Origin of the sequence: Micromonospora sp. NPDC048935 (assembly GCF_043197875.1) — a bacterium.
Taxonomy (GTDB): Bacteria; Actinomycetota; Actinomycetes; order Mycobacteriales; family Micromonosporaceae; genus Micromonospora.
Genome location: NZ_JBICTZ010000014.1, coordinates 149289 through 194394, shown reverse-complemented (window position 1 = coordinate 194394; position 45106 = coordinate 149289). Strand labels below are relative to the sequence as shown.

Sequence of the window (45106 nt, the reverse complement as noted above, 5' to 3'; positions counted from 1 at the left end):
GTTGGTGCCGTTCCAGTCGGCGTACTGCACGATGTTGCCACCGTCGGCGGTCGAGGCGCCCTGCACCTCCATCACCTTGTTGCTGTTGCGGTTGACCAGCCGGACGTACCCGCCGTCCGAGTCGGCCAACCGGAACTGCTGGTTGGTGCCGTTGTTGTCGGACCACTGGACGATCGCCCCGCCGTCGGCGGTCGAACGGCCGGAGACGTCCAGCACCTTGCCCGACAAGCGCGACTTCACCCGGTAGTAGCCACCGCCGGAGTCGACGAACTGCCACTGCTGCTGGTTGCCGTTGTTACGGGTCCACTGGGTGATCCGGGCACCGTCGTTCGTGGCCAGGTTGTACACGTCCAGGGCCTTGTTGCTGTTGCGGTTGACCAACACGTACCACGCGCTCGTGTCGACCGTCGCTGCGGCAGCGGGAGACGACACCACCGCTACGGCGGCACCGCCGACCAGTATCGCCGCCGCGCCAGCGGCGACAATGCGGGGCAACCACCAACGCCGCCGCGTCGGCGGCGCGATCGATGGAGACCTATCGAGGGCAGACATGATCCTCCTTCAGTGACCAAAGCCAAACGGCCTGCCCGAGATGGGCGCACCGCGACACGTGCCCGGGTGCATGCGTCGAGGAAGTTAGCGCTAACAAGACGCCTGCACACCCTGACGCACGCCTGGTTCGAGGTCGACGAAGCAGGCTTCCCCGGCAAGCCGAAGGTGTCGTCGTCCTTAGCCATCGACTGTGAGCGATAACATGCCGTTCGTCAAGACGTAACGTGCTGGGAACATCAGGCGGTGGCGCGCTGCGGCCCGTGGCGCGATCACGTCTCAGTGGTCAACCGGCGAGCGCCACCCAAGCGGTCGGAGCAGGACTGCCGCCGGACCCTTGAGGACGACTGATCGTTTACGTTAACATCGACGGCCACCCATGAGCCTCGGCCGCTGGCCACGGCGGTCGGCGGCACCGGGACGAGGCCGTCAGCGCTTCGCGGCCCAGAAGACGTAGACCGCTCCGTACGGCACGGCCGCCGTCGTGCCGTCGACGCAGGCGCCGGCCGGGGCGACGCCACCCGAGGTCAACAGACGGCTGATGTACGCCACGTTGCCGAGCATGCCGGTGCCGCTGTGGGTGTCCACGGTCAGCAGCAGCTCGGGGATCGTCCCCGGTCGCGGGCTCTCCGCTGTCTTCTTCGCCGTGACCAGTGAGCCGTCCCGCTCGGACTGCCAACTCGGGCCCCGGAAGTGGTGGACCCGACCGCCCGTGCCGATGAGCTGAGCCTCCGGCACCGACGCACCGGTGAACACACCGCCAGCACACGTGTAGGTCTGCGTTCCGCGCGTGACGACGTACGCGCCGACGGGGCGCGCCCCCGCTGGCGGCCTGATCGTCGAGGCGATGCGCGGGATGGCGACCCGGCGCGCGTCGGCGCCCACGGCAGCCGGCGCGGCCACCGCAGCCGGCGCGGCCAGTTCGGCGGCGGACGCCTGCTGGGTCACCGCGCCGATCGCCGCCACGACACCGGCCATACTGACGACCGCGAGGGCCCGGACCCGAGAGTGAGACGTGCTGAGCATGCGATTCCTCCGTTCCAGGGGCGCATTCGCACCCACTTTCTTTCTGCACGGACAGAATGCGCAGACCGATCAATGTTTCGCCGAGCTTTGAACGGACACGTCCATACGGGTTCCGCCCGCCATCGCCGGACCGGGCGTCGTCGCACGTCGACGGGCTTCACCTGCTTCGGTCGGACCGGGTGACCGGGCATCGCTTCGCACGGTGTCCGTCCGCGCTGCGCTGGAACGGCATCGCGATCCGCGGAAGCCAGTCGGCGCTACGAGAAGACCGTGCAGACGTGTGGTGCATCGTCCGGTCGGATCCTTTGATCGATGGACCTCGTCCGGTAACGTCGCCCGCACCGGACGTGCCGGACCTGACGCGCAACCGGTGAGGAAGTTGCTGCGGTTGGGGGCGTATGCGTGGAAGTCACGATTGAGACCGTGGAAACCGGCTGGCCGCAGATACTGGGCCTGTTCCGTGACGGTGGGCCGGCGCGGGTCACCACCCGGCACGGCATCTCGTTCGACCTGCCCGGGCTGACAGTCTGGCTCCAGAACCCGAACGATCTCACCGCCCCGGCCGACTACCGGTACCCGGAACTCATCAAGGACTACCGGGACCGACTCTTTGGTACGCAACGCGACAAGTCGCTGCTCTTCCAGCGGATGCGCCGGTGGCGCGAGAACGGCGGCGACGCGTTCGACCAGATCCAACACATCACCGACCTACTGCGCCGGGATCCCAGCAGCCGTTCCGCGGTCTTCTCCACCTGGTTGCCCCCGTCCGATCTGGAGACAGCCTTCCCCGTCTCGCCGGTCGGCGGTGCGGTGCGGGTGGTCGCCGACACGCTCCACCTCTTCGTGACCGCGCGCAGCGTCGACGTCTGGGTCGGCTTCGTGCCAGAACTACTCGCCTTCGCACAACTGGCTGCCGAGTTCGCGCTTGACCTCGGTGTGCGACACAGCACGGTGTCGTACCAGTGCTGGAGCGCCCACCTCTACGAGGTCGACTTCCTGACGTACCTCACGAGGCAGTGATGGAACGATCGCTCACGATGCTCGACAGCGGCCTCGTCGGGTACGACACGCTGGACCGGATCCTGCAGGCGGTCGTCTTCTTCGCCGACTCGATCGCCATCCGCTCGTCGTACCAGGTGGCCCCGACGGACAGGGCCGACGCCGCGCTTATCGAACGCCGGGTCCTGGAGTTGCGGGACCAGGGGTTCGTGAAGCTCTGGGCACACGAGTACGAGGTGGGCGACTCCGGGGAGGTGAACACGCCAAACGCGGCCGACGGAGCGCGGCGTCCGAGCGACCTGGTCCTTCCCACCGCGACCCTCGGCGCCGGCCTGGGCGAGATGGACGAGGTGATGCGCTCGGTACGAGAGTTGGCTTACGGCGGCGAGTCGCAGGCGCCGGTGACGCTGCGGCAGGGCACGGCCGAGATCGTGGGTCTGCGGAACCACCTCGCATCGCTGGTGATCTCCAGCGAGCTCAACCAGGACGGCATGTTGACCAACCCAGCCGTGCGTACCGCCCTGACCAGGAGTTTCCGCAGCGGCGGGGAGAGCTTCCAGAACGCGGTGGTGCAGGACGTCATCGCCCAGATGCAGCTCGGCTCGCTGACACGACTGACGGCCGACCAGGTCGAGGAGTGCCGCCGGTTCAGCCGCGACTTCCGTTTACTGCTCGACGAGTCGCTGTTGGCGGTCGCCCGGGGTGTGGATCCGGTCCTCACCCCCGTGGCCACGGCTCAGGAAATCATGAACCGGTACCGGGCCATCTCCGCGGAGTACGCGCTACCCCAACTGGGGCCCGAGATCGGCGGCGAGATCATCTGGGACGTGCTCGGCGCCACCATCCCCGCCAGCATCCTGCTGAAGTACGGCACAAAGGCCTTCCGTTGGCGGCGGGTCGCCCAGGAGATTCGACCGTACCTGCTGCTGATGCACCTGGAACGTTCGCTCTACAAGGGAGGAAAACCGCGAGCATGATTATTGCCCATGCTGGCCGACGGGGCGTCCTGTTCGTTCGGGACACAGACAGTAGCGTGGGAAGTTAATCGTCGCCCCGGTGGAGAGTCGAGGCTGAAAGAGGAGCTGGAAGCCGCAGAGAGGAGAGATCGATGACGTTGGTGGCCGGCGGGATCGGGCAGGACATGTGCCGCACCATCATCCGCGCCGGGGTTGATCTGTCGATCGGGCAGCGAATCGGCTGGCGGGTCACGGATCGCCACGAACATGGCTCCCTTGCCGCGCTCTCCCGCGAACTGCACTCGTGCCAGACGGACGGGCGCCGCTTCGACTTGCCGGAGTCGGTCCAGGGCCTGTTCGGTCTCCGGTGCGATATCGCCGACACCCCGTTTCCCCTGGCGATTCTCTATCTGTGGATTCTGGGAAGCCTCGATGACCAGAGCGACCCGGGCCCGGAGCGAAACGCCGCAGACGCCCTCATATGGCAGCTAAGCCGGCTTGCGCCCGATCTGCCGTACCGGGAGTTCCAGGAGCTTCGGCGGGCCCTTGACCGAGCGGCAAGTGTCGATGTAGAAATGTAGCTCCAGGCATATCCGGCGCTAGATAGTCGAACTCGCCGGAAATTCGTGGCAGAGGATCACGAAAGCGCGGTGAACCGTGAATCCTGCAAACGACCAGGTCGGTACGGAGATTATTTTCGAAGACGAGAAAGTGCGCGTGTGGATGCTCGACCTGCCCCCGCACACGTCTTCTTCCTGGCACACCCATCAGGTCCCCTACCGATACGTGGTTACCCAGCCCGGCCCGGTCGCGACCGAATATCAGGACGGGCGACTGGAATACCAGGACGACACGGTCGGCGATTCTTGTCGCCGTTCCGACAGTCAGCCACACAGGCTCGTCAACCTTGGCGACTCGGCGTACCAGAACGTCATCGTAGAATTCCTAAACCTTCATGGGTGATCCCCAGCAGGCCCTCAACGACTGGGTCTCCTCGCTGCATCCGGATCTGCCCGAAGTCGCTGCCGCAATCGTCAATTCCCAGGCGGAGGCGCCCGCCCGAATTTCCAATGCCTACCGGGAGCTACTCTCCGGATACCGGATTGATCGGGCCGATCTCATCAAGATCACCACCGTGCTCGATCCCACGGTCGAGTACCACGGCGTGGTGACGGCCCACGACATTCCATTCGTGTCGCTCTGCGCGCACCACCTGCTCCCGTTCTTCGGTCACGTGGCGATGGCCTACCAACCGGGCGCCATGATCCTTGGCATCGGCAAGCTGCCACGCCTGGTGGAGATGCGGGCGCGGCGGTTCCAGATTCAGGAGTTTCTCGCTCGCGACCTCTGCGACGACCTGATGGACGCGGTGCGTGCCAGGGGAGCCTTTGTCCGCACCACCGCCCAGCACCTCTGCGTCTGCGGGCGCGGTCCCAACAAGCAGGAGGTCTGGAACACCACGACGTACGCGCGCGGCAGCCTCGGCACGTGGCGCGACCTGCCAGCCGCAAGCGTCGGGGGGTGAGCGGCTTCGAGTGGGAGAGTCTCTTTCCCGCGAAGATTGACTGCGCGGTCACCGTTCCGGATTCGATGTTGACGCCAGTCGTCCGGCGGGTGGTCCAGACAACCGGCCTCGACTACCTCCAGACCGTGCACGAGTCCCAAGCGGTCGCCGTCGCGGTCGGGCTGGCCCTCGCCGGGCGCCAGCCCCTGGTATGCATGGAAAATTCGGGCCTACGGGCGGCCGCGGAGACTATCGGACGGCTCGTGGTGCTGCACCAGCTCCCGCTGCTGGCGCTCGTCTCCGACCGCGGCGGGTACGGCGATCCGAACTGGTGGGCCCAGCACCACTCCGAGCACATGCGCGGGCTGATCTCGCTCTTCGCCCTGGTGAGTACGGTGGCCGCGACTCCGGCCGAGCTGACCCGGGCACTACGCGGTGGCCTCGACGTGGTCGCGACCCGGATGCGTTCCGCCGTCGTGGTGGCCACCCCCGAGCTGCTGGAAGGGCTGCGACGTGAACTCGGATGAAGCCGTGGGCGCGATGCACGACGTCGTGGGCGGGGACGTGGCGGTGGTTGCCGGGGTCGGCCGCGCCGCATGGGCCGCCAGCCAGTACTGGCCGAAGCGGACGCTGCACCTGGACGCGCTCGGTGACGTGCTCCCCGTCGCGTCCGGACTGGCCCTGGGGCTCGGACCAACCTGTCGGGTCATCTCGATCGAGGGGGACGGCTCCCTGCTGTTCGGGCTGGCGGGGCTTGCCACCATGGCTGATCTACGCGAACGGCTCGGCCGCTTCACCGCAGTGGTCCTCGACAACGAGCGTTACGAGTCGGGCGGAAACCAGCCCTCCCGCTACTTCCCGCTGGACTGGCAGGCCCTGGTCGGCGCATTCGGACTGCCGTTCGGGCAGGCGCACCGACCCGCCGACGTCGCGGCGGCGCTCGCCGCCTCCGCACCTGTCGGCGTGGTGCGACTCGTCGTCCACGACGAGACCGCGTTACCCGCACCGACCAGCACCGACAACGGCCGTGAGGCGACGCACGAGTTCCGCCGGATGCTGACCCTTCGGTACGGGGTGCGTCCGACCGTGCCGGCTCGAAAATTCTGAGGTGACGCGCTGATGCGACTCGTACCGGTAGGGGCGGCGGGCCTGCACAAACTCGACTGGGCGGGACGACCCGAGACGTACGTCTTCTCGTGCCCGTCGGGTCGCCGTCTGCTGCGCGATGCCACGGTGGTCGGTGCGGCCTTCCAGGACCTTCTTCGACGCTGTTGCGTCGAGGCGCTGGGTGCGCTGCTCCGACATGACGCCAGCCTGGCAGAGGCCCTCGCCGCGACGCCCGCGGACGTGCTCTACATCCTGCGCGGCGGGCTCAACTTCGGGCTGCACGGCGTGCTGGAGGAGTTGTCCGGACGCCCGTGCCGGGTCAGCTTCCTGAGCAGCCAGCGCAGCGTAGAGCGGGGACGGCCGGTTGTCACGGGCGACGACTACCGTCGCTTCGACCTGGTGGGGTCCGGCGTGCTCTGCATTGGCGACATCGCGGCCACCGGCCGCACCCTCGACAACGCGATCTCACTCCTCGCGGCCGCCGAACCGCCGCTGCTGCCGCCCCGGGTCGTCGTGGTCGTCATCGGCACCGTCGACGCGGTACGGCGACTCGACGAGTTGGCCGCCCAACTGGCGCTGACGAATCCGGCGACCCGGCTGACCGTCGTCGCGCTCGAAGGGCTTTTCGGCCTCTACCGCAGCTCGTACGGACTGGCCTTCCACCTCGACCAGACGGACTTCGTCCGCCGCGACGGTGTGCTGGCGCCGGAGTTCCGGGCCGATTCCGTCCACGACCCGATCGCCCTACTGGAACGATGTGTCGTCTACGACGGCGGCCTGCGGGGGTTTTCCCCGGCCGAGCACCTCCGTGGCCTGCTCGATTACTGGGCCGCGCTGTGTACCGAATTCGCCGCCGAGCCGGCACTGATCCAGCAGCACATCAAGGTCAAGAATGACTTTTCCGCCATTGTGGCAGCCGATCATGCTGACGACCGTGGCGGATCCGTGCCCGCCGCGCGTCCCCTTGACTCGACAACTGTGCTTGCACAATGCTGTGCCCACCGCGACCGCATCAAGTCAATGGTCGATCAAATGGGCGAGAGGCAAGAATGAAGGTCATCGACAAGCTCGCGTGGGTGCACGTGACAGAGGGCAAGATCCTCAGCACCAGGTCGTACGGCAAGGATGCCTGGTACATTCCGGGCGGCAAGCGGGAAGAGGGCGAGACGGACCACGAGGCCCTCAAGCGCGAAATCCGAGAAGAGCTCTGCGTCGAGCTGATCAGCGAATCAATCGAGCCGATGAAGGTCTTCGAGGCCCAGGCGCACGGAAAGTCTGAGGGCGTCATCGTCCGGATGACCTGCTATCGCGCCGATTACAAGGGTGACCTCACGCCGGGTTCGGAAATCGAGGAGATGTCCTGGCTCGACTACTCCGACAAGGAGAAGTCATCCACGGTGGACGGGCTGATCTTCGACTGGCTGCACGACCGCGGCGAACTCTAGATCACCGAGGCCGGGCCGAACCGGCCGACGGCCGCCCATTCCGCGCCGGAGTTCCAATGCCGGCAATGGCGACATGCGACGCCGCCTCTCGGCGACCCGGTCGGGTTTTTCCCCCGTCGTCAGACCGCGCCCCGGTCGACCAGACTGAAGGTGGTGTCGAGCGGGGCGTCACCGAGAAACTCGACGAAGATCTCCTTCCTGGTCGGGCTCCACTGCACCGGGCCGTACTCGTCGTTGAGGAAGGCGTAGGAGGGGCGCCCCTTGTCGTCCTTGCCCTCACGGGAGATCGCGAACAGGGTCGCCTTGGTCGGCCGGCAGTCGGCTCCCACAAGCGACTTTTCCCCTTCCGCGTCTCTCTTGACGCCGAGGCACGGTCGGTGGGCGATCTCCGGGTTCACCGATTTGATCATGAAGTCGACGCCTACCGGTTCGAGCACGAAGAGCGCCTCCTTACCGGTCCCGTCGCCGACCCCAAGCTCACCGTCCGACGGCAGCGACAGGTCACGGTCGATCTCCACCACGTGCAGCAGGATTCGTCGCTGCCCGGCGAGGATGGCCTCGGTGGGGTCCGCTGCGGCCGACGGTGACCCGGTCGTCGGAGCCGCTGCCGGCGTGGACGCGGCGGCCGACGCTCCGCCCGCTGCCGGGCTCCCCGCCGCCGTCGAGCCGGTCGGGTCGGGTTTGGCCTGGTTGTTCAGCAGGTGCGGACCGAACAGGAAGGCGGGCACCAGCACCGCGATCACCGCGGCGACCGACCCCAGAGCAATGAGCCAGCCACGCCGCCCCGAGCCCGCGCGACCGGCCGACGATGTCGAACGCCGCCCCCGGTCAGCACCACCGCCAGCGCGCGCCATCCGCACCGTCGACATCCCCGCCAGATCTTGGGCCGACCGGGCGGCACCCCCCTGATCCGCCACGGTCAACAGTCCGTCGAGCAGTTCCCGGGCGGTGGGCCGGGCAGCGGGATCCTTCTCCAGGGCCCGCGAGACCAACTCCCGCAACGTACCGCCGAGGCCGGTCAGGTCCGGCGGTTGCGTGAGTATGCGCATCGCGGTGGCGGTAGGGGAGTCGCCCCCGAACGGGTTGCGGCCGGTCGCGGCGTGAGCGACGAGGGCACCCCAGGCGAAGATGTCCGCCGGAGGGCCCACCGGGTGGCCGGACGTCGCATCGAACCGCTCCGGGGCCATGTACGAGACGGTCCCGACCACCTGGTTGGTCCGGGTGTGCTGGCTCGTCGCCTCGAACGCCCGGGCGATGCCGAAGTCGATGACCTTGATCCCACCCGGAGCGACCAGCACGTTTGCCGGCTTCAGATCCCGGTGGATCACCCCGGCGCCATGGATGGCGGTGAGCGCGGTAGCCACCCCGACCGCGATGCTGTGCAACTGCGCGGCCCCCAGCGGCCCCTGCTCCCGGATCACCTGGGCCAGGCTGGGGCCCTCGACATACTCCACCACCAGGTACGGCGGGTTGTGGTCCGGGTCGGCGTCCAGGACCTCGGCGGTGCAGAACGGTGGAACCTGGCGGGCACGGTTCACCTCACTGCGGAACCGGCCACGGAACTCCTCGTCATGCGAGAACTCCGGACGGACGACCTTGACCGCCACCCGCCGCCCCTGCGGGGACCGGGCCAGGAAGACAGTGCCCATGCCACCATCGCCGAGCCGGTCGAGCACGTCGTACCCACCGAGGTGGGTCGGGTCGCCCGGACGCAGGCCGTCGCTCACGTCGATTGCCCGCTGACAGCGACCGCCCCGCGAGCCGTTCCGCCTATCACCCGTACCCCTTAGGTCACTCGGACGCCGCCCCGCAGCCTATCGCCCACCCACCAAACTCCGTCGATGCCGTCCACCCACGCCAGGCCCGGCGAAACTATCCTCGGGCCGTGGTTCCGCGCCGCGGAGGACGCCGGACCGAGCCACCTGGCATCGATGCGGCGTACCTCGATGCGCAGCTCAAGAGAAGAGAGAACCCCACGCGAGTTCGTCTACTGCTCCGGTTGGGACCGGACGCCCTTCGCTGACCTCCGTGCTCGACTCAGCACTGAGCCCGGTTGGCAGGTCCACGACCTGCCGACCGGCCACGACGCGATGCGCGAGGCCCCGGACGCGGTCGCCGCGCTGCTGCTCGGCGCATGAACCACACCAGTCGTCCCGCTGCCCGTGGTCACCCACCGTGGTCCCCGGTCCCGAGGACCGGCGCCCCCTGGACTGCCCGCTGCTCGTGCTCTACGGCCGTGACGACCCGCTCACCTCGGCGACCGCGCTGCGGCAGTGGCACAGGTACACTTCCGGGCCGTATCGGTTCCGGTCGTTCTCCGGTGGCCATCTTTTCCCCCTGGAGCATCCCAGGGATTTTGCCGCAGTGGTCGAGGAAGAGTGTGCCGCGCTACCTGGGAGGAGCTTGCGATGAGCCGCACCGTGTTGCGGGGAAGCGCACTGGTAGCGGTGTCCGCGGCGGGCTTCGGGCTGATGCCAGTCTTCGCCAGGTACGCCTACTCCGCCGGCCTCACCGTCTCGACGCTTCTCTTCCTGCGGTTCGCGGTTGCCGCCACGCTGCTCTTCGGCTACCTCGCGATCAGACGTCGGCTGCCCCGGCGCGTCACCGCCCGGCATCTCGGCGCCCTGCTGCTGCTCGGCGCGGTGCTGTACGCGTTGCAGTCGCTGTTCTACTTCTCCGCGGTGGAGCACATCTCGCCGGCCCTCGCCGTGCTGCTGCTCTACCTGTACCCGGCGTTCGTGCTGCTGCTGTCGAGCGCCCTCGGCCGGTACCGGCCGCCGTTGGCGGGGGTGGTCGCGATTCTGCTGTCCCTGGCCGGCATGGCGCTGGTGCTGGGCCGGCCGAGCGCCGCCGTCAACCTGGTCGGCGTGCTGTACGCCGTCGGTGCCGCCGGGGTCTACGCGGTCTACATCGTGGTGGGTGACCGAACCTCGGCTGACCTGCCGCCGCTGACCACCAGCGCCTTCGTCGCGTCCTTCGCGGGTACCTCCTTCCTGGTGGCCGGAACCGGCACTGGCGAGCTGCACTTCGATTTCCCCGCTTCTGCCTGGCTACCGATCGTCGGCGTCGCCGTGGTGTCCACCGTGGTGGCCATCGGCGCGTTCTTCGCGGGCATGGCCGTCATCGGCCCCACCCGGGCATCGATCATGAGCATGGTGGAGCCGGTCGTCAGCATCGGCGCGGCCTGGGTGCTCCTCGGTGAGGCGATAACTCCGTTGCAGGTGGCGGGTGGTGCCGTGGTGCTGGCGGGAGCGGTCTGGGGGGTGACCGGAGCCGTCGGCGCTGGCACCCCCGCCGAGCCGAAGGAACCGGTAGCAGCGGCCCGCGTGCCGTCCTCGTAACGGGGCGTGTCGAGGCGGGTCTGTTGCGTTGGGTGCAAGCATGATCGACTACGGCTTGGCCGGTGTGATCTGCTTACCCGGTGAGGTCGTAGTCTCGGGTCCGATCCTGGTCTCCGCCGTCGTCGGCATTCGTGGGGGTCCGGTTCCCACCCGAGGTGATCGTGCTGGCGGTCCGTTGGTACCTGCGGTTCAACCTCTCTTATCGGGATGTGGAAGAGCTGCTGGTCGAACGCAGTGTCGAGGTGGATCACGTCACCGTCTACCGATGGGTGCAGCGGTTCACCCCGCTGCTGGCCGACGCCGCCCGGTTCGCTCGTCACTCACCTGGTGCCCTCCGCCATCACCGGAGGCGGCGATCACCGTTCGCTACACGTCCCTCACGGCAACGTGACACTAGCCGAAAACGAACGCGACGGATTGCCCGGACACCGGCCCCGCCCCAAACAGCTCGACATGCCGCGAACCAGCCTGGATTGCGTGGCAGATTGCCGAGAGAAGCCGTCCCAGGATCCGGGCGTCAGGGTCGGCGCGCCAAACCATGATCAAAACCCAGCCGGACACGACAACCGCCCACCGGACAGGCCCGGACGCGAGGGGTGCTCGTCGCAGGAGCACCCACCGAGCACCCGGCCGACCACAAGGGACGGAAAACCAAAGGGCCCGACCGCCGTTTCGACAGGTCAGACCTCGTGCAGTGATCCCCAGGCCAGCAACTCGTAGGCATTGCCTCCCACGGTGACGGGGAGGAACTGCTCCCAGTCGCTCATGGCCCCGATGATGGCAGGGTCACGTCGTGCGGCCGGGTCACGTCGTGCGGCCCGGTCGCGTGGCTGGAGGGGTGGCTGTCACCTCAGGTGGGCGGCGAGCGGGATGTTCTGCGCTCGGAGGGCGGTGGCGATCAGGCCGGCGATCTGTCTGGCCCCGGCGGCCTCGAAGTGGGTGTGGTCGTTGCAGAAGAACGCACCGACCGCGCCCGTCGAGTAGTTACCGTTGTTCGGGCACAGCCGGAGCGTGTTGTAGAGCGCCACGCTCTTCGCGTGCAGGTCGATGACCGGTACGCCGTTGGCGGCGGCCGCAGCCGTCGTCTCGGTGACGAAACCGCGATTGCCGACGGCGGTGCTGCCGCTGCAGGTGATCGCCGCGACCGGGGTGACGAAGATCGGCTTCACGCCTCTGGCCTTGGCAGCCGTAGCCATGACGCCGAGCAGTTCCTTGAAGCGGTTGGTGCCGACGTGCCGCGGGCAGGCCGAGTCACCGTCGTTGATGCCGAACTGGATGATCAGATAGTCACCGGCCTTGAAGCCGCTGTCGGTGTTCAGCATCGCCGCCCACCGCGCGCTGTAGGCAGTCGAGCTGAGGGTGCACTCGCCGGCCGAGTTCTTGGTGGAGGTCACATTGCCCTCGTACAGCCACGTCTGGATGCTGCGACCGCCGACGGCGCTGTTCTGCACCGTGACGTCCGACGTGAGGTAGGACGCGAACTGGCTGCCCCAGCCGATCGGACAGGAACTGGCGTTCATCATCGTGGAATCGCCGGCCATCCACACCTTGATCGGCGCGGGTGTCGGCGACGTGGAAGGGGTCGCCGATGGCGTGCTCGGTCCGGTGCAGGGCGTTGCCGTCGGCGTTGGTGTTGACGTCGGCGTTTGCGTCGGCGTTGACGTCGGCGCGGTGGGGGTCGCTGTAGGGAGGCCGGCACAGGTGACGCCGTTGAACGAGAACGACGACGGCACCGGGTTGCTACCGCTCCACGTGCCGGTGAAGCCGAAGTTGACCGAGGCGCCAGTGCCGAGGGCACCGTTGTAGCTCACGTTGGTGGCGGTCGCCGCCGTGCCGGTGACCGTGACTGCGGCGTTCCACGCCTGTGTCACGCCCTGCCCGGGGGCGAGGCTCCAACCCACGGCCCAGCTGGTAACCGCGTCACCGAGGTTCGTGACGACGACATCGGCTCCGAACCCGCCGGTCCACTGGCTGGTGACCCGGTAGGCGACATCGCAGGCCGGGGTGGCGGCCTGGGCGGTGGCGATGCCGAGCCCGCCGGCCACGACGGTCAGGACCGTCGCCACCAGGACCACGGGACGCGATCGGCGAACCTTCATCGGGTCACTCCTTGCCTTGGTCGGAGACGCTCGCCGTCAGGTGGCGGCGGTGCACGGGGAGCCGTTCAGGGCGAAACCTGTCGCTCCGACGAGCGGGCTGTCGGTGACGAATCCGAAGCTTGTCGAGCCGGCGGCCGGGATCACCGCGTTCCAGGAGACGTTGACCGCCGTGGCCGCCGCACCGGACTGGGTGACTGTGGCATTCCACGACTGCGTGATCCGCTGACTGCCCGGCAGGGACCAGGTCAGTGTCCAACCGTCGACCGGGACGGTGGAGGTGTTGCTGAGCGTCACGTCGAACTGGGCACCCGTACCCCAGTCACTGGTCTTGCGGTAGGCGACCGCGCAGTCTCCGCCCGCGGGACTGGTCGGCGCGGGCGTCGTTGGCGCGGCACTGGTCGGCGCGGGCGTGGGGGACGGGGTCGTGGTCAGTGCGGCGCTGAGGACCGGGGCCAGCCGGTCGGTGATGGCCTGGTGGCCCGCGTCGTTCGGGTGCACCGAGTCGCTCAGACCGCCGGACGGCAGCCAGCCGGTGGTGTCCACGTAGAACACGTTGGCGTCTCCCGCGGCGTTGCGTGCCCGCACCGCCGCCTCCGTCTCCGCCGCATAACGACCGATGAACGTCCGCATGGCGAAGAGTTTGGCGTTCGGAAACCTGGCCCGGATCCTCGTGAGGAAGGTGGTGTACGTCGCCTGGAAGGACGCGGCGCTCACGCCGCGGCTCTTGTCGTTGGTCCCCAGGTTGATCACCACGCCGTCGGCCGTGTAGCGGGAGAAGTCCCACTGGTCGGTGCCGGCCTGGCCACCGGACGACATCCAGTAGCGCGTCGACTGTGCCCAACATCCATCGGTCGTCTCGGCCAGACACATGCCGCCGATCGCGATCTGGGTGTGGTCGTAGCCGAGCCTCTCACCGACCTTGAAGGCGTAGTCGGTCACAGCAAGCTGACTGCTCGTGGCACCTGCGGTGATCGAGTCACCGACGAACTCGACGAGCTTGGGGCGGGCCGGCGGCTTGAACGTTCGCGCGCCCGAATCCAGTGTCAGCCCCTGGAAGACCGCGTCTCCGGTGTAGGAGCCGGCCACCTGCCGGTAACTGACGATCAACGTGTGGTCGCCGGCCGCCAGCGCGGTCGGCGTGAGGTTGATCGTGCCGGAGCCGGTGAAGGACGTGAACGGCCTACCGTCGATGCTGGCCCACAGCTGGATGGTGTTGCGCTGCCTGAGCTTCACCGTCCTGCCGGTGAACCCGACCCGCAGGTACGCGCCGGCCCAGTAGGGCACGTACGCCGAGGCGTTCGTCTTGTTCCACCGGCCGACGAAGCTGATGTTCGAGTCGGTCGGCGTGCCGTCACCGACCGCGGCCTGGGCGCTGAGGACCGGCAGTCCTGCGGCGAGCACCCCGGCCGCGACGGCGATGAGCGCCGCGGTACGCGTCTTTGCCAACGCGTTCGTGAGTGCCCCGAGTCGGGTGCGCGGGCGCACGGGACGGTGACCAGGCTCGAAGGACCGGATCGTCGTCATCGGATGGGGTTCCAGCCGTCGTTACCCGCCAGGTAGGCGGTGGGCGTGTACTGGGTGGCGGTGGAGGCGCTCATCTGGGGGCGGTTGGCGTTGACGCCGGCACCGGGACCGGTGCTGCTGTACTCGGCGAACCGGGCGGTCCGCCACGAGAAGCCGGACATGTCCGTCCATGGGTCGGTGCGGATGTGCGCGCCCATCGCGACGCCCCGGTAGAGGACCTGACCGCGGGCGTTGACGTCGCCGCTGGGGTGCCAGGGCCGACCCAGATAGACGGTCCTGGCAGGGGCGTTGCTGGTCAGCGTGGTGCCCCAGAACAGATAGCCGAACTTGTTGTTGATGTCGGTGGCCGCGGCGGTGATGTAGCCGTTGTTCGACGACGAGCCCCGGGTGAGCGAGTGCACGGTGCCGTTCTGGAAGACCATGGTGCCCCGCCCGAAGATGAAGTCGACGTCACCCTCGACGTAGGAGTTTCGGACGTAGAGTCGCCGGACCGAGCTGACACTTGGCGCGTTGACCAGCAGGGTGTCCTGGTTGCCGAGGATGCGGACGTTGTCGAACTGCACCCGGTCGCCGGAGGTGTTGACGGCGACGGCCTGCTCGGCGTCGAGGTTGTTGGCGGCCTCGTTGAAGTCGTTCGACATGGTCAGGTTCTTGATCGTGGTGTCGTTGGCGTTGACGAAGACCGAGGCACTGCCAGACGTGCCGTACGTACCGCCGCCGGGCTTGGTCTGGCCGGACGCGTGCCCTTCGACGATCACCACCTGGGCGGCGGAGCCGCCGTCGCCGGCCAACGTGAGGTGGGGCTTGTTGGCGGGAATGGTGACCACACCCCGGTAGGTGCCGGGTTTGATGGTGATGGTGACCGGAGCGCCGTTGTTCGCCGCGACACTGTCGATCGCCGCCTGCACGGTCGTGTAGTTGCCGCTGCCGTCGGCGGCCACGGTGATGGTCGCGGACGCGGACGCGGACGCGGCAGAGGCCATCGAGACGGCGGCGGCGAGGGCGCACACCGTTACCGCTGCCACCGGGCGCACGCGAAGAACCTTGCCGGATGTGGTCATGAGCGTTCTCCGATCCCACAGGTCCTCCGCCGAGGATCATGCAGGCCGGCAGACGACGATGTAAGTTAACGCTAACATCGACAATCTGAAATATAAAGATGGTTGTGGAGTGGGCCTGGCCCTCCGGGGCCGACGCGGACGAGGACCCGGAAGAGCAGGTAGCCGGCGGTGCCGGCGACGACGACCAGTTCCCTGCCGGCGGGCCCGAGGCAGCAGCGCACCCACCTCTGAAACGCGGCCTGGGGCCTGTTTCACAAGGGCGGTCGAGCCGAGGCGGAGTCCGGGCGGCGATCCGGCAAGGCGCGGGTTCGTCCGGATACCGGTGTTGTATCTGGACGAGGCCACAACGCCGCCGGTCGTCGTCCGGGCCCGCCGCAGGCCGGCCAGTCCTTGTGAAACAGGCCCTAGCAGGCCGTGTTCTGCTTCGGCAGGTGCCCGTGCACCAGGTAGGCGGTGACCGTGCCGGTCAGGCAGGCGTTGGCCTGACCGCTGAGCAGCGGCACGTGGGTCTGCTTGTCGACGGTGACCAGCCGGGAGCCGGTGATGGCCCGGGCGGTCGCGATCGAGTTGGCCGGCGGCACCGAGGCGTCGCGCAGTGCGGCGACGACAAGCGCCGCCGGTGCCCGGTTGCTGGCGAGCGGCGGGGTGTTGTCCTGGCTGACCGACCAGAAGGCGCAGGGGTTGAGGTTGGCGATCGACGGGCCGAAGACGGGATAGCGGGTGCCGAGGCGGGCCAGGTCGTGGCGGTAGGTCGCCAGGTCGCGCGGCCACGCGTTGTCGCCGCAGCGGAAGGCCATGTTGACCGCTGTGTGGTTGTCCGCCGGCACACCCGGGGTCCCGGGCAGGGCCGCCGGGCGTGGGTCGAGTGGAATCGGCGGCGGGGTGTGGGCGAGGATGGCGGCCAGGTTGGTCGCGACCACCGGCCACAGCTGCTCGAAGTACGTCGCGATGACCGTCAGGGAGCCGAGCTCGCCGGCGGTCCAGGCGTGCTCTCCGGCCACGATCGGCTCGACCGCCGCCTCGGCGAAAGCCCGGCTCAGGGTCTCCGCGACCTCGGCCGGCGTGGTGCCGAGCCCGAACGCCGCGCTGTTGTCGGCGACGTACCCGGTGAAGGCGGCGTGGTTCTCCTCGAAGGCCGGGAGCCGCCCCAGCTCGTAGGGGCGCCAGGCGAGGTCGTAGTTGACCGGGCTGTCCAGCACGAACCGGTCCACCCGGCGCGGGAAGAGGGTGCCGTACGCGACGCCGAGCATCGCCGCGTACGAGCCCCCGAGGAAGGACAGCTTCCGCTCGCCCAGGCGTGCCCGGATGGCGTCCATGTCGCGGGCGGCCTGTGCGGTCGTGGCGAACGGCAGTGCCCAGCCGGCGTGCCGGGCGCAGGCCCGGGCGTACCCGCGGGCCTCGGCGGCGGTGTCGTTCAGGGATTGATAGGTCGAGGTGCGCACCCAGTAGCCGCCCGGCTCCTCCTCCGGCTGGCCACAGGTGATCGGAGTACTGCGTTCGACGAAGCGCATGTCGAACCCGACGATGTCGTACCGGGCGCGCACCGCGGGATCGACGACGGCGGCGAGATTCAGCGGCTCGGGAACACCGGCACCACCCGGCCCGCCACCCGTGGTGATCAGCACACCGCGGCGAAGCGCCGGGTCGGTCGCGGGGAGCCGGGAGATCATGATGTCGATCGTCGGGCCGGCTGGCCGCGCATGGTCGAGCGGCACCTGGATGGTGGCGCAGCGCAGGCGCGTGTCATCGACACCTGGGCAGGCCCGCCACGCGAGGGTCGTCCCGCTGGCCGCCGACGCTGGGGCGGCGGTCAGGGCAAGGCAAGCGACAACGACAGCGGCTATCGCGCGCATTTACGTCCCCCCGACCATTGACTCGTGTGCATCTATGTCACACACGCTAGGGTGCACGTCCCCACATCGCAACGTGGCTCTTCGGCACCGCTCCCCGCCCCGGGGAAACCGCCACAGGACCCGGGGCGCGTCCCAGGCTGATCGTCGGGTGGCTGCGGTCCGCGAACCTTGGCGGTGTCGACGAACGGCGGCGAATCGGTGGGCACGCCGAGCCGCGTCAGAGTCAGATGGCGCAGGAGCGGCATGCGTCCACCAGGAGACAAGCAAAAGGCCCCCGAACCGTAGTTCGGAGGCCATTTGTGCGCCCGAAGGGACTCGAACCCCTAACCTTCTGATCCGTAGTCAGATGCTCTATCCATTGAGCTACGGGCGCTCGTGCTCAGCCAGTCTACACACCCGGCTTTCGCGCGGAGACTCCGGGATTCGAACCCGGGAGGGGCTTTAAAACCCCAACCGCATTAGCAGTGCGGCGCCATAGACCAGACTAGGCGAAGTCTCCCCGGTGATCCGCAGACCACCGCGCCCGAGGATACAGGTCGCCCCCCACCGGGAGCAAAACGACTTCCGGGGTACGCCCACCGCGGCCGCCCGCCCCCGTGTTTCGACGCTGTGCGGCGGCGTGATCGGGACTACGCTCCATCGATATGCAGGAGCAGCCGCCGAGCGAGTCGACCCGTCGAGAGCCTGCTGAACGGGCGCGTCGGCGCTCCCCGCGGCCCACCTTCACGCCGCCGGCCGCCGCCGAGCAGCCTGGAGAGGCAGCGGCACCACCGGCAGCCGCTCCGGCGAGCCCGCGCCCTCGACGGGCCAAGGCCGCCCCGGCGGTGCTCTTCCAGCCACCGGAGCCGGACCGCCCGCTGCCTCGGCAGCCGGTCCGCTCGTCGCCCTCGCCGAGCGCCCCACCCACCGTCGACCAGGCCGACCCACCCGACGAGGCCCTCCCCGCCGCCGACCAGGCCGGCCCGCCCGAGACGACCCCAGCGGCCACCGAAAAGGGCAGCCCACCCGAAACGATCCCCGCCGCCGTACAGGGCAGCCCTTCCGAAACGACCCCAGCGGCCGCCGGACAGGGCAGCCCACCGGCGGGCAGCCGGCGACCAGCCACCGCACCGCCGGCACGCACGCCGACGGTCCGCGCCGCCCCTCGTAAGGCCACCGCTCGGAAGACCGCGACATCGACCCCCACAGCCCCGGCTGGCCCCGAGGTCGCCGACACGACGGACGGCCCGACCGGGCAAGCGCCAACCCCGGCCAGCACGACGACCACCCCGACCAAGCGGGCCGCGCCGACCAGAAGCGCCGCGCCGGCCAAGAAAGCCGCCCCGACCGACAGGGCAGCACCGACCACAAGCACCACGCCGACCAAGACGGCCGCCCCGACCAAGACGGCCGCCCCGACCAAGAGGACCGCGCCGGCCAAGACGGGCAAGACGGCGACCGAGCCGACCGCGCAGGCCGTCACCCCGGCCAGGCGCACTGCCTCGGCGGCCAAGCGCGCCGCTACCCCGCGCCAGAGCGCCCCACCCTCGGAAACCACTCCAGCACCGCAGACCGCAGCGCCCCCACCCCACAGCGCCACGCCCAACGAAACCACCTCAACAGCACAACCCACGGCAGCCCCAGCGCTGGTCGACCGGGGGCCGGGGCGTACACCGGAATCGGAGCTGCGCGCGGTCGCCGCGCGCGTGCTCGACCACCCGGGCTTCGCACCGGAGCTGTTGGCTCTGGCGGCGGTGCGGTCGCTCGGGCCCGGCGCGGCCGACTGGGCCGCGCGGGTGCGCGTCCGCTATCCGGACGCTCCGGCGGACGGCCTGGCCCGGCTGGTGACCCGGCGGTACGTGCGGGCGGCGGGCGCGGGTGGTGCCGCCACCGCGCTGGCCGGGTTCTTCGCGCCGCTCGCCGAGTTGGCCTCGGTGTCGTGGACGCAGGCGAACCTGGTGTTGCACCTGGCTGCGGTGTACGGCAAGGATCCCGCGCATCCCGACCGGGCCGTCGAGCTGCTGGTGCTCACCCAGGTTCATCCGGACGCGGCCAGCGCGCGGGAGGCCCTGGCTGCGGCGCAGACGGCGGGCGACCCGGTCGAGGGTGCCTGGCCGCGGGCCGCGGAGGCGGCCTGCCGGTTGGCCGCGCCGCTCACCGCGCAGGCCGGTGGTTGGGTGGCGTTGCGGCTGGTGGCCCGGCTGCTGCCGGGCGCGGCGGTGCTCGCGGCGGCGCTTGGTGACGCGGCGGCGGCCGACCGGCTCGCGGCCCGGGCGGTGGCGGTCTACCGGCCGCGCTGACCGGTCAGAGCCAGTCGAACCACTCCCGGGGCAGCGACGCGTAGCCGACGAAGGCGACCACGTCGAGCAGGGTGTGCGCGATGATCAGCGGCAGCACCCGCCGGGTACGCAGGTAGAAGAGGCTGAAGATCACGCCCATCACCGCGTTGCCGACGAACGCGCCGAAGCCCTGGTAGAGGTGGTACGAGCCGCGCAGCAGCGCGCTGGCCGCGATGATCGCGGCGAGCCGCCACTGGAGCTGGCGCAGCCGGGTGACCAGGTAGCCGACCACGATCACCTCCTCCAGCACGGCGTTCTGCACGGCGGCGAGGATCAGCACCGGGATCGCCCACCAGACAGGTGGCAGTGCGGCCGGCACCAGCGTGGCGTTGAGGCCGAGCTGGGCCGCGACGAAGAACAGCGCCAGTCCGGGTAGGCCGATCAGCGCGGCCAGGCCGGCGCCACGGGCCAGATCCTGGCCGGGCCGCCGCAGGTCCACGCCGAGGGTCCGCGCCGGGTCGCCGGGGTCCCGGCTGAGCAGGTGTACGGCGAGCAGCACCGGAAGCAGCGCGAACACGATGCCGAGTAGCTGGTACGTGAGGTCCAGCCAGGGTCGGGGCGACGCCGAGGTGTTCAGCGAGGCGGTCTGCTTGGAGAGCGGACCCTCGGCGGTCAACTTCGCGATGATCGAGACCAGCGCGTAGACCGCCGACTGGCCGAGGGACAGGCCAAGGACCAGCAGCGTTTCGGTGCCCAGCAGGCGGCGGGACACCGGGCGGGTCAGCTCAACTGTCACCGCACCACTCTGCCCGACGAGCGGAACCGGTGACACGGCTGACCGGCCAGCATGAGCCGATCGCACATTCTGTGCGACCGGTCGACACTCTCCGTGGAGATTCTATGGGCGCCCGATCCGCTGCCGACTGGAGGAGGAGCGCCCCGTGGACAACCTCGCACGGTTGCTGAAGGAGAGCTGGACCTTGGTCGAGGACGATCGGGATCGACTGAGCGCCCACTTCTACGCCCGGGTGTTCCTGCTCGACCCCGCCCTGCGGCACCTCTTCCCGGTGCAGATGAGCGGCCAGGGCGACCGGCTCCTGGAAGCGATCATCACGGCGATCCACTCGGTCGACGACCCGGAGAGCTTCGACGAGTTCCTCCGGTCGTTGGGCCGTGACCACCGGAAGTACCACGTCGACGAGCGGCACTACGCGACGATGGGCGTCGCCCTGCTGGACGCGCTGCGCGGCATCGCCGGCGACGGCTGGAACCTGGAGTACGACCAGGCGTGGCGGGAGGCGTACGGGGCGGTCGCCGCGCTGATGGTGGCCGGGGCGACAGACGACGACGGCCCGCCGTTCTGGCACGCCGAGGTGCTGACCCACAAGCGGTACGGCCCGGACACCGCCGTGCTGACCTGCCGGGCGTTGCAGCATCCTTTGCGCTGGAAGGCCGGGCAGTACCTCAGCCTGGAGGTGCCACGACACCACCCCCGGGAGTGGCGGAACTACTCGGTGGCGAACGCCCCGAACGACGACAACGTGCTGGAGTTCCACGTGCGGTCGCCGGGGGCTGGCTGGGTGTCCGGCGCGCTGGTGCGTCGGGTGCGGCCGGGTGACCTGCTCCGCCTGGCGGCGCCGATGGGGTCGATGACCCTGGACCGTTCCTCGGAACGGGACATCCTCTGTGTGGCCGGCGGGGTCGGTCTGGCACCGATCAAGGCGCTGGTGGAGGAGTTGGCCACCTGCAACCGCGCCCGCTGGGTGCACGTCTTCTACGGTGCCCGGCAGGCATCCGACCTGTACGGCCTGGCCGCGTTGCAGGAGTTGGTCGCCGCACACCCGTGGTTGTCGGTCACCGCGGCGTGCAGTGAGGACCCGGACTTCGACGGTGAGCTGGGCGACATCCCGGATGTGGTGGCCCGGTACGGCCCGTGGACCACGCACGACTGCTACGTCTCCGGCTCGGCCCGGATGGTCCGGTCGACCCTGCGGGTGCTCGCCGCGGACGAGGTGCCGCCGCCGCACATCCGCTACGACACCTTCGGTGACCTCTAGACGTTCCTCCCCCCACACCGGGGCGCGTGCCCCCGCCCCCTGGGGCACGCGCCCCGGTCCCTTCTTGGTCAGTAGCGCCAGGGGTGCCCGGTCTCGCGGTATTCCTCGACCGGCACCAGCGGCACGCCGGGTGCCATCCGGTCGACGTAGAGCCGACCCTCCAGGTGGTCAATCTCGTGTGCGACAAGCCGAGCCATGCCGAACTCGAACGACGTGATGATCCGGCTGCCGTCCCACTGGGCGTGCTCCACGTCCAGGCGCAGCGGCCGGGGCACCAGACCTCGGTGATCAAAGAAGGACAGGCAACCCTCGTACTGCTCGTCGGTGTCCGTGGCGGCGTCGACCACCCGGGGGTTGAGCAGCACGACCGGCTCGGCCGACCGGTCCGGGGGCCGCACCACTGCCGCGGCCCGACCGATGCCGAACTGCGGGGCGGCGACGCCCACTCCCTTGTTGAACGGGTGCAGCTCGTCGAGCCGGGCCAGGGCCGTGGTGAGCCGGTCGACGACGTCCCGCGCGACCTGCTCCTCCGCTGGCAGGTCGAACGGGCGGGTGTGTTGGCGGAGCAGGTCGGCGCCGCGCTGGACGATGCCGAGGCCGCGCATCCGGTCGCTGGGCCGCACCCGGACACCTCCGGGGCCGGGGTCTGGTTCGGTGTCCGGACGGGCACGGAAGCGCCACTGCATCCGGTAGCGGGCGTTCAGGGGTGGGTCGTCGGTCTGCCATTCGTAGATCGCCCGGTCACCCTCGTCGTGCCGCTGCGGTGCCGTCCGCAACGGGCCCTCCTCCGTGGAGAGCGAGGTCTCCTCGCCCCACACCTGCGGGTCGAGCGCCGTGGGCAGGTCCAGGCGTACGGCGAGGTGTCGGGTGGGTAGCCGGACGGCCCGCTGGAACCAGGGCCCCCACTTCTCGTGGCCGACGCTGTACGCGTACTCGATGGTGGCCCGGTCGCCCGGATAGAGCGGGAAGCGCCGTTCCCCGTTCTCGAAGAGCAGCCAGATCTCCTTGAACGCGTCCCGGTCGTGCTTGGCTCGCCAGTGCATCGGCTCCGGGTCGCCGCTGCCGTCGTCCCGACGGGCCTGTAGTTGCAGCTCGGCGAATGTGAGCTGGTGCTCCCGGTGGTGTCGGTTGGAGCGGCCGGGATCGTTCGGGTAGCGGTCGACGGCGACCCGGACCAGGTAACGGGTGACCGGCTCGGTCCCGGCGTTGTACAGCTCACGGTGGATGACGCACCGGTAGCCGGCGTCGGTGTGGGTGAGGGTGGCGAGCTCCCGTTCCACGACGAGGCCGGTGCCGGGCGGCAGCCACTGCCCGGGCAGGTGTGACTCGCGGTGCGGCTGACCGCTGCGGGCGTGCCGTAGGTCGTCGTACTCCCGGAAACGCTGCCAGATCGCGCCGTTGGCTTCCAGGACGGCCTCGGCACGGCGGGCGAAGTCCTCGGTCGGACGGTGCCGGCGCCCTTCGACGTGGCTCACGTAGGACGGGTCGAACCCCATGAGAACGGCCAGTTGTTTCTTGGACAGCCCGCGCCCGGTCCGTTGGCGGGCGAGCTCGGCCGCGAAGGAGTCGGCAGCCCGTTCGAGGGGTGAGGTCGTCATCAGCTTCCTCGCGGCCGGGGCATTAAGTTTCACGTTCTGTGCGTGAGCACACACGCATCTGGCATGTTTTCGACACACCGCTTGACAATTCACCGATGACCATCAATCGTGCGGTGGCGTTTCCCAGGGCCGACTCCGGGTAGTACGCGATGCGCCACACCGACGGATGTGCGGCCATCTGTGACCAAGGCGAGGCTTCCCTTACGGTCGACGAGCTGGTTAGGCTAGCCTTAGCTCAGGACGGCACTGGTTCGTCCGCCGGGGCGCACACCTCGGTCACGCAGACGGGGGATGACTCAGGTGACAGCGGTGATGCCGAGGCGGGACGCCGTCGCCACCCCGCTCGCCCCCGTCACCGCGGCACTGCGGGCCATGTTCGGCACCGACGACGTTCCCGGGCTGGCCCGGGGCCTGGTCGTCGACGACGAGTTCGGCTGGGCGCCCGCCACCACCCTGCTCGACGGCAGTCGGCTGCCGGAGTTGCTGCGCGGCGCCGCCGTCCGCTGGGGTGGCACCCCGCACGCCTGCGCCGCGCTGGCCTGGAAGTCGTACAGCTACTGGACCGCGCTGCCGGTCGTGCTCGGCTGGGCCTCCGCCCGGCAGGTGCCGCTACTCGATCCGGCCGACGTGCTGATCCACTTCGAGGACCCCCGGCAGTTGCTCACCATGGGCCTGCGTCGTGGCACCACGGTCGCGGTGCTGCCGAACGACCCGTTGGCGCTCGCCGGCCTGCCGCAGGTGCGGGTCGTCGCCGACGAGGCCGAGCTGTTGGGCGCACTGCGTGCCTCCCTGCTCGACGCCCACCTCGCACCGCTCATCACGGCGATCCAGTCGGAGGTCCGGGTGGGCACCCGGACGCTGCTCGGCTCGGTCGCCTCCGGCATCGCACACGGCCTCCTGCGGGCCGCCGACGGCCTGCCGGGCTCGACGGTGCAGAGCATCGACACCCTGCTCGGCGCGCTCGACCTGGCCGATCTGGTCGAAATGGTGCCGGGGTCGACCGGTGAGCCGACCGTGCAGCGGCGCACCTGCTGCCTCGCCTTCACCCTGCCCCGCCCGAAGGTCTGCCAGGGCTGCTGCGTCCGCTAGAGCGCCGGGCCGCACGGCTCAGTCGGTCAACGACCGGACGTCCCACACCCACACACCGCCGGTGAAGCTCGGCTGGATCCCGGTCAGCTCGGTCATCCCCCGACGCAGCGCGGTCTCGTGCTCGTGCGGCCCGAGGATGACCACACCCGCCCGCCAGAAGCGCAGGTCGTCGACCGCGCGGACCCGTCCCTGCGGAGTGATCGGCGGCACCGCACCGGTGCGTCGGATGGTGGTGAAGAAGGTGCTGGTGGGGCGGGGTGGCGCACCGAACAGTGCGACACGCGGGGCCTCGGCGTTCGGGCGGGTGTCCGGGCCGAGGAAGTAGCCCCGGGCCAGCGGCATGTCCAGCCGGGTCTGCGCGGACCAGCGCAGTGGGTCCGCGTAGGTGGTGTCCGGCAGCGGCAGGGTCACCACACTGCGCCCACCTGTCACGTACGGACGCCAGGCACCACTTGTCACAAAGGTGGGGACCGGGTCGAGACGGGTCACCGGCAGCGGAGTGGGGACGATCGGCAACAGGGCCATCGTGAGCACGGTGGCGGTGACGAAGCGGATCTGCCCCCGGGCGGCCGGGTGCGAGTCGGCCAGTGCGCGGGCGCGTTCCGCGCCGTAGGCGAGGAGCAGTCCGATGATCGGGGTGATCGCCAACGCCCACCGCGTCGGCACCACCGAGTGCAGGATCGGCAGGTTCTCCAGTGCCGCCCAGGGGCCCGGAACGCCCGTACCCCGGTTGTCGAAGCGGACCTCCCGACCCAGCGAGAGCACCGCGAAGAGCAGCCCCAGCCCGGCGAGCGCGAGCACCACGACCGAGCGCCGCATCCACCAGACCAGGCCGACCACCAGCACCACCAGCGCCCAGCCGAAGAAGCTGTTCTCCTCGGTCGGGTTCTTGGCCAGGCCCGCGGCGGTACGCGGGCTACCGGCGAGCGCCTCCCGGGAGTACGCGACGAACGACGCCAGGTCGCTGGAGTAGCCGCGGATCAGCCGGGACAACCCGGAGTACGCGTCCGGTCCGAAGAACTGCACGTAGAGGGGGTACGCCAGGAGCAGCGCGGCGAGACCGGCGGCGACGGCGAGACCGGCGAGGAAGGATCGGGCGCGGGAGCGCAGATCCGCCCGACCGATGGCGAGCACGCCGACGATCACGCCGAGCCCGACCGCGGTCATCAGCAGGATCTCCAGGTTGAGGAATGCCTGCCAGACGATCACGAGCGCGAGCAGGATCCCGTTGCGCAGCCAGCGGCCCGGGTCGCCGAGGCGCAGGGTGCGCCAGATGAGCAACGGGACCACGAACTGCGACACGATGTTCGGGTGCCCGTTGGCGTGCGACACCATGGCCGGCGCGAACGCGCAGAAGCCGGCGCCCAGCCATGCCGGCCCGCGGCTGCCGATGAGCACCCGGGAGAGCAGGAAATACCAGGCGGTGGCGGTGGCAATCATGCCGAGGGTGAGAAAGACCAGGAATGCCACGCGTGGCCCCAGGAGGAGGGTGACGGGCGTCAGTGGCAGCGAAATGGATAATACGGACGTATTGGCCATCAGATTCACGCCGTCCGGGACGTTCATCTGATTGGAATGAAACGGATACGCAAAGTGCGTCACGACTCGCGCACCGTGCGCCATCATCCATTCGAACTGCGACTGATCGGACCTGTTGTCCCGTACGCCGCTGCCCGGATCCAACCAGAGCCGAGCGGTCACCCACAGGCCGAGAAGCACGAAACTCAGCACGGCGAACAGGTCGGTCCGCCTGCCCCGGCGGGAAGGCCGAGCGCTGCCAGGGCTCCCCCGCGCCGACGACGCGGCGGCCGGCCCGTCGCTGCCGCTGGGCGCGGCCGGCTCAGGAGTAGTCATGACAATTCACAGGGTAGTCAGGGCGTGGCGCTGCCGTGACATGTTTCGGGGTACTGCCGTACTATGTGCCGGGTTCGCCGACCGCCGATCACGAGCCCACCCCCGACCACAATTCGGCCACCCCCGATGCCCCGATTCTTCTGCCGTCCCAGCGGATGATTCACTCTGTCGGTCCAGGCACGGGTCGAGTTCATATGGTGAGGAATCGACGCATGGCAGAAATCACTGGGGATCAGCGCGTTCAGTCCGAGGTGTTGGAAGGCCTCGCGACCGCCGTCAACCACCGGCGCTGGTTCATCGAGTTGGCCGTGCCGCACCTCGGCGACGACCCGATCGAGATCGGCAGCGGCCTCGGTGACTACGCGCTGGAGTGGTCCGAGCTGCTGCCCCGGTTCACCGCCACGGAGGCCGACCCGGACCGGCTGGTGCAGCTCAAGGAGCGCCTCGCCGACCGGCCCAACATCGACGTCCGGCAGATGCTGCTGCCACACAGCGACCGGGGCCACTACAGTGCCGCGGTCTCGTACAACGTCCTGGAGCACATCGAGGACCACGTGGGTGCGCTGAGCAGCATGCGCGACCTGGTCCGACCCGGCGGTGCCGTGATCATCATCGTGCCGGCGTTCCAGTTCGCGATGAGCCCGGCCGACGTCGCCACCGGGCACGTCCGCCGCTACACGAAGAAGACCCTCCACGCGGCGATGACCGAGGCCGGGCTGACCGTCGAAAAGATCCACTACGCCAACGCGCTGGGCCTGATCGGCTACTTCATGGCCACCAAGGTCTTCCGGCTGATGCCGAAGGAGGGCCCGATGGTCAAGGTGTACGACACTCTCGTGCTGCCCGCCACCAAGGCCGCCGAGCAACTGGTGCGCCCCCCGTTCGGCCAGTCCGTCTTCGCCGTAGCCCGAGTACCGTCCTGACCCCCGCTCTCACCCCCGCGATCTTGCACTTTCTGTCGCCCTAATGTCCCTTGTGCCCGGGAATGTCGGGGCAGAAAGTGCAAGATCGCGGAGTACGGGTTAGTCCTTGATCTGGTACGTCGGGCGGATCACCGCTCGGGCCAGGGTGTGGAACGTCAGGTTGAAGCCCACGTAGGCGGGGCTCGCGTCCGGGGTCAGGTCCAGGCGGTCCACATCTACCGCGTGCACCGCGAAGACGTACCGGTGCGGGCGGTCGCCGGCCGGTGGGGCCGCCCCGCCGTACCCCTGGTCGCCGTAGTCGTTGCGGACCGCGAACGCCCCGCCAAGGTCGGTGCCGGCCGCCCCACCGGCGCCGCTGGGCAACTGCGTGACCTCGACCGGCACGTTCACGAGAACCCAGTGCCAGAAACCGCTGCCGGTCGGGGCGTCGGGGTCGTAGCAGGTGACCGCGAAACTCTTCGTCTCGGCGGGGAAATCCGACCAGGTGAGCTGCGGCGAGACGTTGTCACCCCCGGTGCTGCCATGCGCGTGCCGGGCGTCCATCGGCTCGCCGTTCTGCACGTCGTCACTCGTCAGCGTGAACGAGGGCAGCGTCGGCAGCAGCTCGTACGGGTCCGGGGCGATCGGTCGTTCCAGGGTCATCGGGACGCGTCCTTCCGGTGTGCGGAGCTTTCCGCCTCTTCTTACCCCGTCGAGGGGCCGCCGACGACCGGTTGGGCGCTCTCCGGGACTTCCGCGCGGATACGATCATCGCCGCGTCACCCACTGGGGAGACTATTGGGCACCTGGCGTGACTTCCTGGTCGCCGCCGTGCCCGGCATCCAGAAAACCGGGGCATCCGCACCGCCCGGACACCCCGATTTCCGGGAAGCCGAGTGGATCAGGCGGGGCGTTCGGGTGGGCGGAGGGTGTGGGATTCGAACCCACGAAGACATCGCTGCCTTACCGGTTTTCAAGACCAGCGCCATCGGCCACTAGGCGAACCCTCCTGGGCCGCCACCCGCGGGCGTACGGCCACGCACAGTCTGCCACGACTCCCGCCGGGCTGCCCGGCGTCCCTCCCCGAACCCGGTGACCAGGCCATCCCGGCCGTCCACTGTGGCCTGGCGGGTGCGCCTGCGGCACCCGGCGAGATCGGGAAGACTGGGCCCATGCGAGCCATCACCATTCCGCAGCCCGGTGGACCCGACGCGCTGGTCTGGGCCGAGGTGCCCGACCCGGAGCCGGGCCCCGACGAGGTGGTCGTGGATGTGCGGGCCAGTGGGGTCAACCGCGCTGACCTGCTGCAACGGCAGGGGCACTATCCGCCGCCGCCGGGCGCGTCCGCGTACCCCGGGTTGGAATGCTCCGGGGTTGTCACCGAGGTGGGGTCGGAGGTCGCCGGGTGGGCGGTCGGGCAGCAGGTGTGCGCGCTGCTGGCCGGCGGCGGGTACGCCGAGCGGGTCGCGGTCCCCGCCGGGCAGTTGCTGCCGGTGCCGGCCTGCGACCCGGTGGACGCCGGGGCGCTGCCGGAGGTGGCCTGCACGGTCTGGTCGAACCTGATCCAGGTGGGTCGGCTCGGCGCGGGTGACACGCTGCTGGTGCACGGCGGGGGCAGCGGGATCGGCACCTTCGCGGTCCAGCTCGGGGCGGCTCTCGGCGCGACGGTCCTGACCACCGCGCGGGAGGCAAAGCACGCCCGGCTGCGGGAGTTGGGCGCGGCACACACGATCGACTACCGGGAGCAGGACTTCGTCGAGGAGGTCCGACGGGTCACCGACGGTCGGGGTGCGGACGTCGTCCTGGACATCATGGGCGCGTCCTACCTGGGCCGGAACGTCTCCGCGCTGGCCACCGGCGGCCGGCTGGTGGTGATCGGGATGCAGGGCGGGCGCAAGGCCGAGTTGGATCTCGGCGCGCTGCTGACCAAGCGGGCGAGCGTCGCCGCGACGTCGCTGCGCTCCCGACCGCTCGCCGAGAAGGCGGAGATCGTCCAGGGCGTACGCGACGAGGTGTGGCCGTTGATCGAGGCCGGCACGGTCCGGCCGATCGTGGACCGGCGGGTGCCGATGAGCGAGGCGGCGACGGCCCACCGGCTCGTCGAGTCGAACGACCACTTCGGCAAGGTGCTGCTCACGCGCGGGTGATCAGACGAGCGAGTCTGCCGGATCGGCGTCCTCCGTCGGTCGGGGCAGCATCAGACGGGCGCCCGGCCCCTCGCCGGCCAGCGCGTCGCCCGGGTTGTTGAGTGTGCAGCGTTGCAGCGAGAGGCAGCCACAGCCGATGCAGCCGTCCAGGTCGTCGCGGAGGTTGGTGAGCAGGCGGATCTTCTCGTCCAACCGGCCGCGCCAGCTCGCGGAGAGCCGCGCCCAGTCCTGTGGGCTGGGCGTACGGGCCTCGGGGAGCGACTCCAACGCCGCCCGGATCTCGTCGAGCGAGACGCCGACCTGTTGGGAGATCCGGATGAAGGCGACCCGGCGCAACTCGGCGCGGGCGTACCTGCGCTGGTTGCCACCGGTACGGTCGGCGCGGATCAGGCCGAGTCGCTCGTAGTAACGCAGCGCCGACGGTGCCACGCCGGAGCGGGCGGACAACTCGCCGATCGTCAGTAGATCCTGCATCACCAGGTCCTTGAGTTGAAGTGCACTTCAAGTCACACAGTAGTGGCATGACCACCACACTGACCACCGACACCGACACCGGTGCCCGGCTTCCCGGGCTGATCCGAAGACTGACCGGCGACGAGAAGCACGCGCCAAGCGCGCACTCCACCATCGACGTGCTCCAGGTGCTCTACGACCGGGTGCTGCGGGTCACCCCCGACACCGCCGACGACCCGGAGCGGGACAGGTTCCTGCTCTCCAAGGGGCACGGGCCGGCGGCCTACTACGCGGTGCTCGCCGCGCACGGCTTCATCCCGGACGCCTGGCTCGACGACCTGGCCGGGCCGGACAGCCGGCTCGGCCACCACCCGGACCGGGTGCTGGTGCCCGGGGTCGAGATCGGCTCCGGCTCACTCGGCCACGGGCTCGGGCTGGCCGTTGGCACCGCCCTCGGCCTGCGAGCACAGGGGCTGCTCACCCCCCGCGTGTACGTGCTGCTCGGCGACGCCGAACTGGACGAGGGTTCCAACCACGAGGCGATCGCGTACGCGGGGGCGACCGGCCTGGACAGCCTCACCGCGATCGTGGTCGACAACTCGTCCGCCACCCACGGCTGGGCCGGTGGCATCGCCAGCCGGTTCACCGTCAACGGCTGGACCGCCGACACCGTCGACGGACGGAACCACAGCGCCCTGTACGCGGCGCTGACCGGGCACCGGCCACGACTGCCGCACCTGGTGGTCGCCCGCGTCGAGAACAAGGGATGACCGATATGCGTAACGCCTTCATCGACACCACCACCGCCCTTCTCGACGAGGACCCGCGTACCGCGCTCGTGGTGGCCGACATCTCGGCCAGCCAGTTCGCGCCGGCCGGCCATCGGCACCCGGACCGGGTGCTCAACGTCGGCATCCGGGAGCAACTGATGATCGGTGTGGCCGGCGGGCTCGCCCTGACCGGGCTCCGCCCGATCGTGCACTCGTACGCGACGTTCCTGGTGGATCGGGCGTACGAGCAGATCAAGCTGGATCTGGACCACCAGGGCATGGGCGCGGTCCTGGTCAGCATCGGCGCGTCGTACGACGGGTCGGCGGAGGGCCGAACCCACCAGTCGCCCGCGGACGTGGTGCTCTTCGACTCGCTCGGCGACGGCTGGACGGTGCGGGTGCCCGGCCACCCGGACGAGGTCGCCCCGCTGCTCCGGCACGCCGCGACCGGTGACGACCCGGTCTACCTGCGGCTCAGTGAGCAGCGCAACGCCGAGGCGTACCCGGACGCGGACCGGCTACTGGTGCTCCGGCGGGGCGGGACGAACGCGCCGCTGGTGGTGGCCGTCGGGCCGACGCTCGATGCCACGTTGGCGGCGACCGAGGCGATGGACGTGACAGTCGCGTACACCCACACGCCCCGGCCGTTCGACACCGCGGGGCTACGGGCGCTCGCCGGGACCGAGGTGGTGCTCGTCGAGCCATACCTGGCGGGCACGTCGAGCGCGATGGTCAGTCGGGCGATGGCGGACGTGCCGCATCGGCTGCTCACGCTCGGGGTGGGTCAGACCGACCTGCGACGCTACGGAAGCCCGGCCGACCACACCCGGTGGCACGGCCTGGACGCCGCCGGTCTGCGGCGGTCGATCGGCGCGTTCCTGGGGTCAGCGCGGGGCTGAGGTGGCGGGACGGCGGCGTGCGCGCTCGCGGCCGAGGATCCAGATCGCCTCGACGCCGTCCTTCCAGGTGATCTTCTTGCCCTCTTCGCGGCCACGTGCCCGGTAGCTGATCGGCACCTCGTACGGCCGGATCCGGCGGCGCAGCAGCTTGCCGGTCACCTCGGCCTCCATGCCGAAGCCGCGCGAGCGCACCTCCAGCGACCGGTAGAGCGCCACCGGCATCAACTTGAAGCAGGTCTCCAGGTCACCGATGTACGAGTTGAACAGCACGTTGGCCGCCATCGTGACGCCCTTGTTGCCCATCACGTACCAGAAGCTGTAGGCGCTGTGGCTGCCGAACGTGCGATTGCCGTAGACGACTGTGGCGCGCCCGTCGAGCACCGGGTCGAGCAGCTTGGGAATGTCCTGCGGGTCGTACTCCAGGTCGGCGTCGAGGATGACCATGTAGTCACCCTCGGCGCTGTCGACGGCCGTCTTGATGGCGGCACCCTTACCGGCGTTGCGCTGGTGGGTGATGACCCGCAGGCGTGCGTCGTCGGCGCGACCGAGAACCTCGCCGGTGCCGTCCCGGCTCCCGTCGTCGACCACGACCAGCTCGATCTCGCACGGATAGTCCACCGCCAATGCCTGCTTGAGGGCATCCGCGATGCGTTCTTCCTCGTTGAAGACCGGCATCAGGATCGAGAGCTTCACGGGAATCTCCACGGTGGCGACGACACGTCGGGCATAGCCTAGCCCGGCTGGTCAGTGCGACGTTGGCCGCCACCGCCGGGCAGTCGACGTGGCAGTCCCAGACCGATGGTGTTTACTTCCCGCCATGTCGGCTGCCGGCTCCCTGCTCGCGGTGGTGCCTGCCGCCGCGGTGCTCCTGCTCACCGTCGTGACGAGGCCGCGCGGGGCCGCCGGGGTGGCACCGCTGCGGCTCGCCGTGGTACGCGCCGCCCTGCTCAGCGGGGCGTACGCGGTGCTCGTCGTCGAGGTGCTCGGCGCGTCGCACGCGCTGACCCAGCCGGCGTTCGTCGCCGCCTGGCTGCTCTTCCTGCTCGCGTGCGCGGTGGCGGCGGTTGTGCGCCGGTGGCGGGACGCCACTGCCGCGCAGCAGCCCGCCGCGACACCCCGGCCGGTACCGGTCGGGGCGGTGGTGGCCGGCGGCGCCGGCCCGGAACTGCCCGCGCCGAGCACCGACGCTGGCCCAGCCGGGCGCGGCCACCGGCCGGTCGGTCCGGCCCACGGTGGCCTGCTCACCAGGGCGCTCGACATCTGGCGTACGGCGGGGCGGGGCGAGCGCCTGCTCGCCGGCACGGTCGGCGGGCTGGTCCTGGTGGAGTTGCTCGTCGCGCTGCTGGCCGAGCCGAACAACTTCGACTCGCAGACGTACCACCTGCCGAAGGTGGAGCGCTGGGTGGCCCAGGGCGACCTGGACTTCTGGCCCACCGCCATCCACCGGCAGGTGACCATCCCGCCCGGAGCCGAGTACCTGCTGCTGCACCTGCGCCTGCTGACCGGCGGGGACCGGCTGCACAACCTGGTGCAGTGGGCCGCCGGAGTGCTCTGCCTGCTGGTGGCCGCACGGATCACCGCGCAACTCGGCGGCGGCCGGCGGGCTCAGTTGTTGACCGCGTTCGTGCTGGCCACCACGCCGATGGTGGTGCTCCAGGCGACGAGCACGCAGACCGACCTGGTCTGCGCGGCCTGGGTGGCCTGCGCGGCGACCCTGGTGGTGGACGGGCTGCGTCGGCGGACCGGCTGGGGCACCCTGCTCGGGCTGGGGGCGGCCACCGGGCTGACCGCGGTGACGAAGACCAGTGGCCTGATCGCGGTGGGTCCGCTGCTCGTGCTCTGGGGGTTGGCGCAGCTCCGACTGGCCCTGGCCGGCCGGGCACCGGCTGCCGGCGGGTCGACCGCCCGCCCGGTCGCCGGCGCGGCGCGCGTCATCTGTGGTTCCGTGCTGGTCCTGCTGGTCGCGGCCGTGGTGGTCGGCCCGTTCCTGGCCCGGGTGACCGCCGAGTTCGGGCATCCGCTGGGCCCGCCCCGGTTGCGCGAGTCGATCCCGATGGAACGGCACGATCCGCCGTCGATCCTGGTCAACGCGCTGCGGATCGGGCACACCGCGTTCGACACGCCGCTGGCGCCGCTGCGAGATCTCGGCGGAAAGGCGATCATCGGCGGCGCGGACGCGATCGGGGTCGACCCCCAGGACCGGGCGATCACGTTCGGCCGGGAACTCTTCCCGGAACCCGCCTGGTACCCGGACGAGGACCGGGTGGCCTTCCCGATCGTCGGGGCGCTGGCGTTGATCGGCACGGTGGTCGCGCTGGCCCGGCCGCGCCGAATCGACAGCGGGCAGATCGGGCCGCTGCGGGCGTACGCGGTGGTGGTGCTGGCCACGGTCCTGCTGCACACCTCGATGATCAAATGGCAGCCGTGGGGCAACAGACTACTGCTCTACGCCCTGGTGCTGGCCGTGCCGCTCGCCGGACTGTGGCTGGACGCGCTACTGCGCCACCGCGCCGGCCGCACCATCGGCACGTCCGGCCGCCGCCGGTCGGTGGCCACCCTGACGGTGGTCGTCGTATTGGTCACCTCGGCGTTGGCCGGGGTGCTCGCGCTGTCGTACGGCTTCCCGCGCCGACTCGTCGGCTCCGGCTCGGTCTTCACCACCTCGGACTGGGACACCCGGTTCCTGCGCCGCCCGCAGTGGGCCGACGAGTTCCGCTGGGCCGCCGGGGCGGTCCGGGACAGCGGCGCGCGGCGGATCGGGCTGGTGGAGCAGAACGACAACTGGGAGTACCCGTGGTGGCTGCTGCTGCGCCAGCCGGACGGCCGCCCGCCGGAGCTGGTGTCGTTGCAGTCGGTCCTGCCGGAACGACCGCCGGCCGACCCCACCTCGGTGGACGCGATCGTCTGCACCGGTGCCAAGCCGGCCTGCGCCAAGCTCGTTCCGGCCGGCTGGCGGTTGGAGTTCCGCGGCTACGTGGGCTACGCCCTGCCCCCCGGCCGCTGATCCGGCCGGACACTCGGACCGGACCCGCACCGCCACGCGGTCGGCGCCCGGATCGTCCGATCCGGGCGGTTCGGCAGCCCGCGCGCAAGGATCCGAGACGCATTCACATCGATTGATCCGCACGTTACCGTCTGGTAACTCAGTCGACGTCCCGCGACTGAGCCGAAAGGAGTGCGTCGATGCCTGCAACCCCCGCCAGGCCCGAACGCGCGACCCGACGACGGGCCAGCACCGTGGTCGTCGCCGTCGCCGCTCTCGTGCTACCGATGCTCGCCGGACCTGCCGCCCCCGCCACCGCCGCCGACCGACCGGCCGTCCAACCACTCCCCGCCAACCTCGAAGCCGTCCGCGCCGCCGAGGCCACCGCCCTCTACGGCAGCCCGGCGATCCGCCCCATCGAGCAACGCCGCACCGCGTTGATCACCATGGGCGACAGCGAGATCTCCGGCGAAGGCGTCGGCAACTACGTCCCCGGCACCCACCAGGACGGCAACTGGTGCGACCGCTCGTACGACCAGGCGGTCTTCCGCACCGGCATCCCGTCGGACACGCAGTACAACATCGCCTGTTCCGGTGCCACCCCGTGGAACCTGATGGCCGGCGGCCCGACCCAGCACAACGAGCTGAACCAGGGCGACTACCTGGGCATCAAGGCGCGCAACACGCACGTGAAGCTGATCTGGGTGGTGGTCGGCGCGAACGGTGACGGCACCATCCAGTTCGGCCCGGTCGCCACCGACTGCGCCATCCGTCGGGTGTTCTTCCAGGGAACCTGCTATCCCACCTACACCGACCAGTGGACGATCCGCACCGACGGCAGTCGGCAGGCCGTGACCGACGCGCTCACCGACATCCGGCAGACCATGACCGACGCCGGCTACCTGCGCTCGGACTACGAGCTGGTGCTCATGTCGTACCCGAGCCCGGGTAGCCCGGACGTGGAGGACAATCCGAACTTCCCCGGCTGGTACTCCGGCGGCTGTCTGCTCTACCTGGCCGACGCGGCGTTCGCCCGCAACAAGGCGGTGCCGCTGTTCGAGTCGGCGCTGCGCGCCGCCGCCACCGCGACCGGCACCCGCTACCTGGACGCCAGCCGACTCTTCCACGGCCACGAGGTGTGCACCGACAACACGTCGGTCCGCGGCCTGTTCATCGAGGTCGGAATCTGGAACGAGAACGCCGCCCGCCAGTCGTTCCACCCCAACGCCCGGGGGCACGGCATGTTCGCCCAGTGCATCACCCAGTTCTGGAACTCCGGTCAGGAGCGGGCCAGCTGCGTCGACCCGGCAAGCACCGGCGGCGGCGTGCTCTACCCGGGGCTGCTCGAATTCAGGCAACTGCGCAACCTGGCCACCGGCACCTGCGTCGACGGCAGGGGCTACGACTCCCGCAACGGCACCGTGCAGCAGCCGCATGCCTGTCACGGTGGTCGTAACCAGGGCTTCTGGTACGACTCGACCCGGCGGTCGCTGCACTCGGAGCTGTCCCACGACCGCTGCCTGGACGTCGCCAACAGCTCGATGACCGCCGGCACCGCTGTCAACATCTACGACTGCAACGGCACCGGCGCACAGCAGTTCGTCTTCGTGGGCAACCAGCTCCGGCCGGCGGCGGGCAACCTCTGCGTGGCGTTCGACAACCCGTTGCTGGGCAGCTCTCGCCTGCGCCTGGCCAACTGTTCCAGCAGCACCCGACAGCAGTGGTCGTTCGAGGCGCGTACCGCCGCCAACCCGGTCGGCTACGGTCACGACGACTTCATCGGCTCCCGCGTCTACTGACGAAGGAGGGGCCCCTGCGTCGACGCAGGGGCCCCTCGGTCACTTGGCGTGCGGGACGAGGATGAGGCGGGCCACGCCCTTGTCGCCGTCCTGGGTGCCGGCGACGCCGAGCGTCGCGCCGACCTTGACCTCGCTCGGCTGCACCGTGGCGCGCCGCTCGACGACTCGCAGGTCGTCGCCGAAGGTCCAGGTCATGGTGAAGCCGTCGGTGGACTTGACGGTCATCGAGTCACCGTCGATAGCGGTCACCTCGCCGCGCTGCACGGCGACTGTCTGCGTACCGCCGTCCTTGTTCTTCACCACGGCCTCGCCGTGCAGGGTGTTCTTGCGCAACTGCACGCGGGCCTGGTGGCGCTTGCGCAGCTCCTCGCCCCGCTTCTCCCGGGCCTTGTCCTTTGCGGTGGGCGAGGCACCCGGCGTCGGGGTGGCCGGCGCGGCAATGGTCCGCACGTCCAGGTCGTCCGCGTCGAAGCCCATCGCGGTCAGCGCCTGACCCTCCACGCCCATCGCGGCGGCGACCTCGACGGCAGCCTCCCGGGCGGGTTGGCTGGCCACCTCGGCCGCACCGCAACCGCTGACACCGAGCGCGACCGCCGCGAGCAGCGCCGTGGTGCCGGTGGCGAATCCCCAACGTGGCATGGCTTTTCCTCTCGTCCGTGGAGGTCTCAGCCTCTCCCGTGACGACGAGCGGAGCGTCAGGCAGATGTTCGGGCCAGGTAAGGATCGCCGGGCAGTCGGACCGTGAAGGCGGCCCCGCCCTCCGGCGCGTGCCCGGCGGCGATCTGCCCGCCCAGCCGCCGGACCAGCCCGGCCGCCAGCGCCAACCCCAACCCGCTGCCCACCTTGCGGACCCCCCGGTAACGCTGGTGCAGCGCGCCGCGTTCGAACGCCACCGCCAGGTCGTCGTCGGTGAAGCCCGGCCCGCCGTCGCGGACCTCCAACACGCCGCCGTGCGCCGGGTCCACGCCCGCCGGCCGGACCGCGAGCACCACCGGCGACCCCGGGGGTACGACCCGAAGCGCGTTCTCCAGCAGCCCGTCCAGCACCTGCCGGATGCGCCCCGGATCGGTGTACGCGGGCACCGGCTGACCGGGCGTCTCCACCCGGAACGGCACGCCCACCGCCGCACAGCGACCGGCCCAGGTCGGCTCGGCGTCCAGGGCCAGCTGGGTCAGGTCCACCGACACCGGTTCGAGAGGGAAGTCGGCGGCCTCCAGCCGGGCCAGCGCCAGCAGATCACCGATCAGCCGGTCCAGGTGTTGGGCCTCGGCCAGCATCGTCCGGCCGGTGTCGACTGTGTCGTCCGCGCCGAGCACCCCGTCGGCGAGTGCCTCGGCGTACCCCCGGATCGCGGTCAACGGGGTGCGCAGTTCGTGCGAGACGGACAGCAGGAACTCCCGTTGCCGCCCCTCACTGGTGGCCAGTGCGCCGGCCAGTCCATTCAACGCCTCGGCCAGGTCGGCGACCTCGTCCGGCGGCTCGACCGGCACCCGGACGGCGCGATCGCCGGCGCGTAGCCGGGCGGCGGCGGTGGCCGCGACGCGGATCGGCCGGGCCAGCCGGCGGGCCAGCAGCAGCCCGGCCACCACACCGGCGGCCAACCCGGCCAGCAGCGGCAGCCACAGGCTGCGCAGCACCTGGGCCCACAGCCCGTTCGCCAGAGGACGGGAGAGCACCACCCCGTTGCCGCCGGCCAACGCCCGGCCCTCGACCAGGGCGCGCTCGCCGTTGACGGCGCGCCGGGCCGACACGTTGCGCCCCTGCCCGATGCGCTGCACCACCCGGGCCGGCAGACCCGGCCGGTCGGCCGCACCACGCCGAATCAGGTACGCGTTGATGCCCTGGTCACGCAGTTGCTGGACGAGCCGTTCCTCGTCCGCGGTGCGGCCCCGGTCGAGGCGGGTCCGCAGCACCTCGGCGGCGAGCCGGGCCTGCGCGGCGAGCGCCTCCTGCTCGCTCCGCTCCGCGCCGCGGATCGCCAACGGCACGGCGACGATCGCGGTGACCAGCACCGACACCAACGCCACCGCACAGGTCACCAGCACCGCCCGGGCGGTCAGGGTGCGGCCGAACCGGCCCCGACGAGGTGCCGCCGGCGGGCCGGCGCCGACCACCGGTAGAAACATGGTCGGTGACTCGGCGCGCGCGGGATGATCAGGCATCGACCGCGTACCCCACGCCGCGGTGGGTGCGGATCACGCTGGTCGGGCCGAGCTTCGCCCGCACCTGGGCGACGTGCACGTCGACGGTGCGGGTGCCGGCGTGTGCCGCGTAACCCCAGACCCCGGCCAGCAGCTCCTCCCGGGTGAAGACCCGACCGGGCCGAGCCATCAGGTGGGCCAGCAGGTCGAACTCGGTGGAGGTGAGCTGCACCGGCGCGCCCGCGACGGTGACCGTGCGGCGGCCCGGGTCGAGCGTCACCGGGCCGACGACACGCGGCCGGTCCGCGCCCTCTGGGCCACCGGCGGCCCGGCGCAGCACCGCGCGCACCCGGGCGACCAACTCGCGAGGGCTGAACGGCTTGGTGACGTAGTCGTCGGCGCCCAACTCCAGGCCGACGATCCGATCCACCTCGTCGTCCCGGGCGGTGAGGAAGATGACCGGGGTCCAGTCGCCGACCTCGCGGAGCCGACGGCAGATCTCGGTGCCGGGCAGGCCCGGCAACGCGATGTCCAGGACGCAGGCCACCGGGCGCAACCGGCGGGCGGCACTCAGGCCGGCGGCACCGTCCCGTTCCAGGTGGACGCCGAATCCGTCCCGGACGAGGTACAGCCGGACCAGGTCGGCGATGGCCGGTTCGTCCTCGACCACGAGGACGAGCCCGCGGTGCGGCGGTTCGACGGTCACCGGCCCATGATTGCCGACGGCGAACGCTCGACGCGATCGGTGTGTGTACGAGTTCGGTAAAGGTACGGCAAGGCGTGGCCGGGTGTCAGTTCACCAGGACGGAGCGAACATCCCGGGCCGCGCGCCGGCCGGTGCGTCGCCGATGCTGGCGACGACCCGCGCGCCGGGCGGTCGCAGGCGGCTCCGGAACGCCTGGTTGAGCAGCGCGTCGAGCTGCCAGACCTGCTTCGGGTGACTGGTGCGGATCAGGAACCGCTCACGGATCCCGTCGATCGCGGTGGCCGCCATCTCGACCGACTGGAGTCGCGGGTCCGGGCTCCAGGTGACGTTGCTCAGCTCGCGCAGCTCGGTGTTGAGATGCAGACGCAGACGGTGCAGTAGTCGGGTCTGCTGGGTCACCACCAGGCGGCGGTGGGTGAGCAGCAACAGGTAGTCGCCGGTGACCGGACGGTCGGGGCGGCTGCAACGGGTGACCAGGATGGTGGCGTCACCGGAGCCGACACAGCGCCGGAAGACCGGCATGTGCCGGCTCACCGTCTGCACGGCCAGGCCAGCCTCGGCGGCGGCCGGAAGGAACGTTCGGGAGAAGACGTCCATGACCTGCCCAACGACGTCGCCAGCAGGGTGACGCGGGTCACGCGGGTCTTTTGGAAGTTCCACGCCGGCTGTCGCACTGGCTGTCCGATTTCCGACGTCGACGGATCATGGTCAGGAATCGGGCTGAAGTGGACTGGCGGCGAACAGCTCCTCCAGCCAGCCCGGGACCGCGTCGGCGTACTCGACACGGGACTCCTCGGCTGTGTCCAGGGCCCGACGCCAGGACAGCGACCGGCTCACCGGCCCCAGGCCGATCGCGAGGTCGACCGCCTCCACGAGGGTCCGCCGGTCGTACCGGTCGGTCCACGCCTCCAGGTACGCGTCGCGCAACCGCGCGAGCTGGGCGTCGTCGGCGGCGAGCCTCTTGTCGTGCCGGATGGAGCGCAGGGTGACCAGCAGCGTGCCGAACGGGTGCGCCACCGAGGCGTCGCCCCAGTCGAAGTACCGGTACCCGGCCGCGCCGGCGAAGACGTTGCCGTCGTGCAGGTCGTCGTGTTGCACCGTCGCCGGAATGCCGATGTCGGCGAGCCGGCGGCACCGCTGCGCGTACGCCGGCAGCTCGGCCCGCAACCGCTCGTGCACCTCCGGGCTGAGCCCGCCCTCGGCACCGATCAGCAGCGCCTCGTGATCGTCGAGCAGCTCGGCGAAGAGACCGGCCAGCACCTCCGGACGCTGATCCGGCACGCCCAGGCCGACCAACTCGTCGGCGCGCGACGCGCTCGCCAGTTGCAGCGCCGCGTACCCGGGCAGCGCCCGCTCCCAGTGCGCCAGATCAGGATCGCGCGCCAGCACGTCCCGCAACGAATCGCCGCCGTCGGGCAGCAGCGACCAGCCCTGCGCCGGGTCCACCGCGATCGGCGTCAACACCCGGTCGGGCGTCAACTCGGCGAGCGCCGCGATCAGAGCCGCCTCGTGCACCGTGCCCGGATTGTTGGCCTTGAACCAGACCGGGCCGTCGTCGGTGGGCACCCGCCACACCAGCGACCAGGGACGAACCCGAGGCTCCACCAGCCCGGTCACCCGCCGGCCGGCCTGGCTCAGCCGCGCGTCGACCCAGGACCGCGCCCGCACCTGCCACTGCTCGCTGGACCAGTCGGGCGCGCGCTCACCGGCGATCGTCGTCACGCTGGGCACCCTAGGCGGCCGTTCCGCGTCGAGGCGAGGCGTTTTCCCGCCCCGCGTCAGACCAGCTCGACGATTGTCGCGTTGGCCATGCCGCCGCCCTCGCACATGGTCTGCAGGCCGTAGCGGATCCCGTTGTCCCGCATGTGCTGGAGCATGGTGGTCATGATCCGGGCACCGGAACCGCCGAGCGGATGACCGAGGGCGATCGCCCCGCCACGCGGGTTGAGCCGCTCCGGGTCCGCCTCGGTCTCCGCCAGCCAGGCCAGCGGCACCGGGGCGAACGCCTCGTTCACCTCGTACACCCCGATCTCCTCGATGCCCAGCCCCGCGCGGCGCAGCGCCTTCGCGGTGGCCGGGATGGGCGCGGTGAGCATGGTGACCGGGTCGTCGGCGGCGACCACTGCGGTGTGGATCCGGGCCAGCGGGCGCAGGCCGTGCCGGCTGGCCCAGTCGGAGGTGGTCACCGCGAGGGCGGCGGCACCGTCGGAGATCTGGGACGCGGAACCGGCGGTCACCACGCCGTCGGCGCGGAACGGGGTGGCCAGCTCGCCCAGCTTCGCCAGGGAGGTCTCCCGACGGATGCCCTCGTCGGCGGCGAACTTGCCCCCGTCGGCGAGCGGCACCGGGGTCAGCTCCGGGTCGAACGCGCCAGCGTCCTGCGCAGCGGCCGCCTTCTCGTGGCTGGCCAACGCGAACTCGTCGAGCTGGGCACGTGAGAGCCGCCACCGCCGGGCGATCAGCTCGGCCCCGACCCCCTGGTTGAACGGCAGCGGCGCATCGTCGGCGAACCCCTCGACGCCCCGGTAGCGGGCGCGCAACTGATCGCTGACCGGCATGCCGCCGGCCACACTGGAGCCCATCGGCACCCGGGTCATCGACTCGACACCGCCGGCGACCACCAGGTCCGCCTGGCCGGAGAGCACCGTCGCGGCGGCGAAGTGCAGGGCCTGCTGGCTGGAACCGCACTGCCGGTCCAGGCTGGTGCCGGGCACCGTCTCGGGCCAGCCGGCGGCGAGCACGGCGTTGCGGGCGACGTTCCACGACTGCTCACCGACCTGGGACACGCAGCCCCAGAAAACGTCGTCGACCTGAGCCGGGTCGAGCCCGGTGCGCTCGGCGAGGGCGCGCAGCACGTGCGCCGAGAGGTCGACCGGGTGGACGCTGGCGAGACTGCCCCTGCGCCGTCCGACCGGGGTGCGCACCGCGCCGACGATGACCGCGTCACTCATGTTTACTCCCCGGTAACGTGGGCTGCCCCGATCCTACGTCGTCCGTCGACCGGTCGTCCGGCCACACCCGCACGAGGTGCCGGAGTCCGACGGCCACTGGCATGCTGGGCGGGTGAATGAGACCTCCCCGGCACAGCAGTGGCGGGTGCCGTCGAGCCTGCCGGCGGCGAAGCTGGCCGGCGCCGTCCTGCTCGTCGCGCTCGGGCTGCTCTTCGCCGACGGCGACCCGGTCCGGCTGGTGGTGGCCGTCCTGGCCGCCGCCGCGCTGGCCGGCTGGGCGGTACGCGACCTCGTCGCGCCGGTCCGGTTGGCGGTGGACCCGGCGGGGCTCACCGTCATCCACGGGTTCGCGGGCCGACGGCTGCTGCCCTGGTCGACGGTCGAGGAGATCACCGTCGACCGGCGGCCACGGCTGGGGCTGACCAGCGAAACCCTGGAGATCGACGCGGGCGACTCGCTGCACCTGTTCGGCCGGTACGACCTGGGGGCGTCCCCGGAGGAGGTGGCCGCCGCGCTGCGGGCCGCCCACCCGGACACCGTCGGATAGCCCTCGACCGCTCAGCCGAGCAGGGCGGTGCTGCGGAAAAAGGCCAGGGCGAGCAGGATCAGCAGGATGATCGCACCGCCGGTGACCTGCACCAACGTGCGCCGGCCACGCGGCGCGTACGCGAGCACCAGCGCCATCAGCGCACCGACCACCAGACCGCCGAGGTGCCCGGGGATCGAGATGCCCGGCACGGCCAGCGTGAACACCAGGTTGATCACCAGGATCGGAATGATCTGGGAGATGTCCCGGCCCATCTTGCGCTCGATGATGAGCAGCGCGGCGAAAAGCCCGAAGATCGCGGTGGACGCGCCGGCAGTGGTCGCGTTGCGAGCACTGAACAGGTAGGCCGCCACGTTGCCGCCAAAGCCCGCGATCAGGTAGAGCGCGGCGAAACGCACCCGCCCGAGGTTGGCCTCCAGCGACCGGCCGAGCACCCACAGCGCCCACATGTTGAGCAGCAGGTGAATCACGCCGTAGTGCAGGAACATCGCGGTGACCAGCCGGTACCACTGGCCCTCGGCGATCCCGCCGAGCGTGCCGTCGGGGAGGACCGCCAGCCCAAGCACCGACCCCCAGTTGGTCAGCGGCGTACTGCCGCCCATCAGGCCGCCGAAGCCAGAGCCACCCACCGCCGCGTCCCCGCCCCGGTCCGACGCGATGGACAGCACCATGAGCAGCACGTTCAGCGCGATGAGCGCCTTCGTGACGTAGCCGTGCCGGCCGGCGGTACCGCCACCGAAGGCGGTACGCGCCGGCCGGACACTGCGACGTCCCTCGTTGACGCACTCCGGGCACTGGTGCCCGACGGACGCCTCCCGCATGCAGTCCGGGCAGATCGGCCGGTCGCAGCGGGTGCACCGCACGTAGGTCTCCCGGCCGGGGTGCCGGTAGCAGACCGGGGCGGTCGGCGGAGACTCGCTCACCGGGCCGCCCCTCCGTCCACCGACGCGCGATCCACCGACGCCGGCCGGTGCGGTGCTCCGGAGCGCTCAATCATGCGAGCAAAGGTACCTCGCCGGTCGGTCAGGAAGCAGATCGCTCGATCTCGACCCGCTCGATGACGACGTCCTGGAGCGGACGGTCGCTCGGGCCGGTCGGGGTGCTCGCGATCGAATCGACGACCTTCACCGACTGCTCGTCGGCAACCTGGCCGAAGATGGTGTGCCGGTTGTTGAGGTGCGGCGTCGGGGACACGGTGATGAAGAACTGCGAACCGTTGGTGCCCGGTCCGGCGTTCGCCATCGCCAGCAGGTAGGGCCGGTCGAAGCGCAGCTCCGGGTGGAACTCGTCGGCGAACTTGTAGCCCGGCCCGCCCCGGCCGGTGCCGGTCGGGTCGCCCATCTGGACCATGAAACCGCTGATCACGCGGTGCGAGATGGTGCCGTCGTAGTACGGCCCGCTGCCCGGCTGACCGGTGCGCGGGTCGGTGTACTCCCGGTTGCCCTCGGCCAGGTCGACGAAGTTGCGGACGGTCTTCGGCGCGTGGTTGGGGAAGAGCTCCAGCCGGATCGGGCCAGCGTTGGTGTGCAGGGTGGCGTAGACAGCCTCGGCCACGGGTACTCCTCACTCGTTGGTCAGTTCCATGCGGATCCTCCCATGTGCCCGATCTGGCATCGCGGAGGCATCCGAAGGTGGAGGATGACGAAGGAACAACTCCCAGGAGGTAGGACCGTGTTTGGATTCGGGCGGCGTAAGTCCCAGGGGCAGTTGGCCAAGGCCGAGCTGAACCAGAGCATCAGCCACCTGGTGCAGGCAGCCAACCACGCCGCGAAGGGTGCCGGCGCGACCGTCGGCCCGCGGGTCCAGGTGGCCCGGGGTTACGTCGGGCCGGCCGCGGCGAGGGTTCGCGACCAGGCGTCGACCGGCTGGGGGACGACACTCACCACGCTGGCACCGCTGGCTGCGGCCGCCCGTGACGGCGCCGCGCAGGCAGGGCCGCTGACCAGGAAGGCCAAGTCGAAGACCATGCGGATCACCGGTAAGAAGAAGCAGCCGCGTCGTCGCGGCTCGATGATGACCGGCCTGCTGGCAGCAGGCGTCGTCGCCGGCCTGGCCGGCGCGGTGGCCATGCGTCGCCGCCGGGAGCAGCAGGAGTGGGCCGAGTACGACCCGACCCGCGGCAGCCTCGAACCGATGCGTGACGAGGTCGACTCGATCGAGGTACGCACGCCGTCCGCCACCAAGGGCAGCGACGGGGCCGCCGTGACCGGCGCCGCGGGGATGACCGGTGCCGGCAGTTCGGCGGTGGCCGGCGGCACCAGCGCGAGCACCACCGGCCCGGCCAAGCAGACTGGCATCCGCCCGACGGACAAGGTCCCGTCGGTCGCCGAGGGTGCCACTGACGTCTCCGGTCGGCCGACCGACGACCTCACCAAGGCGCTGGGCAAGGACACCGCCCGCACCAACGGCCGCCGCTGACACCAGCGACAGCGCATCGAGCGCCGACGAGCGGGCTGCCCCCGCTCGTCGGCGCTTCGCGTGCGCGGGT

Annotated in this window: 43 protein-coding genes, 3 tRNA genes and 1 pseudogene; 23 read left to right on the top strand and 24 right to left on the bottom strand. The window is 70.5% G+C overall.

The features are described from left to right. Positions 1–552: RICIN domain-containing protein (locus ACGFIW_RS30245; protein ID WP_393322919.1), on the bottom strand; the 552-nt coding region annotated here is incomplete at its 3' end. Between the two features lie 426 nt (positions 553–978). Beyond that, positions 979–1575 carry a DUF3455 domain-containing protein gene (locus ACGFIW_RS30240; RefSeq protein WP_393322916.1) on the bottom strand — a complete coding sequence of 199 codons (597 nt, stop codon included), beginning with the start codon at positions 1573–1575 and terminating at the stop codon, positions 979–981. 423 nt (positions 1576–1998) lie between these two features. On the opposite strand from ACGFIW_RS30240, the gene ACGFIW_RS30235 reads away from it, so the two are divergent. The 9 genes from ACGFIW_RS30235 to ACGFIW_RS30195 all read left to right on the top strand — a co-directional run bounded on the left by ACGFIW_RS30235 (position 1999) and on the right by ACGFIW_RS30195 (position 7586). Continuing rightward, on the top strand, positions 1999–2595 hold the full coding sequence (locus ACGFIW_RS30235) for a thymidylate synthase (protein WP_393322913.1): 597 nt from the start codon (positions 1999–2001) through the stop codon (positions 2593–2595). Then, the gene (locus ACGFIW_RS30230) at positions 2595–3551 is read left to right on the top strand and encodes a hypothetical protein (RefSeq protein ID WP_393322909.1); all 957 of its coding nucleotides are present in this window, start codon (positions 2595–2597) and stop codon (positions 3549–3551) included. The genes ACGFIW_RS30235 and ACGFIW_RS30230 overlap by 1 nt, the downstream gene beginning before the upstream one ends. A 131-nt stretch (positions 3552–3682) precedes the next feature. After that, complete coding sequence (locus ACGFIW_RS30225) at positions 3683–4111, top strand: hypothetical protein (RefSeq protein ID WP_393322906.1); 429 nt, start codon at positions 3683–3685, stop codon at positions 4109–4111. Between the two features lie 76 nt (positions 4112–4187). After that, positions 4188–4493 carry a hypothetical protein gene (locus ACGFIW_RS30220; protein ID WP_393322903.1) on the top strand — a complete coding sequence of 102 codons (306 nt, stop codon included), beginning with the start codon at positions 4188–4190 and terminating at the stop codon, positions 4491–4493. Next, positions 4486–5055, top strand: a complete 570-nt coding sequence (folE, locus tag ACGFIW_RS30215) for a GTP cyclohydrolase I (RefSeq protein WP_393322900.1) — start codon at positions 4486–4488, stop codon at positions 5053–5055. Before ACGFIW_RS30220 ends, folE begins: the two co-directional genes overlap by 8 nt. Further along, entirely contained in the window at positions 5052–5561 is a 510-nt protein-coding gene (locus ACGFIW_RS30210) for a thiamine pyrophosphate-binding protein (protein WP_393322897.1), read from the top strand. The genes folE and ACGFIW_RS30210 overlap by 4 nt, the downstream gene beginning before the upstream one ends. Further along, positions 5548–6141, top strand: a complete 594-nt coding sequence (locus tag ACGFIW_RS30205) for a thiamine pyrophosphate-dependent enzyme (protein WP_393322894.1) — start codon at positions 5548–5550, stop codon at positions 6139–6141. The genes ACGFIW_RS30210 and ACGFIW_RS30205 overlap by 14 nt, the downstream gene beginning before the upstream one ends. A gap of 126 nt (positions 6142–6267) precedes the next feature. Further along, positions 6268–7194: a hypothetical protein gene (locus ACGFIW_RS30200; RefSeq protein ID WP_393322891.1), complete on the top strand. Its 927-nt coding sequence runs from the start codon at positions 6268–6270 to the stop codon at positions 7192–7194. Continuing rightward, positions 7191–7586, top strand: a complete 396-nt coding sequence (locus tag ACGFIW_RS30195; RefSeq protein ID WP_393322888.1) for an NUDIX domain-containing protein — start codon at positions 7191–7193, stop codon at positions 7584–7586. Before ACGFIW_RS30200 ends, ACGFIW_RS30195 begins: the two co-directional genes overlap by 4 nt. A gap of 119 nt (positions 7587–7705) precedes the next feature. On the opposite strand, the gene ACGFIW_RS30190 is transcribed toward ACGFIW_RS30195, so the two are convergent. After that, positions 7706–9313 carry a serine/threonine protein kinase gene (locus ACGFIW_RS30190; protein WP_393322885.1) on the bottom strand — a complete coding sequence of 536 codons (1608 nt, stop codon included), beginning with the start codon at positions 9311–9313 and terminating at the stop codon, positions 7706–7708. 114 nt (positions 9314–9427) lie between these two features. Between ACGFIW_RS30190 and ACGFIW_RS30185 the strand changes: the two genes are divergently transcribed. The 3 genes and pseudogenes from ACGFIW_RS30185 to ACGFIW_RS30175 all read left to right on the top strand — a co-directional run. Next, on the top strand, positions 9428–9724 hold the full coding sequence (locus tag ACGFIW_RS30185; RefSeq protein WP_393322882.1) for a hypothetical protein: 297 nt from the start codon (positions 9428–9430) through the stop codon (positions 9722–9724). Between the two features lie 270 nt (positions 9725–9994). After that, the gene (locus tag ACGFIW_RS30180) at positions 9995–10927 is read left to right on the top strand and encodes a DMT family transporter (protein ID WP_393322878.1); all 933 of its coding nucleotides are present in this window, start codon (positions 9995–9997) and stop codon (positions 10925–10927) included. Between the two features lie 131 nt (positions 10928–11058). Next, positions 11059–11253 (top strand): annotated as a pseudogene (locus ACGFIW_RS30175) (IS6 family transposase); the annotation flags it as partial. A 519-nt stretch (positions 11254–11772) separates the two neighbouring features. Here ACGFIW_RS30175 and ACGFIW_RS30170 read toward each other — a convergent pair. The 6 genes from ACGFIW_RS30170 to ACGFIW_RS30145 all read right to left on the bottom strand — a co-directional run bounded on the left by ACGFIW_RS30170 (position 11773) and on the right by ACGFIW_RS30145 (position 17963). Next, the gene (locus ACGFIW_RS30170; RefSeq protein ID WP_393322875.1) at positions 11773–13026 is read right to left on the bottom strand and encodes a cellulose binding domain-containing protein; all 1254 of its coding nucleotides are present in this window, start codon (positions 13024–13026) and stop codon (positions 11773–11775) included. Positions 13027–13062: 36 nt separating this feature from the next. Then, positions 13063–14550, bottom strand: a complete 1488-nt coding sequence (locus ACGFIW_RS30165; RefSeq protein WP_393322872.1) for a cellulose binding domain-containing protein — start codon at positions 14548–14550, stop codon at positions 13063–13065. Beyond that, on the bottom strand, positions 14547–15575 hold the full coding sequence (locus ACGFIW_RS30160; RefSeq protein ID WP_393322869.1) for a pectinesterase family protein: 1029 nt from the start codon (positions 15573–15575) through the stop codon (positions 14547–14549). Before ACGFIW_RS30160 ends, ACGFIW_RS30165 begins: the two co-directional genes overlap by 4 nt. A gap of 440 nt (positions 15576–16015) precedes the next feature. Beyond that, positions 16016–17281 (bottom strand): alpha/beta fold hydrolase, encoded by a 1266-nt coding sequence (locus ACGFIW_RS30155; RefSeq protein WP_393322866.1) that lies wholly within the window; start codon positions 17279–17281, stop codon positions 16016–16018. A gap of 483 nt (positions 17282–17764) precedes the next feature. After that, a tRNA-Arg gene (locus tag ACGFIW_RS30150) sits at positions 17765–17837 on the bottom strand. A gap of 35 nt (positions 17838–17872) precedes the next feature. Beyond that, a tRNA-Ser gene (locus tag ACGFIW_RS30145) sits at positions 17873–17963 on the bottom strand. Between the two features lie 145 nt (positions 17964–18108). Here ACGFIW_RS30145 and ACGFIW_RS30140 point away from each other — a divergent pair. Beyond that, entirely contained in the window at positions 18109–19743 is a 1635-nt protein-coding gene (locus tag ACGFIW_RS30140) for a hypothetical protein (protein ID WP_393322863.1), read from the top strand. Between the two features lie 4 nt (positions 19744–19747). Here ACGFIW_RS30140 and ACGFIW_RS30135 read toward each other — a convergent pair whose 3' ends face one another. Continuing rightward, positions 19748–20518, bottom strand: a complete 771-nt coding sequence (locus ACGFIW_RS30135; protein WP_393322860.1) for a CPBP family intramembrane glutamic endopeptidase — start codon at positions 20516–20518, stop codon at positions 19748–19750. Between the two features lie 145 nt (positions 20519–20663). Here ACGFIW_RS30135 and ACGFIW_RS30130 point away from each other — a divergent pair, with 145 nt between their 5' ends. After that, positions 20664–21779 (top strand): globin domain-containing protein, encoded by a 1116-nt coding sequence (locus ACGFIW_RS30130; protein ID WP_393322857.1) that lies wholly within the window; start codon positions 20664–20666, stop codon positions 21777–21779. Positions 21780–21847: 68 nt separating this feature from the next. On the opposite strand, the gene ACGFIW_RS30125 is transcribed toward ACGFIW_RS30130, so the two are convergent. Next, complete coding sequence (locus ACGFIW_RS30125; protein WP_393322854.1) at positions 21848–23377, bottom strand: peptide deformylase; 1530 nt, start codon at positions 23375–23377, stop codon at positions 21848–21850. Positions 23378–23689: 312 nt separating this feature from the next. Here ACGFIW_RS30125 and ACGFIW_RS30120 point away from each other — a divergent pair, with 312 nt between their 5' ends. Further along, positions 23690–24466 carry a hypothetical protein gene (locus ACGFIW_RS30120; RefSeq protein ID WP_393322947.1) on the top strand — a complete coding sequence of 259 codons (777 nt, stop codon included), beginning with the start codon at positions 23690–23692 and terminating at the stop codon, positions 24464–24466. Between the two features lie 18 nt (positions 24467–24484). Here the strand turns inward: ACGFIW_RS30120 and ACGFIW_RS30115 are convergent, their stop codons facing one another. Then, positions 24485–26320: a hypothetical protein gene (locus tag ACGFIW_RS30115; protein WP_393322851.1), complete on the bottom strand. Its 1836-nt coding sequence runs from the start codon at positions 26318–26320 to the stop codon at positions 24485–24487. 212 nt (positions 26321–26532) lie between these two features. On the opposite strand from ACGFIW_RS30115, the gene ACGFIW_RS30110 reads away from it, so the two are divergent. Next, positions 26533–27243 (top strand): class I SAM-dependent methyltransferase, encoded by a 711-nt coding sequence (locus ACGFIW_RS30110; RefSeq protein WP_393322848.1) that lies wholly within the window; start codon positions 26533–26535, stop codon positions 27241–27243. Positions 27244–27342: 99 nt separating this feature from the next. Here the strand turns inward: ACGFIW_RS30110 and ACGFIW_RS30105 are convergent, their stop codons facing one another. Both ACGFIW_RS30105 and ACGFIW_RS30100 read right to left on the bottom strand, forming a co-directional pair. After that, a complete protein-coding gene (locus ACGFIW_RS30105; RefSeq protein ID WP_393322845.1) occupies positions 27343–27885 on the bottom strand; it encodes a YbhB/YbcL family Raf kinase inhibitor-like protein in 543 nt (180 codons plus the stop codon). Between the two features lie 260 nt (positions 27886–28145). Continuing rightward, positions 28146–28232: transfer RNA gene (locus ACGFIW_RS30100), tRNA-Ser, on the bottom strand. Between the two features lie 162 nt (positions 28233–28394). Here ACGFIW_RS30100 and ACGFIW_RS30095 point away from each other — a divergent pair. After that, complete coding sequence (locus ACGFIW_RS30095) at positions 28395–29369, top strand: NAD(P)H-quinone oxidoreductase (protein ID WP_393322842.1); 975 nt, start codon at positions 28395–28397, stop codon at positions 29367–29369. Here the strand turns inward: ACGFIW_RS30095 and soxR are convergent, their stop codons facing one another. Continuing rightward, entirely contained in the window at positions 29370–29843 is a 474-nt protein-coding gene (soxR, locus tag ACGFIW_RS30090) for a redox-sensitive transcriptional activator SoxR (RefSeq protein WP_393322839.1), read from the bottom strand. Between the two features lie 47 nt (positions 29844–29890). On the opposite strand from soxR, the gene ACGFIW_RS30085 reads away from it, so the two are divergent. Together ACGFIW_RS30085 and ACGFIW_RS30080 are read left to right on the top strand one after the other, a co-directional pair. Then, the gene (locus tag ACGFIW_RS30085) at positions 29891–30592 is read left to right on the top strand and encodes a transketolase (RefSeq protein WP_393322836.1); all 702 of its coding nucleotides are present in this window, start codon (positions 29891–29893) and stop codon (positions 30590–30592) included. A 5-nt stretch (positions 30593–30597) separates the two neighbouring features. Then, positions 30598–31491, top strand: a complete 894-nt coding sequence (locus ACGFIW_RS30080; protein WP_393322944.1) for a transketolase family protein — start codon at positions 30598–30600, stop codon at positions 31489–31491. On the opposite strand, the gene ACGFIW_RS30075 is transcribed toward ACGFIW_RS30080, so the two are convergent. After that, positions 31477–32184 carry a glycosyltransferase family 2 protein gene (locus tag ACGFIW_RS30075; protein WP_393322833.1) on the bottom strand — a complete coding sequence of 236 codons (708 nt, stop codon included), beginning with the start codon at positions 32182–32184 and terminating at the stop codon, positions 31477–31479. The two genes, ACGFIW_RS30080 and ACGFIW_RS30075, sit on opposite strands and share 15 nt — an antisense overlap. Positions 32185–32308: 124 nt before the next feature. On the opposite strand from ACGFIW_RS30075, the gene ACGFIW_RS30070 reads away from it, so the two are divergent. Together ACGFIW_RS30070 and ACGFIW_RS30065 are read left to right on the top strand one after the other, a co-directional pair. Then, positions 32309–34495, top strand: a complete 2187-nt coding sequence (locus ACGFIW_RS30070; RefSeq protein WP_393322830.1) for a glycosyltransferase family 39 protein — start codon at positions 32309–32311, stop codon at positions 34493–34495. A 179-nt stretch (positions 34496–34674) separates the two neighbouring features. Further along, positions 34675–36273: a ricin-type beta-trefoil lectin domain protein gene (locus ACGFIW_RS30065; protein WP_393322827.1), complete on the top strand. Its 1599-nt coding sequence runs from the start codon at positions 34675–34677 to the stop codon at positions 36271–36273. Positions 36274–36312: 39 nt separating this feature from the next. Here the strand turns inward: ACGFIW_RS30065 and ACGFIW_RS30060 are convergent, their stop codons facing one another. The 6 genes from ACGFIW_RS30060 to ACGFIW_RS30035 form a co-directional block, all read right to left on the bottom strand. Beyond that, complete coding sequence (locus ACGFIW_RS30060) at positions 36313–36912, bottom strand: hypothetical protein (RefSeq protein WP_393322824.1); 600 nt, start codon at positions 36910–36912, stop codon at positions 36313–36315. A 56-nt stretch (positions 36913–36968) separates the two neighbouring features. Continuing rightward, on the bottom strand, positions 36969–38435 hold the full coding sequence (locus ACGFIW_RS30055) for a histidine kinase dimerization/phospho-acceptor domain-containing protein (RefSeq protein ID WP_393322821.1): 1467 nt from the start codon (positions 38433–38435) through the stop codon (positions 36969–36971). Then, positions 38428–39120, bottom strand: a complete 693-nt coding sequence (locus ACGFIW_RS30050; protein WP_393322818.1) for a response regulator transcription factor — start codon at positions 39118–39120, stop codon at positions 38428–38430. Before ACGFIW_RS30050 ends, ACGFIW_RS30055 begins: the two co-directional genes overlap by 8 nt. Positions 39121–39210: 90 nt before the next feature. After that, the gene (locus tag ACGFIW_RS30045) at positions 39211–39717 is read right to left on the bottom strand and encodes a hypothetical protein (protein ID WP_393322815.1); all 507 of its coding nucleotides are present in this window, start codon (positions 39715–39717) and stop codon (positions 39211–39213) included. A gap of 111 nt (positions 39718–39828) precedes the next feature. Next, positions 39829–40842 (bottom strand): phosphotransferase, encoded by a 1014-nt coding sequence (locus ACGFIW_RS30040; protein WP_393322812.1) that lies wholly within the window; start codon positions 40840–40842, stop codon positions 39829–39831. A 56-nt stretch (positions 40843–40898) separates the two neighbouring features. Continuing rightward, positions 40899–42071 (bottom strand): thiolase family protein, encoded by a 1173-nt coding sequence (locus tag ACGFIW_RS30035; protein WP_393322809.1) that lies wholly within the window; start codon positions 42069–42071, stop codon positions 40899–40901. Between the two features lie 112 nt (positions 42072–42183). Between ACGFIW_RS30035 and ACGFIW_RS30030 the strand changes: the two genes are divergently transcribed. Further along, positions 42184–42618 (top strand): PH domain-containing protein, encoded by a 435-nt coding sequence (locus tag ACGFIW_RS30030; protein WP_393322806.1) that lies wholly within the window; start codon positions 42184–42186, stop codon positions 42616–42618. Between the two features lie 11 nt (positions 42619–42629). Here ACGFIW_RS30030 and ACGFIW_RS30025 read toward each other — a convergent pair whose 3' ends face one another. Both ACGFIW_RS30025 and ACGFIW_RS30020 read right to left on the bottom strand, forming a co-directional pair. Further along, complete coding sequence (locus ACGFIW_RS30025) at positions 42630–43541, bottom strand: rhomboid family intramembrane serine protease (protein WP_393322803.1); 912 nt, start codon at positions 43539–43541, stop codon at positions 42630–42632. Between the two features lie 100 nt (positions 43542–43641). Then, a complete protein-coding gene (locus ACGFIW_RS30020; protein ID WP_203119037.1) occupies positions 43642–44172 on the bottom strand; it encodes a peptidylprolyl isomerase in 531 nt (176 codons plus the stop codon). A gap of 84 nt (positions 44173–44256) precedes the next feature. Between ACGFIW_RS30020 and ACGFIW_RS30015 the strand changes: the two genes are divergently transcribed. Beyond that, positions 44257–45036: a hypothetical protein gene (locus ACGFIW_RS30015; protein WP_393322798.1), complete on the top strand. Its 780-nt coding sequence runs from the start codon at positions 44257–44259 to the stop codon at positions 45034–45036. The last annotated feature ends 70 nt before the right edge of the window (positions 45037–45106 follow it).

What these genes read in the sequence shown, in the direction of transcription:
- ACGFIW_RS30240 (WP_393322916.1), bottom strand. Translation starts at nt 1,575, where the DNA reads ATGCTCAGCACGTCTCACTCTCGGGTCCGGGCCCTCGCGGTCGTCAGT.
- ACGFIW_RS30230 (WP_393322909.1), top strand. Translation starts at nt 2,595, where the DNA reads ATGGAACGATCGCTCACGATGCTCGACAGCGGCCTCGTCGGGTACGAC.
- ACGFIW_RS30225 (WP_393322906.1), top strand. Translation starts at nt 3,683, where the DNA reads ATGACGTTGGTGGCCGGCGGGATCGGGCAGGACATGTGCCGCACCATC.
- folE (WP_393322900.1), top strand. Translation starts at nt 4,486, where the DNA reads ATGGGTGATCCCCAGCAGGCCCTCAACGACTGGGTCTCCTCGCTGCAT.
- ACGFIW_RS30195 (WP_393322888.1), top strand. Translation starts at nt 7,191, where the DNA reads ATGAAGGTCATCGACAAGCTCGCGTGGGTGCACGTGACAGAGGGCAAG.
- ACGFIW_RS30185 (WP_393322882.1), top strand. Translation starts at nt 9,428, where the DNA reads ATGCCGTCCACCCACGCCAGGCCCGGCGAAACTATCCTCGGGCCGTGG.
- ACGFIW_RS30180 (WP_393322878.1), top strand. Translation starts at nt 9,995, where the DNA reads ATGAGCCGCACCGTGTTGCGGGGAAGCGCACTGGTAGCGGTGTCCGCG.
- ACGFIW_RS30170 (WP_393322875.1), bottom strand. Translation starts at nt 13,026, where the DNA reads ATGAAGGTTCGCCGATCGCGTCCCGTGGTCCTGGTGGCGACGGTCCTG.
- ACGFIW_RS30165 (WP_393322872.1), bottom strand. Translation starts at nt 14,550, where the DNA reads ATGACGACGATCCGGTCCTTCGAGCCTGGTCACCGTCCCGTGCGCCCG.
- ACGFIW_RS30155 (WP_393322866.1), bottom strand. Translation starts at nt 17,281, where the DNA reads ATGATCTCCCGGCTCCCCGCGACCGACCCGGCGCTTCGCCGCGGTGTG.
- ACGFIW_RS30140 (WP_393322863.1), top strand. Translation starts at nt 18,109, where the DNA reads ATGCAGGAGCAGCCGCCGAGCGAGTCGACCCGTCGAGAGCCTGCTGAA.
- ACGFIW_RS30125 (WP_393322854.1), bottom strand. Translation starts at nt 23,377, where the DNA reads ATGACGACCTCACCCCTCGAACGGGCTGCCGACTCCTTCGCGGCCGAG.
- ACGFIW_RS30120 (WP_393322947.1), top strand. Translation starts at nt 23,690, where the DNA reads ATGCCGAGGCGGGACGCCGTCGCCACCCCGCTCGCCCCCGTCACCGCG.
- ACGFIW_RS30115 (WP_393322851.1), bottom strand. Translation starts at nt 26,320, where the DNA reads ATGACTACTCCTGAGCCGGCCGCGCCCAGCGGCAGCGACGGGCCGGCC.
- ACGFIW_RS30110 (WP_393322848.1), top strand. Translation starts at nt 26,533, where the DNA reads ATGGCAGAAATCACTGGGGATCAGCGCGTTCAGTCCGAGGTGTTGGAA.
- ACGFIW_RS30105 (WP_393322845.1), bottom strand. Translation starts at nt 27,885, where the DNA reads ATGACCCTGGAACGACCGATCGCCCCGGACCCGTACGAGCTGCTGCCG.
- ACGFIW_RS30095 (WP_393322842.1), top strand. Translation starts at nt 28,395, where the DNA reads ATGCGAGCCATCACCATTCCGCAGCCCGGTGGACCCGACGCGCTGGTC.
- soxR (WP_393322839.1), bottom strand. Translation starts at nt 29,843, where the DNA reads ATGCAGGATCTACTGACGATCGGCGAGTTGTCCGCCCGCTCCGGCGTG.
- ACGFIW_RS30085 (WP_393322836.1), top strand. Translation starts at nt 29,891, where the DNA reads ATGACCACCACACTGACCACCGACACCGACACCGGTGCCCGGCTTCCC.
- ACGFIW_RS30080 (WP_393322944.1), top strand. Translation starts at nt 30,598, where the DNA reads ATGCGTAACGCCTTCATCGACACCACCACCGCCCTTCTCGACGAGGAC.
- ACGFIW_RS30070 (WP_393322830.1), top strand. Translation starts at nt 32,309, where the DNA reads ATGTCGGCTGCCGGCTCCCTGCTCGCGGTGGTGCCTGCCGCCGCGGTG.
- ACGFIW_RS30065 (WP_393322827.1), top strand. Translation starts at nt 34,675, where the DNA reads ATGCCTGCAACCCCCGCCAGGCCCGAACGCGCGACCCGACGACGGGCC.
- ACGFIW_RS30060 (WP_393322824.1), bottom strand. Translation starts at nt 36,912, where the DNA reads ATGCCACGTTGGGGATTCGCCACCGGCACCACGGCGCTGCTCGCGGCG.
- ACGFIW_RS30055 (WP_393322821.1), bottom strand. Translation starts at nt 38,435, where the DNA reads ATGCCTGATCATCCCGCGCGCGCCGAGTCACCGACCATGTTTCTACCG.
- ACGFIW_RS30045 (WP_393322815.1), bottom strand. Translation starts at nt 39,717, where the DNA reads ATGGACGTCTTCTCCCGAACGTTCCTTCCGGCCGCCGCCGAGGCTGGC.
- ACGFIW_RS30035 (WP_393322809.1), bottom strand. Translation starts at nt 42,071, where the DNA reads ATGAGTGACGCGGTCATCGTCGGCGCGGTGCGCACCCCGGTCGGACGG.
- ACGFIW_RS30015 (WP_393322798.1), top strand. Translation starts at nt 44,257, where the DNA reads ATGACGAAGGAACAACTCCCAGGAGGTAGGACCGTGTTTGGATTCGGG.